This window comes from Winogradskyella sp., from assembly GCF_045105575.1.
Classification (GTDB): domain Bacteria; phylum Bacteroidota; class Bacteroidia; order Flavobacteriales; family Flavobacteriaceae; genus Winogradskyella.
Map to the genome: position 1 here is coordinate 1 of NZ_JBGCDQ010000011.1, position 57,671 is coordinate 57,671.

The following is a 57,671-nucleotide window of genomic DNA, read 5'->3' on the forward strand; positions in this document are numbered from 1 at the left end:
ATTGTAAATCATATAGTGCTCTCAATCGCTCTTCAACAGAAACTTCAGCTTTTTTTGCCATAATTATAAATACTTTATCGGATTTGTATTTGTCTTTGATAAAATGATTGCAAAATTAGTAATTTTTTTCGAGAGATAGTCCACTAAAAACGTTTTTGTGAACTGCTCACTTTCATAATGCCCAATATCTGCTAATACAATGTCATTTTCGGCATTAAAAAAGTCATGATATTTTAAGTCTGCTGTAACCAGAATGTCTGCGCCTGCGGCTTTAGCGGCAGAAATCGCGAAGCTTCCTGAACCACCTAAAACTGCAATGCGTTTTACAGGTTTGTTTAAGGGTTTAGAATGCCTTATACATTCGGTACGCATTTTTGTTTTAATATAATTAAGACAATCGTCGGTTTCCATAGCATTTTCAAGCTCGCCAACCATGCCTAAACCAATATGTTGATTGGTGTTTTCTAAGGTTGAAATTTCATAAGCCACCTCTTCATAAGGATGCGCTTCAAACAAGGTTTTAAGTACCTTAGATTCTAGATGTTTTTTGAATGTCACAGAAATAGCCACCTCTTTTTCAGTGTGTAAGCTGCCTTTTTTACCGAGGACAGGATTTGATGCTTCATTTCCTAAATAGGTACCTTCGCCTTCTACATTAAAACTGCACGACTCATAATTACCAAGACGTCCTGCACCAGTTTCGAATAAAGCGGTTCGTAATGCTTCGGCATTTGCTTTTGGCACGTAGGTTTGGAGTTTCTTTATGGTGCCAGATTGCGGAATTAATATCTTTTTATTTTTTAGTTCTAATTGATCACAAATAATAGCGTTGACACCTTGATAGGCATTATCTAAAGCCGTATGAATTGAGAAAATGGCGATGTTATGCTGTATAGCTTTAATCACCACACGTTCCACATAGGTTTTACCTGTTAACTTTTTTAAGCCTGAAAATATAATAGGATGAAAGCTGACGATGAGGTTGCAATTATTTTCAATAGCTTCATCAACCACAGCTTCAAGCGTATCTAAAGTAACGAGTATTCCAGAAACTTCTTTATTTTTATCACCAACTAACAAGCCAACATTATCAAAATCTTCAGCGTAAGCTAAAGGTGCTAAATCGTGTAGGTGATTAATGACGTCTTGTATAATCATAAGTGTATATTTGTTTCAAAAATAATATAAATTCATCTGTAATTCTTTATTTTTTAAATCGGTCAGTTGTAATTCGTCATTCATATATTTGTTTAAAATTTAATATTTAGTTGCTCATTTAATACTCTTGAACGTTATCCGCATCATATTGTTTCCTATTGTTCCCATTTATTATGTGATTACTTTATTGCGTAATTGGTTGTACGATGCTGGTTTTAAATCTTCAAAGTCCTACGATTTTCCTGTAATCTGCGTCGGAAATTTAAGTACTGGTGGTACTGGTAAAACGCCAATGATAGAGTATTTAATTCGACTTTTAAAAGATGAAAGATCTCTGGCTACACTAAGTAGAGGTTATAAAAGAAAAACGGAAGGTTTTATTTTAGCGGATAAAAATGCCAATGCAGATACTATTGGTGACGAACCATTTCAATTTTATAGAAAATTCGACGATGTTAAGGTTGCTGTAGATGCCGATCGGCAAAATGGAATTTCAGAATTAAGAAAGTTAGCGCAAAAACCAGAGGTTATTTTATTAGATGATGCCTATCAGCATAGAAAGGTTAAAGCTGGTTTTAATATTCTATTGACGGCTTATAACAATCTTTATTATAAGGATACGGTCTTGCCAACAGGAAATTTGCGCGAACCAAGGTCTGGTGCCAAACGTGCAGATCTTATCGTTGTTACAAAATGTAAAAAATCCATTTCTGAAGCTGAAAAGCAACAGGTGACTTCAAAATTAAAATTACGAAATAATCAACATGTATTTTTTAGCTATGTGGATTATGCAGATAAGGTGATGTCGGATTCGGATACATTAGAATTGGCAACACTTCCTAAATTTACTTTAGTTACAGGCATTGCCAATGCGAAACCACTGGTAGATTTTTTAGTGGAAAAGGGACTGCATTTTGATCATTTAGAATATGGTGATCATTATAGTTTTAGAGCTTCGGATATAGAAACCTTAGTTTCGAAGTCGTTAATCATTACAACGGAAAAGGATTATGTACGCTTATCTAATCACGATAGGTTAAAACGTAAGTTGTACTATTTGCCAATTCAAATACAGATAGATAGAGCAGCAGAATTTAATACTGCAGTGCAATCATTTGTTAGCTAAAGAAGCTAGACACAATTTTTTCGCCTGAAAGTGCTGCGTGTAATTTATCTTCAAAATCTTCTTGCTTAAATGGCTTGGAAATAATATCATCAAAACCTGCTTCACCAAACTCGTGCATTTTGTCTTCTAAGGTAACAGCGGTGAGTGCAAAAATAGTCAGTTCTTTATCGAACGTTCTAATGATTTTAGTGGCTTCTAATCCACTGATACCTGGCATGTGAATATCCATTAAAACCACATCATAAGTGACTTCTTTTACTTTTTCTACAGCAGCTTCACCATTATCTACCACATCACAATACAGATTCATTTTGTTAAGAATCTTTTTAGTAATCATTTGGTTGATTTTGTTGTCTTCTACAACTAGAATTTTAACATTAGTCAGGTCTAGATTTTCCATTTTACTTACTTTTTTAACTTCTTCTACTTTAGGTTTGTCGGCTTCTTTATCATATTCTAAAGGCAATTCAAAAAAGAAGGTAGAGCCTTTTCCAAGCTCACTCTTTAAGTAAATTTTACCTTTCAGAATTTGAATTAATCCTTTTACAATCGATAAACCAAGACCAGTACCTCCGTACTTTCTGTTGATTTGAACAGAACCTTGTGAGAAACTATCAAACATTTGGTCTTGTTTTTCTTTTGTAATTCCAATGCCATTATCTTTAATTTCAAAGCGAAGTTTGTACATATTGTCTTTTACGTCAATTTTGTACGCTTTCACCCAGATGTCTCCATCTTTTGTGAATTTAATAGCATTGCCAAGTAGGTTAATTAAGATCTGGGAAATCTTTAATTGGTCACCAATAAATGTTTCTGGTAAACCGTCTTCATAGTCAAAATGTAATTTGGTGTCTTGATCATTAGCAGAATTGCTAAGGGCAGACATAACGTTTTCTATTTTGTTTTTTAGGTTGAAATGTTCTGGATCTAATTCAACTTTATTAGCTTCAATTTTATTAATTTGAAGAATATCGTTGATAAAGGTGAGTAGGTAATCACCTGAAAATTTTAGAGATTTTAAATGTGGAATTTGATGGTCTTTCGGATCTTCATCTAACAACATATTTGTAAGTCCTGTTACAGCATATAAAGGAGTGCGTAATTCGTGTGTTACTGTCGATAAGAAATTGGCTTTTGTTTTAGAGGCAAGTTCTGCCTTTTCTTTTGCCACAATAAGTTCATCATTCTTTTTGTGAAGCATTGTATTGGTGTTCAGCCTAATATTGTTGTTTTTATATAACGACAAGGTTAATAAGGACAAAATGGTAATTAATGCAATACTTAAAATAGTTGTAATTCTGGTAAAAGCACTTTCTGCGCTTACTTCATCAATTTGCGCTTTTAATTGCGCATTTTCAGCATCTTTATAATTGCTAATGTATTTTCCTGATAATCCGGCTGGTAAATTTTCGCGTTTGACATTTAATATGGAATCGGATAACTGAATATGTTGTTTAATATAACTGTACGAACTTTGGTAATCCCCTCTCTTTTCATGAATATCACTAATGGTTAAAAATGCTTCATTTACATTTTCTAAAAGATTATGTGATTTGGCTATAGACAGCCCTTCTTCGGTTTGTGATAAGGCTAAATCTAAATTATCTAAGGCACTAAATACTTTTCCACTCTGAATTAAAGCACTACTTAAACGGCGTTTTTGGTCGTATTTTTTTGCTATGAGTATTGTTTTTTCAAGCTTAAGCCTGGCGTCTTCAAATCGATTTTGTGCAATGAGTACTTTGGCTTCATTTAGGGTGACTTCAGAAATGTATTCCTTTAAATCTTCTTGTTCAAACAGGTTTTTTGCTGAATTAAAGTATTCTAAAGCATTTTTGTATTCTTCTTTAGTGCTGTGAATAACACCCTTTATATTGTAGGTAATAGCAAGGTTGGCGTAATCATTGTTTTTACGTTGAATTTGAATAGCCTTACCAAGTGAAATATTGGCTTGGTTCTGTTGACCAACTAAAAACTGTACTTTGGCAATTTTAGTATGAATTTTACCTTGATTGGTTTTGTCTTCAATTTTATTAGCAATAATTAAGGCTTTGTCTAAATTATCTTTGGCATTGTAGTATTTGCCGCGATCATTATCTAATGAGGCTTGCTGCAAATGTTCTTTTAATCGCAATGCTAGCATATCTTTATCTTCAACGCTATTTTGCTGCGCGAAAATAAGACTACAAAAACATGCTAAAAAAACAAATATGTAATATTTGATCTGGGACATTCAGCTCACTTTAATTTGAGCAAATATAATTATTTATTCGACAAAAGTCACTATTTGTCCGATAAATTGCAAATTAAATCTAAAATTCTTGAACTGTAGCCTGTTTCATTATCGTACCATCCTACTATTTTTACCATGTTTCCGATAACGGAAGTCATTTGAGAATCAAAGATGCATGAGTGCGGATTACCAACAATATCGATAGATACAATTGGGTCTTCTGTATATTCGAGAATGCCTTTTAAATGATTTTTGGCTGCATGTTGAAAAATTTCGTTGACTTTTTCTATCGTCGTTGGCTTTTCAACATTAATGGTAATATCTGTTAAAGAACCATTAGCAACGGGAACTCTAATGCCACAGCCTCCAATAACATCAGCTAAGTCTGGGAAAATTTTTGTCAGCGCTTTTGCAGCTCCAGTGGTGGTTGGCACAATAGATTGCCCAGCAGCTCTTGCGCGTCTTAAGTCTCTATGAGGCTGATCGTGTAAACTTTGATCTGTAGTATAAGAATGAATGGTAGTAATATAAGCTTGTTTAATACCTAAGTGCTCTTTTATTAAAGCAATCATTGGTGCCGCATTATTTGTAGTACAAGAGGCATTAGAGATGATGGTTTCTGAACCATTTAAGGTGTTATCATTGACTCCTAAAACAATTGTTTTGATGTCGTCTTCTAATGCAGGCACTGATAAAACGACATGTTTTGCACCATTAGTGATGTGGTGTTGAAGTTGTGATGTGGTTTTGAATTTTCCTGTAGATTCTACAACAAAATCAGGTTGAACCTGCGACCAATCTATACTTTTGGGATGCGATTCTCTATATAAAGGAATCGATTTGTCATTTATAAAAATATGATTTTCATCGAAAGATATAGTTTCATTCAAAACACCATGAATACTATCATATTTAAGCAAATGGCTTAACGTTCTGGCATCTGCCAAATCATTAATGGCAACCACCTTAATTTCAGGATGCGCTAATGCTAATCTAAAAACACGTCGACCAATTCTGCCAAAGCCATTAATGGCCACTTTAATCATTAATTAATATGTTTTTGTGCCTTATATGAAGATCTTACTAAGGCGCTACTTTCTACGTGTCTAAATCCTAAATCTAAACCAATCGCTTTATATTCATCAAATTGATCTGGATTTATAAATTGCTTTACTGGTAAATGTTTTTTACTAGGTTGAAGGTATTGTCCGATCGTAACCACATCCACATCATTTGCTCTAAGATCATGCAACGTTTCAATAACTTCTTCTCGTTTTTCACCTAGACCGAGCATAATGCCAGATTTGGTTCTGCGTTGTCCTTGTGCTTTTAAGTATTTTAAAACACCCATACTTCTGTCGTATTGCGCTTGTATTCTCACTTCGCGAGTAAGTCGTCTGACCGTTTCAATATTATGTGAAACCACTTCTGGTGCCACATCAATAATACGATCGATATGTTTTTCTAAACCTTGAAAATCTGGAATCAATGTTTCTAGTGTGGTTTCAGGATTCATGCGTCGTACTGCTTTTACAGTTTCGGACCACATAATGCTTCCCATATCTTTAAGATCATCACGATCTACACTGGTTAAAACAGCATGTTTAATTTGCATTAATTTTATAGAACGTGCTACTTTTTCTGGCTCGTCCCAATCTACTGTTTCTGGTCGTCCTGTTTTTACACCGCAAAAGCCACAAGAACGCGTGCAGACGTTTCCTAAAATCATAAAAGTTGCTGTGCCTTCTCCCCAACATTCACCCATATTTGGGCAACTACCAGAGGTACAAATGGTATTTAGTTTGTACTTATCTACTAAGGTTCTTAATTCAGTATATTTTTTTCCAGTAGGTAATTTTACGCGTAACCATTTCGGCTTGCGCTCTGGTAATACATTTGAAGCAACAGTTGTTTCCATGCGTTTTTCGTTTTCAGAATACAAAGATACGAAGTAAAAATTTAAAATTACTCAAAGTAAAGCGAGATACCAGATGCTAAACCCGATTAAAAAAACAATGCCACACCATGATAAAACATGAAGTTTTAAACTCGGTCTCCAAGCTTTAGGAGTGTGCTTGCTCGTAATTAATCTGTAATTAATAATAGCATAAAACGGAGCTGTAATAAACGATAGTATTGTAGCGATTTTAATGAGGAAGCCCATTTCTGAAGCAAAAGCGAAAAAAATAATTAAGGTGCCAAAGGTGAGTATGAGAATCCATAGTAAATAGCCCTTGTTATACGTTTTATTTGTAAGTGTGTCTAAACTTTTAGACATGGCTCGTGGAGACGCATCTAACGTGGTTATTGTTGTGCTAAACATGGTTGTTAAGGCTGCAATACCTATGAGAACATAAGCCCAATTGCCAAGACTTTTAGTGTAAAGATCTATTAATTGGTTCGAAAATACAGACGCTTTATTACTAAACGTTTCGCCTGTGTTGTACATTACAAAATAGCCTAAGCACAAAAAAGCAATACCTAGAACTATCGCTCCTGCATAGCCAATATTAAAATCTAGTAAAGCGGCTTTGGGTGTAAATGTGTTTTCGTCTTTCTTTTTTTCTATTGCCCAAATAGAGTGCCAAACCGAAATATCTAATGGTGCAGGCATCCATCCCATAAAGGCAATTAAAAATGTAATTTCAGTAGCATTTTCTGGTAAAATTTGAGTAAAAGAAACAGGTTGGGTATAAGAGTCAAAAGCAAAGCAAACCGCTACAAGTGTGCTTATGGTTAATGTTATAATAATAATTTTAATCAGCTTATCTAAAGTGCTGTATTTCCCTAGAAAGAGAATCAGTAAACAAATACCAAGGATAATAACAGTCCAGATTTCTACGCTTGTAATCGTGTTAAAACCAAAATTTAAAACACTAATATCACCAAAAAGAGAATGTGCTAAGCCTGCTGTTACGATAGTGACGGCAGCTTGAATGGTAAACATAGTTCCTAAACTTAGAACAAAATAGGTCGCCAAAACGCCTTTGCCTAATTTATGGTAGCCTTCTATTAAACTTTCTCCTGTAGCAGAAGCATATCTTGGTCCAAATTGAAAAAAAGGATATTTAAAAAGGTTCACTAATAGTAAAGCCCAAAGTAAACCTAAGCCAAAATCAGCACCAGCTCTTGTAGATTGCACCAAGTGCGAGACACCAATTGCTGCTCCTGCAAATAATAAACCTGGTCCGAGTTTTTTAAAGGATAAAAGCATTATGTTTTAGTAATAATAGCAGCCAATAATTTTTTTGCTCTCAGTAGTTTTACTTTCACATTATTTATAGGCTCTTTTAATTCTAATGAGATTTCTTTATAGCTTAATTCCTGAAAATACCTCAAATTAATCACTTCTTGGTAATGCGGTTTTAACTTTTTAATATCTCTAAGAAGTTTTGCTAAATTTTGCTCGGTAATAATTTTATCTTCAGGTGTAGGCGAATCATCTATAATCTGAAAGTAGTGCTCGTCGTTGTCTTTGGAAGTATTTCGTATTGAATTTTTTTGTTTTCGGATTAAATCAATATGGATATTCTTAGAAATGGTAATCAACCACGTTTTAAATTTATAGTCTTCTTTATAAGTGTTGATCTTATCAAAAGCCTTAGAAAACGTCTGAATGGTAATGTCCTCAGCATCGTTCTCATTTAGAGTGCGTTTTAATTGAAATGCGTAGACATCGTTCCAATACGCATCAAGAAGAAAGTTGAAGGCTATTTGATTATTTTCTTTGGCTTTACTTATCGCGTCTTTTATTTCCAATGTTTTGGTTTAGAGATCAGATTAGCAATAAAGATACTTAATTGTGTAGTAATTAAAAATAATTCTAAAATTGGAGCGAGAATAATAAGATCTGTTTCGTTTAATTTTTTGGCTGTAAATGCCAAACATAACCATTGAATTACAAAACGTAACCCAATTAATGCAGATAGCAATTGCCAATTAAAACTGAATACAAAAAGTAAAATTCCTAAAATCCAGAATAATAGTTGCGAGCTGTAAAATAGACCTAATAATAATTTATGTTTCCATTTGTATAGCGATGCGGTGCTGATATGTCTTCTTTTCTGAAGCATCCAAGCTTTTAATGATGTTTTAGGTTCTGAAATCGTAAAACTATCTGTTGTAAAACTCAATGCCGTATTTGAAGAATTCGCGACTTCATTTATAAATAAATCATCGTCTCCAGATTTAATAGACATGTGGTTGTTAAACCCACGATTATTAAAAAATAAATCTTTTCTGTAAGCCATATTCCGACCAACTCCCATGTAAGGTAATCCCATATTTGCATAAGAAAAATATTGCAATGCAGTCATCACAGTTTCAAAACGAATCAGTTTGTTTAAAAATGAAAATCTCTTTTTAGAATAAGCACCATAACCTAAGACAATTGATTTTTCATTAGAAAAATAACTACTCATTTTTGCCAACCATTGGTTAGAATTTGGCACACAATCAGCATCTGTAAAAACTAAAAAGTTATGTTTAGATGCTTTGATACCTAGAGTTAAGGCATATTTTTTATTGCCCCAAAAAGCTTCACTTTCTTTAACATCGACGATTTTAATGTTTTCGTTCTTTGCTGCAAAAGTTTCCATAACCTCTAATGTAGCATCAAACGAGCTGTCGTTTACTAAAACAATTTCGAAATTTGAATACGCTTGTTCTAAGAATAGCGGAATATTTTTCTTTAGATTTTCGGCTTCATTTTTAGCACAAATAATTAGAGAAATAGGAATGTGTTTTTTAGATTTTGATGCGGCACGCTTTACACCAAAAGCGAATAAAAAACTTAAGTAGTATATAATTTGAATACCAACAACGGCAATAAATGCATAAAATAGTACTAAGAGTGGCGTCATGAAGACTTAAGAATGTTGAGGTTCGCTACAGTCTTTGTATTCTTCAGGTGATTTACCGCAAAAACCACAAGACTCACCTTCTTTATTGAGCATAGGGTTTTGACTTGCACATGTACCTGCAAATTTACCATCTTTTTTAGCCCAAATTTTTATGGTAATGCCTGCTACTGCTAGTGCTAATAATCCTAATGTTAATAATACTAATTTCATCTCTTGAATTTATTATTTTTTAATGTTACAGCACAACACCATTGATAATCAAATTTTTACATATTTTGAATTTCAATCTCTAATATGTCATTTAAAACTGTAACTTTAATGCAAAGATAAGCTTTTACATTTATTTTCTGCCCAATTCTAATGTGACTTAACTCCTTATTGGTGTGTCGTATAACTATTAATTATATTATTAACTAACTATTTTAATTATGAAAAAACTATTAGCAGAATTTATTGGTACTTTTTGGTTAGTACTAGGTGGTTGTGGAAGTGCAGTATTAGCTGCAGGTGTCGCAGATGTTGGGATTGGACTTGTAGGAGTCTCTCTAGCATTTGGTCTTACTGTTTTAACTGGTGCTTATGCCTTGGGCCATATTTCAGGTGGTCATTTTAATCCAGCAGTTTCGATTGGATTGTTTTTTGGAGGCAGATTTGAAGGTAAGGAGTTGTTAGGTTATATTGTTGCCCAAGTATTGGGTGGAGCAGCTGGTGCAGGTATTTTGTATTTAATTGTAAGCAGTTCGGCTGATTTTACTGGCTTTGCTGGTGCAGATGGAACAGTTGGAGCAGGTGCGTTTGCAAGTAATTTTTACGATGCAAATGTTTATGGTGTGAACTTTGGAATGGTAGGTGCACTCGTTACCGAAATTGTAATGACATTTATGTTCTTAATTGTGATTTTGGGTGCAACACATAAGAATGCAGCGCCAGGTTTTGGTGGTATGGCAATTGGTTTGGCTTTAACGCTAATTCACCTTATTAGTATTCCAGTTACAAACACTTCTGTTAATCCTGCTAGAAGTACTGCAACGGCAATATTTGCAGGTGCAGATGCGATGGGTCAATTATGGTTGTTTTGGGTAGCTCCAATAGTTGGTGCTATTTTAGCAGGTATTGTTTATAAATTTATGGCTCCAAATAGAGATTAAATTTTTAAAAATTAAGAATGAAAAAAGCCTGAACAATTATTTATTGTTCAGGCTTTTTATGTTTCTCTTTTGATTTTATTTATCTTTTAAAGAAATTTCAGCAACTTCAGTATCATTTTCGTTGGTCGTATCTCCTTTTGTACCAATCTTAATACTTAGTGCGAGTGCATCTTCCATGTAAGGAATTTGTTTTAGCTTACGATCAGATTCATCTAAAATACCCAAGTTAACCATACGATCTTGCAACTCAGCCCAAATTTGGTATTGTTGCTCTTCTGGCAATTGTGGTAATGTAATCACATCAATCATAGACGTTTTTTCAACAGAGTTAATATAAGCTACTGTTTTTAAATCTTTTGCACGTTCGTTACCATTAATTACATATTTTCTAGAATCAGGATTGTTAAGTTTTAACAATTCTCTAGATAAGGCATCGAGTTTAGCGTTGTTACTTTCAATATCGCTACGGAGATCAAAAATTTCTTCTACAACAACATTATTCTCACTATTTAACTCTAAGTTCTTTTGATAAAGCATAAATGTGGTAGCTGCTAGTAAAACGGCTGCAGCACTTGCAGCAATACTGTACCAAGGAGTCGTTTTTTTATGTTGTACCATCTCAATCACTTTAGCATTAGCATCACTAGGCGTTTTTAGTGATTCTAAAATATCTTCGAGCATATGGTCAGGTGTAGTAACAGCTCCTGCTTTCGCTATAATTTCTAAATTATCTTGAAGTTGATCAAAAGCCTCAGCCGCTTCCGGATAATTTGAAATAAAATGTTCCACTTCATTAGATTCCTCTAAAGAAGTCTCTCCAACCAAATACTTATTCAGTAGGTTAGAGCTTAAAAAGTCTTGTAGTTTTTTTTCCATGATCAAATAATTTATGGATTGTAAACTTTTTTAAGTTCGCGTAATCCTATTTTTAATCTAGATTTAATAGTACCAAGCGGAATTTCTAATTCGTCACTGGCTTCTTGTTGTGTCATGCCCTGAAAAAACAAAGCATCTAACACAATTTGATATTTTTCTTCTAGTCTCCCAACATGTTCTTTAATGTCCATGACATCTTGATTAAAGTTCGTTGTTGGCAGAATATATACGTTAGAAGTTTCAATTTGGACTTCTTTATGAAAACGATTATTAAAACTTCTGAGTTTATCAATGGCTGTATTTCTAGCAATACGAAATAACCAGGTGAAGAGTTTCGCCTTAGAAGCATCGTATTTAGAAGCGTTTTTCCAAACTTTTATAAAGGTTTCTTGTAATGCATCTTGTGCAATTTCTTCGTTAACCGTAATTTTTAAAATGACACCGTAAAGACTGTTTGAGTAGTTTTCGTAAAGTAGATTTAGAGCACGTTTGTCTCCTTTTTTAAGAAACGCAATAATTTTTTGCTCTGTAGGTGTTATACTCAAAATGTTAAAATATTGATTTTAAGGGTTTTAAAACATCCAAAATTCATTTGGAAACGTAAATATAATTAAATACACCTTACAGAGGTGCTCACCATATATTTTTAGAATAATTTTTCCCTCAAGTAATTGATTAATAGCTTTTTCAAACAAAATTATTCTAACAGGCAAAAGTCGCAATTTATATTGTGACTTTTGTTTTATATAATATTGACTTCCGTTTCAATACTTATATTAAAGAGGCGTTTTACTGTGGTTTGAATTAATTGTGCTAGTTCTAAAATTTGTTTGCCAGTAGCATCACCATAATTCACTAAAACCAAAGCTTGTTTATGGTGTACTCCATAATCTTTAAAGCGTTTGCCTTTAAAACCAGCTTTTTCAATAAGCCAACCAGCAGGTACTTTTACCAATGCTTCTGAAATTTTATAAGAAGGTACATCTGGAAAATTTTGTTCTAATTTGTGAAAACCTTCAATAGAAATTACAGGGTTTTTAAAAAAACTACCACTATTACCAATCTCTTTTGGATCTGGTAATTTACTTTGTCTTATGGCTATTACAGCGTTAGAAACATCTTTGATTGTTGGGGTCTCAATACCACGATCTGCCAATTCATTTTTAATAACACCATAGTCGGTGTGTAATGTATGGTTGACTTTCGTTAGCTCTAGATAAACACTAGTAATAATATACTGATCTCTTAAATCTTGCTTAAATACAGATTCTCTATAGCCAAAATTACAATCTGTTTTAGAGAATAGTCTTAAAGATTGGTTTTTAATATGAATCGCCTCACAACGCACAAAGGTATCTTTGAGTTCAACACCATAAGCACCAATATTTTGAATAGGAGCCGTGCCAATATTTCCTGGAATTAGTGATAAATTTTCAATACCACCATAATTGTGTTGTAAGCACCACAGTACAAAATCGTGCCAGTTCTCACCAGCCATGGCTTTTACAATAACAGTGTGTTCTGTTTCACTAACAATATCAATACCTTTTAGATTAATATGAAGTACTAACGCTTCAATATCTTTTGTCAAAAGCATATTACTTCCTCCTCCTAAAATAAATAGAGGACGAGATGGACGTGTTTTTAAAACGTTTTGGAGCGTTTCAACAGACGTGATATTGCAAAACGATGCTGCTTTGGCATCAATTCCAAAAGTATTAAATGATTTTAATGAAACATTAGTCGCTGTGGTCATTAATCTTTATAAACTTTAAGTGCTTCTGCTAAAATTTTGACTGAGGTTTTTAAACTTTCTTCGTTTAATACATATGCAATACGAATTTGATTCAAACCAACACCAGGTGTAGAGTAGAAGCCGGCTGCTGGAGCTACCATAACGGTATTGTTATTGTAATCAAAAGATTCTAAAAGCCATTTTGCAAAATTATCTGTGTTTTTTACAGGTAATTCGGCAATACAATAAAAGGCACCATTCGGTTTTGCAACTTTCACACCCTCAATTTTTTCTAATTCTGTTATGAGTGTGTTTCTGCGTTTTACGTATTCGTCTTTAACATCATCAAAATAACGCTGTGGAGTATCTAAAGCAGCCTCACTCGCAATTTGCGCTAAGGTTGGTGGACTTAATCGCGCTTGTGCAAATTTTAATGCGGTTGTAATAACAGCTTTGTTTTTTGAAACTAAATAGCCGATTCGTGCTCCACACATGCTGTAACGTTTAGAAACTGAATCAATAATAATGGCATGGTCTTCTAATCCAGCTTCCTGTAAAATAGAATAATGCTCAACTCCGTCATACACAAATTCTCTGTAAACTTCGTCGGCAATTAAAAAGAGATCGTGCTTTTTTACAATAGCAGCGAGCTTTTTTATTTCTTCTTTAGAATATAAATAACCTGTAGGATTCCCTGGATTACAAATTAAAATGGCTTTGGTTTTTGGTGTAATAAGTTTTTCAAACGCTTCAATTGGTGGTAGTGCGAAGTTATCTTCAATTTTAGAAATTACAGGAATAACATTCACACCAGAAGCCGTTGAAAATCCATTATAGTTGGCATAAAAAGGTTCTGGAATGATAATCTCATCTCCTTCGTCCATAATACTCCCAAAAGCAAATAAAAGCGCTTCACTTCCTCCTGTAGTTACAATGATATCGTTGTGTGTAACATCAATAGAATGCTTTTTATAGTATCCAGCGATTTTTGTTCTGTAACTTTCAGAGCCTTCAGATCTGCTGTAAGCTAAGGTTTCGAGATTGCTGTTTTTTATCGCATCAAGTGCTACTTGAGGTGTTTTTATATCTGGCTGACCTATGTTAAGGTAGAAAATATGTTTCCCTTGTTTTTGTGCTTCTTCAGCAAAAGGCACCAATTTTCTAATTGGTGATTCTGGCATGTGGATGCCTTTATTTGATATTGTTGGCATTAGATCTGTTTTTAAAGTGCTAAGTTCTGAAATTTCTTAAAGCTAATGTGAAAAAAAAGCATAAAAAAAATGAGCTTTCTGTTAAGAAAACTCATTCATTTTATGAGATGCAAGATTTGTTATTGCTCAATCATGCTTTTTTCTTTCTTTTCTAAAACACTTGTTTTACTAGAATCGACAACTAAACCTTTAATTTTTAAGGCTACTGTTGGTGTGTCAGCATTAGAAAATACAGTAATTGTTTTTCTTATTGGGTTGACGCGTTTTGTATCGTATTTTACTTCAATTTCACCTGTTTCACCTGGCATAATTGGGCCTTTTGGTTTTTTAGGAACTGTACAACCACAAGTTGACTTTACGTTAGAAATTACTAATGGAGCATTTCCTGTGTTGGTAAATTCAAAAACACGCACTCCGTCAGCACCTTTCTCAATAGTACCATAATCGATTACATCCGTTTTAAACTCGATTTTTGCTACTTTTTCCTGAGCAAAAGCACCAAGACTCATTAGTCCTACAAATAAAACTGCTATTAAATTTTTCATCATTTTAATTTTAAAATTGATTATTCAAACTTAGTTACTTTTTCCTTTCAAACAAAATTTATTAGATGTAATACACTCCATTTAACAGAATTTATGGCTTTTCAACCTATATTCTTACATTAATATGATTTCAAAAAAGGAAATATAAGTACTTTTGTCAGTCTTATTACAAAAACGATACCAAACATGGAGATTCCTTCTAAATATAACGCATTGTCAGTAGAAAGTAAGTGGTACGACTACTGGATGCAGCATAATTACTTTCATTCTACACCAGATGAAAGAGAACCTTATACGATTGTTATTCCTCCACCAAACGTGACAGGAATTTTGCACATGGGACACATGTTAAACAATACCATTCAAGATGTGCTGATTCGTCGTGCGAGATTATTGGGTAAAAATGCGTGTTGGGTACCTGGTACAGATCATGCATCGATTGCTACAGAAGCCAAGGTTGTTGCCAAATTGAAAGCACAAGGCATTGATAAAAATGATTTAACACGAGACGAATTCTTAAAACATGCTTGGGAATGGACTGAAGAATATGGTGGTGTTATTTTAGAACAATTAAAAAAATTAGGTTGTTCTTGTGATTGGGATCGTACTAAGTTTACGATGGATGACGACATGTCTGAAGCTGTAATTAAGGTCTTCGTAGATTTACATAATAAAGGACTTATCTATAGAGGTTTCCGCATGGTGAATTGGGATCCAGAGGCGCAAACCACATTATCCGATGAAGAAGTGATTCATGTTGAAAAACAAGGGCTTCTTTATTATTTAGAATACAAAGTTGAAGGCAGCGATGAGAAATTAACGATTGCGACGACAAGACCAGAAACTATTTTTGGTGATACGGCCATTTGTATCAATCCGAATGACGAACGTTTTTCTCATTTAAAAGGAAAGAAAGCGATTGTGCCAATTTGCGGACGCGTCATTCCTATTATCGAAGATGAATACGTGGATATTGAATTCGGAACAGGATGTCTTAAAGTAACACCTGCTCACGATGAAAATGACAAAGTCTTAGGCGATAAGCATAATTTAGAAGTAGTTGATATTTTTAATGCTGATGCCAGTTTGAATAGCTTCGGAATGCATTACGAAGGTCAAGATCGTTTTGTGGTTAGAAAAGCTGTGACTAAAGAATTAGAAGCCGCTGGCATTTTAGTGAAAACTGAAAGTCATATTAATAAGGTAGGCACTTCTGAAAGAACTAAAGCCGTAATTGAACCAAGATTAAGCGACCAATGGTTTCTCAAAATGGAAGATTTAGCAAAACCTGCTATTGATGCGGTTCTAAAAACAGGAGAGGTAAAGCTCTTTCCGAAGAAATTTGAAAATACCTATCGTCATTGGATGGAGAATATTCGCGATTGGAATATCTCACGTCAGTTACTTTGGGGACAACAGATTCCGGCATACTTCTATGGCGATGGTAAAGAAGATTTTGTAGTTGCAGAATCCATTGAAAAAGCAGTTGAGCTCGCAAGAGTAAAGACTTCCAACTCCGAGCTTCAAGCGTCAAACCTAAAACAAGATACGGACGCACTAGATACTTGGTTCTCATCATGGTTGTGGCCAATGAGCGTGTTCGATGGTATCCGAAATCCCGAAAACGAGGAAATAAAATACTATTACCCAACAAACGATTTAGTGACTGGTCCAGATATTTTATTCTTTTGGGTAGCACGTATGATTGTTGCTGGCTACGAATACAAAGATGAACGACCGTTTGAAAATGTATATTTAACAGGTCTGGTTAGAGATAAGCAACGACGAAAAATGTCGAAGTCTTTAGGTAATTCGCCAGATGCCTTAAAGTTAATCGAAGATTATGGAGCTGATGGAGTTAGAGTAGGTCTTTTATTAAGTTCAGCGGCAGGAAACGATTTAATGTTTGATGAAGACCTTTGCCAGCAAGGCAAACAATTCGCCAATAAAATATGGAATGCCTTTAGATTAGTGCAAGGTTGGGAAGAAGCTAAAACAATTCCTCAACCAGAATCTAGTGAAATAGCGTTGGAGTGGTTCGAATCTAAATTTCAGAAAACCCTTTTAGAAATTGAAGATCATTTTAGCAAATACAGATTAAGTGATGCTTTAATGTCCACTTACAAATTGATTTGGGATGATTTTGCATCGTGGTTGTTAGAAATTATAAAACCAGCTTACCAACAACCTATTGATGCGAAGACTTTAGCAAGTGTCAATGCCATATTTGAAGATATTCTGAAGATATTACATCCATTTATGCCATTCTTAACTGAAGAAATTTGGCATTATATAAAGGAGCGTTCGCCAAAAGAAGCATTAATCATTTCAAAATGGCCAGAAGCAAAATCAATCAATGACACTTTGATTTCAGAGTTTGAATTTGCATCAGAAGTCATCACAGGCATCAGAAACATCAGAAAACAAAAGAACATTGCCTTTAAAGATGCGATTGGCTTCTCAGTAGTTAATAACGAAAAGGTGAATCCTACTTTTGATGCGGTTATTTCAAAATTAGGAAATCTTGAAACTTTCAATTATGTCACAGACACTGTTGAAGGTGCTTTAACGTATCGTGTAAAATCGAATGAGTACTTTATTCCTATGGAAGGCAGCATTGATGTAGAAGCAGAAATTGAAAAGCTTAAGGAAGAATTGAAATATACGGAAGGCTTTTTGAAATCGGTTCAAAAGAAATTATCGAATGAACGATTTGTGGCTGGTGCACCAGAACAGGTAGTTGCTGCTGAAAAGAATAAAGAAGCGGATGCTTTGGCTAAAATTGAAACTATAAAAGCGAGTTTATCTAGTTTGAAGTAGATGTCACATAAAACCCAACGAAAAAGACCAGTTTATCTGGTCTTTTTTTTGTTTTATAAATTTTGTTTATGATTACGATTAAAAACATAAATAAAACAATACTAAAAAACCGTTGCATCTTTGCGCAACTTTAAAAACTTAATTTTATGACTAAAATAACAGTTGCAAAGGGTGACGGTATCGGCCCAGAAATTATGGATGCCACCTTAAGTATTTTATTAGCGGCAGGTGCAAAATTAGATATTGATGAAATTGATGTTGGTGAAAAAGTATATTTAGCAGGAAATACGGCAGGTATATCTAACGACGCTTGGGAGACGATAAGAAAGAATAAAATATTTTTGAAGGCTCCAATTACCACACCTCAAGGTGGTGGTTATAAAAGTTTAAATGTAACGACGCGAAAAACTTTAGGTCTTTTTGCAAATGTAAGACCATGTAAAAGTTTACATCCTTTTATTGCTACAAAGCACCCAAAAATGGATGTTGTTATTGTAAGAGAGAATGAAGAAGATTTATACGCAGGTATTGAGCATCAACAAACTGATGAGGTAGTACAATGTTTAAAGTTAATCAGCCGTCCTGGTTGTGAAAAAATTGTAACCTACGCTTTTGAATACGCTAAAAAATATGGACGTAAAAAAGTAACCTGTTTCACAAAAGATAATATTATGAAGCAAACAGACGGTTTGTTTCACAAGGTGTTTGATGAAATCGCATTAAAGTATCCTGAGATAGAAAACGAGCACTGGATTATTGATATAGGTGCTGCTAAATTAGCAGATACACCAGAAGCCTTTGATGTTATTGTAATGCCAAATTTATATGGTGATGTCCTCTCTGATATTGCTGCTCAAATTACAGGTTCGGTTGGTTTAGCAGGTTCTGCAAATATTGGTCACGATCATGCGATGTTTGAAGCCATTCACGGTTCAGCACCAAGAAGAGCAGGTCAAAACTTAGCAAATCCATCTGGTCTTTTACAAGGAGCTATTTTAATGTTGAAGCATATTGGACAACCTGATGTCGCTGAGAAAGTTCAGAATGCATGGCTTAAGACCATGGAAGATGGTATCCATACTTACGATATTTATAAAGAAGGTGTAAGTACACAAAAAGTAGGGACTAAAGAATTTGCTGAAGCGGTTGTTGCTAATTTAGGCGAAGAGCCACAAACGTTACCTAAGGTAAACTTTAAAAATGCTGGTATTATTGAAATACCAAAACATGTAAGAAAACCAAGAGCCGAAAAAGTGCTTGTAGGTGTTGATGTATTTGTAGATTGGGAAGGAACAGACCCTAATATTATTGGCGAAAAATTAGAGCACATGAATACAGATGTGCTTAACCTTACCATGATTACTAACAGAGGTGTAAAAGTTTGGCCAAAAGGTTATGAAGAGACGTTTTGTACGGATCACTGGAGATGCCGTTTTAGCACTGTAGAAGGAAAACAGCCTTCTAAAAGTGATATTATTGCAGTATTAAATAAAGCTGTAGACAACGGTATTGATACTATTAAAACCGAAAACTTATATACATTTGATGGCGTAAGAGGTTACTCTTTAGGTCAAGGTCAGTAAGTTTAATACAGTAAAAATAAATAGTGGTATTATTTTTAAGTTCAAATAACACTAGAAACTATAAAAGGCTGTTCTCTAACGAGAATGGTCTTCTTTTAGTAGTAGCAGCAATTTTATCAGTTAACTACAAATAAGTTTATCATTTAATGTCTAAAAGCGAAAGTAGTCTTTCTTCTTTTTTACCACTCATTAATTTTATTGCTATCCAACTTCACAAAAATAAATAGCAAAATCGTAAAGCCCCAAAGTCCTGAGCCTCCATAACTAAAAAAGGGGAGTGGAATACCAACCGTTGGAATCAAGCCCATCACCATACCAACATTAATAGTGAAATGTATAAATAGGATAGAAGCCACTCCATAACCATAAACCCTACTAAATTGTGATTTTTGTCCTTCGGCCAAATAAAGAATCCTAATAATAAGAAGAACAAATATCACGACGACAAAGCTGGTGCCTAAAAATCCCCATTCTTCACCAACGGTACTAAAAATATAATCGGTATGTTGTTCTGGTACAAATTTCCCTGTGGTTCTTGTGCCTTGTAAAAACCCTTTTCCTGTAACACCTCCAGAACTGATAGCTTGCTCAGATTGAATGAGATTGTAGGCTTCGGCTTTTTTCATGCGCTCTAATTTCGTAGGGTCTTTTTCAAGACGCAACCAAAGGCTAATTCTATTTTGTTGATGGATTTTTAAACCATGCTCATAAAACAATTTGACACCATAGGAAAATCCAACAGCAACAATAAGTACAACGATATATTGTAGTAGTGGTCCGCGTTTTTTCTTTCGAAGAAAATAAACACTTGTAATAACTAATGTGGTCACTACGGTAGTGATGAGGACTCCAAATTTAAGTCCTAAAACAGCTAGGATGATTAAGGATAGGGCAATAATTAAATAGACTTGTTGTAGTCCTTCGCGATAAAAAACAAAGAAAAAAGCCAAATACACTATGGTACTACCAGCATCATTTTGTAGTAGAATTAGCAAAGCTGGAATAAAAATAATGGCAGCCACTCTAATTTGATCTTTTATGGTTTCCATATTCGTTTCCAAATCACTAACGTATTTAGCTACTGCTAAGGCCGTTGCAAACTTGGCGAATTCACTTGGCTGAATCGTCATGCTGCCAATGCCATACCACGAGCGCGCACCATTAACATCTTTTCCGAAAATAAATAAGCCAACTAATGCCAGCATGCCAATTAAATAGATAATACTGGCAAAACGTTCATAAAATTTAGCTTCAATAGAAAGAATAAGTATGATTAATATAAATGAGAGTCCTACAAAAATAACATGCTTACCATAGAGTTGAGACGTATCAAAATAACTTGTGATCTCTCCAACATGAGACGCTGACAAAATATTAAGATAGCCAAATACTACTAAAAGTAAAAATAGGAGAATGGTAATCCAATCGAATTTAAAGCCTCTATGATTTTCTCTTAACATTAATCTTTGAGATTTTTGACTTTAAATTCTTCTCTAATGGCATAGTTATCTATCACTTGTAGTTTTGCTTCTCCATTAATTTTAAATGGCTCTCCAGAATATGGTTTTTTGTATTCGTCTTCTAAGCTGTGTGTTAAAATCCAGCGTTCTAAATCGGTTCGGGTAATTTCACCTTTAATGTGTTTTTCTATCATTAGGCTCGCCATTCGTCCTGCAAACCGACTTCCCCAATACCCATTCTCTACAAAAACAGCTATGGCAATCTTCGGATTGTCTTTTGGTGCAAAAGCGACAAAAATAGAGTGATCTGTTAATTGCGTTTTTACACTATCAATTTTTATAAAGTTTTCTGCAGTACCCGTTTTTCCGCAAATGTCAATACCTGGAACTTGTAAAGATTGTGCTGTTCCTCCCTTATTGTAAACATCAAACATTCCTTGTACAACAGGTTCAAAATGACGTTTATCTATGGTGGTGTATTTTGGTGTTGTATATTTTTTAGGAATAGGTTCACCTTCAATATTCTTTACAATGTGTGGAGTGTAATAATAGCCACGATTGCCAATAGCTGCAGCCATATTGGCCAACTGAATTGGAGTGGCTTCAACTTCTCCTTGCCCAATAGCGTTAGACACAATATAGGTTGAGCCCCATCGATTGTCTCCATAAGCTTTATCGTAATAATCACCATCTGGTATTCGTCCTGGTTGTCCCACAGATAAGTCATTATTTAAAAAATTACCCAAACCGAAACTTTTGGCATGATCCGCCCAAGTATTCATGCCTTTTCCAGCATCTTCATATTTATCGATGATACGACGGTATACATTTACAAAGTAAGCATTGCAAGATTGCGCAATTCCTAAATTCATATTTGCAGGACTCCTATGATGGTGGCATCCTGTTAATTTTCGGCTACCATAATAATAACCCATTCTGCATGTAAAGGTATCATCTGTATCAACCACACCTTCTTGTAAACCAATAAGTGCATTAATCACTTTAAATGGTGATCCTGGTGGATACTGTGCTTGCAAGCCTCTATCGAAAGTTGGTTTATTTATTTTATCGAGATATAAGCTTGAAAAATTATTATTACGTTCTCTACCGACTAATAAGTTAGGGTTATAACTTGGTCCAGTGACCATAGCTAAAATTTCTCCATTACTAGGATCGATAGCTACAATGCCACCACGTTTGTGTTTCATGAGTAACTCACCATAGGCTTGTAGTTCAGAATCTATAGTAATGGTAACATCTTTACCTGGCTGAGGTAAGGTGTCTAATTTTCCTTCTTTGTAAGGGCCTATATTTTTATTAAAACGATCTTTTTGAATAAATTTGATGCCTTTAACTCCACGTAAGGTTTCTTCGTAGGTTTTTTCAATACCTTGTTTACCAATAAGATCACCTAAGGTGTAGTAAGCATCATTTTCAATAATCTTACGATTCACTTCACCAAGATCACCAAGGACATTGGCACCAATGCTTGTTTGGTAAGACCGAAGCGATCGTTTCTGAATGTAAAAACCTTCAAACTTTCGCATTTTTTCTTGAAGCACTGCATAATCTTTTTTTGAAAGCTGTGGCACAAAGGGAGACGGTAGTCTTGGAGAATAGTTAGTGGCTCGTTTCAGTTTTTTATCGTAATCTTTTCTTGTTATTTTTAAAAGACTACAGAATTCTTCGATATCTAAGGAATCTAAATAGCCAACTTCTCTCGGAATTACCATCACATCATAAGACGGTTGGTTGGCGACTAAAAGTTTGCCGTTTCTATCATAAACATAACCGCGTTTTGGGTATTTAAATTCTTTTCTAATGGCCGTATCTTCAAAGATATTGTACGCAGAGCTGGTGTAAACTTGAAGGTAAAATAGACGCGCAATAAAAACAAGACCAACAAGAATAACAGTAGTTAGTAAAAGTAATTTTCTCATTTTTTGTTTCGGCTAAATAAAATTATAATCAATATACTCAGTAGTATAGTGAAAATACTAGAAAATAACGTCTTTTTTAAGATTAAAAGTATGTTAGAAATGTTAAAAATTTCTAGTGAAAACAATATAAGATGATGGATAACAGTACCAATTGAAATGTAAGCAATTAAACTGCCTATCTCGGTTGTGCTAAACTTTATACTATGGTGTTCATATAGCATACCGAAAGAACTTTTTAGAAGTATAGGCCTAGCATATGCTAAACTCACTGAAGCTGCTGCGTGTACTCCTCCAGAGTCTGAGAACAGATCGACTAACATGCCTAATAAAAAACTAATGAGTAAAAGCACTAAGCGTTCTTCTCGTATTGGAAATAGAAAAATAAATATAATGTAGATGTAAGGATTAATGTAGCCTAGAAAATCAATATGATTACATATAATCACCTGCAATAGAAGCAGTAAAACAAATCTTACGATATTTATACTAGAAATGCTATTCATTAGTGCTGTTTTCTAATGAATTAATTTCGGTACGGTCTAAATTTTCTAAAATATAAACAGTTCCAATATTAGTCATGTCGTTAAATAATTTCACCTGAATAGTGTACGTATTTCCACTAATATCTTCTTCAAAACTATCAATAACACCAATACCAATGCCTTCAGGGAATATGGACGATTGTCCACCAGTTTCAATAGTGTCACCTACTTTTACAGGTGCAAATTGAGAGACATCTTCGAGTTGTACATAAATTGGAGAGGTCCCATTCCACCTTAAGGAACCAATATGGTTGGTGGATTTTAATTTTGCGTTAATTCTACTTTTTATGTTTAAGATCGATTGCACTCGAGAGTAACCGTTAGATGTATTGTCAATAATACCAACAATACCATTAGAAGTCATTACACCAAAATCTTGCTTAATACTATCCGTGTTACCTTTGTTTAGTAGTAGGTAATTATTGGTTGCAGAATAACTGTTCTTATAAACATCTGCAAGCGTTACTTTATATTTTGTAACAAATGTGCTGTCAATAAATGAAGAATTTGCATTTGTTTCAATGTTGAACAGCTGTTCTCGTAAGTTTTTGTTTTCTTCGGATAATAATTCGTTTTCAGCTTTTAAATTGAAATACTGTTCTACAGAATTTACCGAACTATAAACACCACCTGTTAATCCATTGGCTGAATTTATAAATTTACTTCGGTGATACGAATGTGATTGAATGGCTAAAGTTAAGGCAACACTAAAAAGCAATAAAAACAACAGAAAGGTTTTGTTTTTGATAACAAAATTGAGAATTTGTTGCATTATCTAAACTTTATTTAATCAATATGCTTTTGAATTTAGATAAGTTTTTAAGAACAATCCCAGTACCTCTAACTACTGCTCTCAACGGATCTTCTGCAATATAAACAGGTAAATCTGTTTTTTGCGACAAACGTTTGTCGAGTCCTCTTAGCATAGAGCCACCACCTGCTAAATAAATACCAGTGTTGTAAATATCGGCTGCTAATTCTGGAGGTGTTTGCGATAAAGTTTCCATGACGGAATCTTCAATACGTAAAATAGATTTATCTAAAGCTTTAGCGATTTCACGGTATGAAATTTGAACTTGCTTCGGTTTACCTGTTAACAAATCACGTCCCTGAACGCTCATGTCTTCTGGTGGCAATTCTAAATCTTCCGTAGCTGCACCAATCTGAATTTTAATTTTCTCTGCAGTACGATCTCCAACATATAAGTTATGTTGTGTTCTCATGTAGTAGATAATGTCGTTTGTAAACACGTCACCAGCTACTTTTACAGATTTATCACAAACAATACCACCAAGAGCAATCACTGCAATTTCGGTAGTACCACCACCAATATCCACAATCATGTTTCCTTTTGGTTGCATAATATCAATACCAATACCAATAGCAGCAGCCATTGGCTCATGTATTAAATAAACTTCTTTTCCGTTAACACGCTCACAAGATTCTTTTACCGCTCGCATTTCTACTTCGGTTATACCAGAAGGAATACAAACAACCATGCGTAATGCAGGATTGAAAAACTTTTTCTTTAACGCAGGTATGTTTTTAATAAACATACTAATCATCTGCTCAGACGCATCAAAATCTGCAATAACTCCATCTTTTAGAGGACGAATGGTTTTGATGTTTTCGTGCGTTTTTCCTTGCATCATGTTGGCTTCTTTGCCAACTGCTATAATTTTTCCGCTAATGCGGTCTCGTGCTACTATCGATGGATTATCAACAACGACTTTGTCATTGTGTATGATCAGTGTATTTGCAGTTCCTAAATCTATGGCTATTTCTTCTGTAAGGAAATCAAAAAATCCCATGTGCTATTATTAATTATTTGGGTTATTCGTGTCTAGTTTAATAGACGATATGTAAAAGTAATTAATTATACGATATTTATGTGATAATAGACGTTTATTACATGATTATTTCTGTTTTTTAAGTGATTTTAAAGAAAAGCAAGAATTCAACTTTTAAATTTTAGACAGGTTTCAATCACTATCGGAATTATGAATCACTACGATACTGTTCAAAACCTGCGTATTTGAAAAGGTCTAAAATCTATATATTATATTTTTAGCCACCCATTTCCAACCTTATATAAATGACTTTAACGTTCAATTGTCAGGTCTGATTTTTAATTTTAAAAGCGAAGCGGTCTAAACTCTTTTTTCTAGTGTTTAAAATGACGAGTTCCTGTAAAAACCATCGCCACATTATTGGCGTTACAATAATTAATACTCAATTCATCTTTTATTGAACCACCAGGTTGAATTACCGCAGTAATACCAGCGTTATTTGCGATTTCTACACAATCTGGAAACGGAAAAAAGGCATCACTTGCCATCACAGCTCCGTTTAAATCGAATTTAAAAGATTGTGCTTTATGAATGGCTTGGTTTAAGGCATCAACACGACTTGTTTGCCCAGTTCCACTAGCACACAATTGCTTGTTTTTAGCTAATACAATGGTATTAGATTTGGTGTGTTTGCAAATTTTTGAAGCAAAGATTAAATCGTCCAATTCTTGTTTGCTAGCAGTTGTTTTTGTGACAGCCTTTAAACCTTCAAGTGTGTCTGTAATGTTGTTTCTGTCTTGGACTAAAACACCGTTTAAACAGGTTCTAACATTGGTTTGCGGCATGTCGATATCTTTCAAAATTAAAAGGATTCTGTTCTTTTTACCTTTCAAAATTTCTAAAGCTTCGACAGAAAATGAAGGTGCGATAACCACTTCGCAAAATAATTTATGAATTTCTTCAGCCGTAGCTACATCAATTTCAGAATTACTGATTAAAACACCACCAAAAGCAGAAACCGGATCACCAGCCAAGGCATCTACATAAGCTTGGTGTAACGTGTCGCGTTGTGCCAAACCACATGCGTTGTTGTGTTTTAGAACAGCAAATGTTGGTGCATCGTTTTTAAACTCTAACATTAAATTTACAGCAGCATCAACATCTAAGAGGTTATTGTAGCTTAATTCTTTACCATGCAGTTTTGTAAAGATGTCATCAAAATCACCAAAGAAAAATCCTTTTTGGTGTGGATTTTCTCCATAACGCAATACTTTTCCGTTAGTTTCTGAAATTTTTAAAGATGAAATCTCTTGGTTTTTGTTGAAGTAATTAAAAATTGCGGAATCATAATGCGAAGACACATTAAATGCTTTGGCAGCAAAGTGTCTTCTATCATCTTCAGACGTTTCTCCATTTTTTGCTTCTAACAAATCCAAAAAATCAGCATAATCATCAACGGATGAGACACAAGTAACGTCCGCATAATTTTTAGCAGCAGCTCTAATTAAAGAAATACCTCCAATATCAATTTTTTCGATAATATCTTGGTTGCTTGCACCAGAAGCAACGGTTTTTTCAAAAGGATATAAATCAACAATGACCACATCAATTTGAGGAATATCAAATTCCTTTAATTCTGCAACATCACCTTCATGATTCTGACGATTTAAAATCCCTCCAAAAACTTTAGGATGTAAGGTTTTAACGCGTCCGCCCAGTATTGATGGATAGGAGGTGACATCTTCTACTGGTACAACCTCAATTCCTAAATCTTTGATGAATTTTTCGGTGCCGCCTGTAGAATAGATGGTTACGTTGAGGTCATTTAGTTTTTTTACAATTGGTGCTAATCCATCTTTACTGAATACTGATATTAGTGCCGAGGATATGGTTTTGTTGCTCATAATGTTGTGTTGTGTTTTTCGATGGCGCAAAAATACGGATATTCAAAAAGAAAGGGTTGCGCTAAAACCAGTTTCTTTAAGTTTTTTGTAACAATAAATTGTTGAAAACGTCCTATCTTTAAAATCTTATAAAAGAATTTATTAATGCTGGTCTATTTACGTTTGTTAAAGGAGAGTTTTTCGTTCGCACTAAATGCGCTTCGTAATAATAAACTCAGAACCTTCTTGTCACTTTTGGGAGTGACGGTAGGTATTTTTTCGATTATTGCTGTGTTGGCTGCTGTAGATTCTCTCGATAAGACCATCACCTCTCAACTGAGTTCCTTAGACAGTAATACCATGTATTTGGCGAGCTTTTCTTTTGGGCCAACCGACGTGCCACGATGGAAACGCGAAACTTTTGACGAAATTTCATATAATGAATTTAAAACCTTGCAATCGTCTATTGCGGATGCTGAACACATAGGCTTGCAGAAATTTGTAAAGCGAGAAAATATCAGATATGAGTCTGAACAGGTAAATAGTATTAACACGGTCGTTGTGTCTCATGAGTTTAGTGATATTCAAGTCTTACAATTTGAAAAAGGGCGATTTTATAACGAATCGGAATCTAATTCTGGTAAAGCTGTTGTGGTTATTGGTTCCGAAATTGCGAAGGCACTTTTTGGCACGTTTGAACCTATTGGAAAAAAAGTGCGCTTGTATGGTCAGAAATTTACCGTGATTGGAGTGGTAAAAAAGGAAGGCTCTGGTTTATTTGGCGACAGTAATGATGAATCTATATTTTTACCTGCAAATTATGTTAGAAATCGTTTTGGAGATAACAATCCCAACATTAGAAATATCGTGATTATTAAACCAAAAGCAGATGCTGATATAGATGGTTTAAAAGCAGAAATCACGCAAGTATTAAGAAATAAACGTGGTATAAAGCCTGATGAAATTGATTCGTTTTTTATTACCATTATCGCAGGTTTACAAAACTTAATAGATGGTATTATTAGCAGCTTAAATGTTATTGGTTGGGTCATTAGTGGATTTTCACTTTTGGTTGGTGGTTTTGGTATTGCCAATATTATGTTTGTGAGTGTAAAAGAACGCACGAATCTCATCGGTATTCAGAAATCATTAGGTGCTAAAAATAAATTTATATTATTTCAATTTTTGTTTGAAGCTGTTATTTTAGCCGTGGTAGGTGGTTTAGTTGGCTTGTTTTTGGTTTGGATAGGTACCATCATAGGAAGTCGTCTCGCTGAAGATTTTGAATTTGTATTGTCGCCTCAAAACATGGGTCTTGGCTTCTTTATTTCATCAATTATAGGATTGATTTCAGGAGTGGTTCCTGCATTGAGGGCTTCCCGATTAGATCCTGTGGAAGCGATTAGGACTGGAATGTAGATTTCTGGTTTAAAAAAACCAGAAATAAATTCCAAATAATAACTATCAAATTCCAACTCAGAATCAACGATAGCTAGTCGCCAAAATTGAATCTTTGTGAGCCTTTGTGCCTTCTTTGTGGAACTTTGTGTCATAGCCGATGTACTATTTTCTAAATCCAACCCTTCCTATTGGGATTTACGTTAAAAACGTCGCAACTTCCTTACATACAAACTCCAAAAATCGTTCATCAGCTTCCGTAAAAGGATCGGGAGTGTTAGAATCGATATCTATTTGTCCAATATTTTCATTATTGACAAAGATAGGAATCACAATTTCAGCCTTCACAGAAATACTACAAGCAATATAATTATCTTGAGCTGCCACATCTGGTACTACAAAATTTTGATTGCTAATGGCTACTTGACCGCAAATGCCTTTTCCGAATGGAATAATCGTATGGTCTGTAGGTTCGCCAACGTAAGGTCCTAGTTTTAATTCGTCTTTGTCACCGTTTTTAAAATAAAAACCAACCCAATTGTAATAACTTATATTTGCTTCTAAGAGTTTGCAAATGTCTAAAAGCCGCTCGTCAATACTCAGGTTCTGCATTGCAACGATTGCTTTTATTTGAGGTTTTAACTGTTGTAAACTCATTACTGTATTTTTTTTGGTAAAAGTATCTAAAATGCACTGTTTTAAAATGCAGTTTTTATAAATTTAACATCGAATTATTATAGTTTCTATTTGAAGGCACTTTTAAAAAAATATAAATCAGTTATACGTTTTATCGTTACATTTTTAGCGGTATATGGTGTTTTAACCATTGGCTATAATGTGTATTTAAATGCGTCTGATGGTTCTAAATTTTATCCAGATTACCTCACACATTTGGTAGCCGACCAAACAAATGCCTTATTGAATGGTTTAGATTATAAGTCGGATGTTGTACCACACCCTAACGAGCCTTCAATGAAAATTGTAATTAACGGAAAATATGTAGCACGTGTTATTGAAGGTTGTAATGCTATAAGTGTCATTATTTTGTTTTTGTCATTTCTAGTGGCCTTTGCCGGAAAGTTTAAAACAACACTATTTTATGGTTTAGCAGGCAGCATTATCATTTATGCGTTTAATTTAATAAGAATTGTCGTCCTATCCATTGGATTGTATCATTACCCATGGAGACGCGAAATCTTGCACACCGTTATTTTCCCGATGTTGATTTATGGTACTGTATTTTTACTTTGGATGGTTTGGGTCAATCGGTTTTCTAAACAAATACAGACGAATGAATAAGGTGGTGACTTACTTTTTAGTCGGACTCCTCATCTTATTATTAATTTTAATAAGGGCTTTTGAAGGTGATCTGTTTTACGATCCGTATTTAACATTTTTTAAAAACGACTACCTGTATATAGACAGTCCCAGACGAGAAGTTGCCAAACTTGTGTTGTTTACCACACTGCGTTTTGCTCTAAATACAATATTTTCTTTAGGTATTTTATATCTTATATTTAAAGACAGAAGCATTATTAAGTTTTCAGTACTTATCTATGCTATAGCTTATGTGTTACTGCTCATTCCGTTTTTGTATTTTGTAATCAATCCAAATCAAGAAGATTATTATTTGTTCTTCAATATCAGACGCTTTTTAATTCAGCCTATTGGTTTAATTCTCCTATTCCCAGCGTTTTATTACTATAAGTTGAATCGTTAATAGTTTAATAATTTTATCATCACAATTTAATAATTTTGTAACTTCGCGCTGTGAAATTATCATATACACATAAAACCATTTCTTTTACACTATCGTTATTGGTACTGTTTTCTACATTATCTTTAACTATAGAGAAACATTTTTGTGGAGATGTTTTAATCGACGTAGCTATTTTTTCTGAAAGTGAAAAATGTGGAGCTATGGAATTGAACAAAACAGGATCATCAGATAATTTAACCAAAACATGTTGTAAAGACGAAATTGATGTGGTTGAAGGCATTTCGGACTTAACCATCAACTCTTTTGATGATCTTGAAATCCTACAAAAGCAAGTTTTAAGGGCTTACGGCTTTTCTTATGTTAGTCTTTTTGAAGATTTACCAAACAAAGTTATTCCACATCGAGGTTATTTACCTCCCACACTTATTAAAGACATCCACCTTTTGGATGAAACATTCCTAATTTAATTGATTCGAAATACCAGATTTTAAGCGTCAAACGTAATGATGCTCATTATTAATATTTCAAATTTAAATTAAAATGAAACATACTTATAACGTTTCAGGTATGACCTGCAACGGCTGTAAAACTTCGGTTGAAGAAGCACTTTCAAGCATAGAACGTGTAAACGAGGTCTCTGTAAATCTCGGAGCCCAAACAGCAACAATAACAATGTCATCGCACATTGAAATTCACGATTTTCAGAATAGATTATCTGATAAATTTCAAATTTCAGAATTAAAAGAAACACCTAATTTTGATACAGTTTCACTTGGTAATCAAACTCAAAAGAGTGATTTAAAACAACTATTTCCATTGTTTTTAATATTTGCCTATATCTTAATGGCATCACTATTATTAAATAGTAAGCCTTGGAATACTTCTGGCTTTATGCTCGATTTTATGGGACTTTTCTACGTGGTTTTCAGCTTTTTTAAATTGTTAGACCTTAAAGGTTTTCCAGAAAGTTTTAAAATGTATGATCCTTTGGCAAAAGCACTGCCAGTTTATGGTTGGGTATATCCATTTATAGAAGTGACGCTGGGTTTTATGTTTTTAATGCGCTTTCAAATCAATGTGGCTTTAATAGTGGCGCTTATCATTCTTGGCATTACTACGGTCGGTGTCACAAAAGCATTATTTAGCAAAACCACTATTCAATGTGCTTGTTTGGGTACCGCTTTAAAATTGCCAATGACAAAAGCCACGTTTATCGAAAATTCCATTATGATTGTAATGGCAGTGTTCATGTTAGTCAAAAACCTATCATTATGAGAGTCTTGTATATCCTACTATTCATGTGTCCAGCCTTGCTTTGGTCTCAAGAACAATTAAAAGGTATTGTTTCAGAAGCAAGTACAGGAAAAGAAAGGCCATTGCCTGGTGCTAATGTCTATTGGTTAGACTCATCGGTTGGTGCCATTACTAATGATGATGGTACGTTTGCCTTGCCCTATAAGTTTTCGTATAATAAATTAGTGATTAGTTATGTAGGTTTTAAAACCGATACCATAACGATTAACGAGAATAAATATATAAAGCACGTGTTGCAAGCCAGTGCTGATTTAGACGTCGTAGAAATTACATCGCGTAAACAAACCACAAGAAAATCTTATGTAACAGCCACAAACACTTTTACGGTAACAAGTGATGAACTTCTAAAAGCGGCTTGCTGTAACCTTTCTGAAAGTTTTGAAACCAATCCCTCAATTGATGTTAATTTTGCTGACGCTGTTTCGGGTACACGACAAATAAAAATGTTGGGTTTAAACTCGCCTTATATTTTAATTGCTACCGAAAATGTTCCAACCATTAGAGGTGCAGCTCAGGCTTACGGACTGAGTTTTATTCCTGGTACTTGGGTAGAGAGTATTCAGATTACCAAAGGTACAGGAAGTGTGGTTAATGGTTTTGAAAGTATTGCTGGCCAAATTAATGCGGAACTCGTGAAACCTACTACGGACGATTCATTTTTTGTGAATCTATATGGTGGATCTAACGAGCGTTTAGAATTAAACACACATTTCAACACAAAAGTATCTGAAAAGTGGAGTACAGGTTTGTATGTACATGGTAGCACCTTACAGGCGGAACACGATGTTAATGATGATGGCTTCTTAGATATGCCAAAGTACAATCAAATTAATGTAATGAACCGTTGGCAATATACCAATCTTGAAAAAGGCGTTGTCAGCTTTCTTAATGTAAAATATCTTAATGACGAAAAGCAGGCAGGACAAGTCAATTTTAATCCTGCTAATTTTAATCCCAGAAATCCAGGGCCACTGAGTGAAATCGGTGCATGGGGAAGCGAAATTAATACAGAACGTTTTGAGGCTTCTACAAAATTAGGTTATGTAAATCCGGCAATTCCATATCAAAGTCTTGGGTTTCAAACCGCCTTTAGTTACCATAATCAAGAGTCTTATTTTGGGTTGAATTTATATGATATTAAGCATAATAGTTTTTATTCTAACTTAGTTTATAATACGATTATTTCAGATTCGCGTCATAAAGTAAAAACAGGATTAAGTTTCACATACGATCATTATGACGAACTAGTGAATTCAGCAACGTTTGAGCGCACGGAGAATTCAGTAGGAGGCTTTTTTGAATATGCTTACGATAATTTAGATAAACTCACCATGACGGCAGGTTTGCGTGTAGATCAACACAATAGACTAGGCTTTTTTGTAACGCCACGTTTGCATTTGCGTTACACACCTTGGGAAAAGTCGGCGTTTAGAGCATCCATAGGTCGTGGTAAGCGAGCGGCTAATATTTTTGCTGAAAATCAGAATATGTTTGCCAGTTCGCGTCAAATTAATATTACAGATGCTGGAGGTAAAATATACGGTTTAGATCCAGAAATTGCTTGGAATTATGGAGTAAGCTATTTACAAGGTTTTAATTTATTTGATAGAAAAGGAGACATTACTTTTGATTTTTATAGAACCGATTTTCACAATCAAGTGGTGGTCGATTGGGAAAACCCGTTTGAGGTTAATTTTTATAATTTGGAAGGGGAGAGTTTTGCCAATAGTTTTCAGTTTGAATTGAATTATAACCTATTCGAAGGTTTGGAGTTACGTGCAGCCTATAAATATTACGACATTCAAACCGACTACAATTCTGGTCGATTAGAAAAGCCATTAATACCAAAGCATCGTGTATTTGCCAATGCTGGTTACGAAACGCAATTAAAGGATAATGGAAGTCGATGGAAGTTTGATGCTACCTTTAATTGGCTCAGTGCACAACGTTTTCCAAGTACAGATTTAAGTTTGCCAGAGTTTCAATTGGTTAATGAAACACCGACCGTAGCAACATTAAATTTACAAGTCACTAAAGTGTTTTCTTCAAAATTTGAAGTATATTTAGGTGGTGAAAATGTAACCAATGTACGTCAGCCAAATCCAATAATTAGTGCAGACAATCCATTTGGCTCAAATTTTGATAGTAACTTTGTATATGGCCCAATTTTTGGAAGTATGTATTATGCAGGATTGCGTTATAAGATAAAGTAAAAGAAGCCCATCCAACTTTCCTAGAGGGAAGGCTAAAAAAAGTAAATCATAGTGCCACACTGAGCGAAGTCAAAGTGTATTAATTTAAAAACAAAACAACATGAAACAAATAATTTTAATTTTCACATTATTAATAGGAACAGCAACATTCGCACAAAACAAAAACGCCAAAGCCAGTATGGAAGTCGATGGTGTTTGTGGCATGTGCAAAGAACGTATTGAAAAGGCAGCCATAAGAACCAAAGGCGTAAAATCTGCGGTATGGAATGTAGATACACACGAGCTGAAACTCATCTTTGATGAACGTAAAACCGATTTAAAAACAATCTCAGCTAAAATAGCATCTGTTGGTCACGATACAAAAGAAATTAAAGCTACAGAAGCACAATATCAATCTGTACATCCATGTTGCAAGTATCGCGATGAGGAGGTGGTTAAAGATCATGAAGGTGAAAAAGGCGGAGGAAAATAAAATAAAGAAATTATAAACTATAAGAAGCCCGAATTTAGATTTGGGCTTTTTTTATTTCCAAAAATATTATTTTTAAAAAATCTTTTAGTTGACTTGATGTGTTTACGTAAAATAACAATCAATTTTATCTTTTTATTTGTAATGATTGATTTTCAGCAACTAGGATAAGAATCGAGGAAGATGTTGAAATACAAACAAACCTTAGAAGCTAGTAAAAATGACAAAAAAAATAAAACGCTATTTTATAGTTGTATTAACAGTTATTGTAATAGTAGCATGTAACTCAAATAATGACAACACCAACACGAATCCAATAACTGAGTTTGAATTTTATGATAGCATGGTGTTTGATGGATTGGAAAGAACTTATTTTGTGCATTTACCAAGCAATTATAATGCTGCGATGTCCTATCCTTTAGTTTTTGCAATGCATGGAGGAGGCTTATTAGGCTACGAAGGTGTTGAAGCGCAATCTCAATTATCCGAACTTTCCGATACCGAAGACTTTATCGTTGTCTATCCTGAGGGTATAAAAACCCTTGGCTTTAGAACATGGAACGCAGGAGATTGTTGCCCAACAGCTACCACCTTAGGCACAGATGATATCGGCTTTATTAACGCGCTTCTACAAAAACTAGAGCAACAACTCTCTATAAATAGTAAACGCATTTATGCTACAGGTTTTTCAAATGGAGGACAACTAGCTTATAAACTAGCCAATCGTTTTCCAAATAAATTTGCTGCCGTTTCTGCTGTTGCTGGAGTTCTTCAAGATTTTCCTTATAACCCATCACGAAAAGTGCCTATTATACATTTTCATTCGTATCAAGATCAAACTGCACCTTACAATGGTGGCTTGTCTGATGCACCAAATATTAATTTTGAGTTTCCATCTGTAGAATCAACATTGCTATTAATTGCCAATAATTATAATTGTAATGTAATAAGAGAAACTGTCTTTAGCAATGCCAACACCTATGATTTTTTTAGATATTCAGATTGTAGCGATAATACAGAAATTCAACTCTATGTAAGTCAAGATGGTAGTCATACTTGGCCAGGAGGACAAGCTTTGCCTAATATGGACATAACAAATCACTTTAATGCAAGTGTTTTAATGTGGCAATTTTTTGAAAACTATGAGTTGCCTTAGACTAATGACAAGACGTTAATTAAACCTAAGAATCATAATTCCAAAGCCTTATCAATGTCTTTAATTAAAGAATTACAACTTTCAATGGCTTGTAATGTAATGCGTTGTTTCTCCCTAAACGTTGTTAGTAGTGCTCGGATTATATTTTTCAGTCTTATTTCGTTCTTAAATGGTGTTTTGTCTTCAAAAAGTTGATCGTAATCAGCCTCAATAATCATATAATTGCCTAAATAATCTTTTATTAAACTACGGTGTCTAGCGTACACGTCGTCAAGTTTTTCATAATTAGTGTAATGACCTTGAATATTTGTTTTGAGTTTAAAATCTTCAATAAGTTTAAGATCACCTGAGTTTATTAACGTTTTGAATGTTGTATTCTTGGGACTAAAGGTGGTATACTGCACCAGTTCAAAAGTGTCGTTCATGAGAGGCATACCATGTTTTTGACCTGTGTTTAAAGTTGGTATGAGTGCATTGCAAATTTTCAACTTTTTTTCGATGTCTTTTTTATTTATTTCGAGTTGAATTTTATCGTTTTCAACATCACTTTTTAAGTTGATAAGATATTCTTCCTTAAGACTATTGTCTCGTGCATTATCAGCACATTTATTCATGCTAAAGGCAATGGTTATACCAATAATAACAATGATTATTTCTTGTAACGTATATTTTAGAGTTGTAGTTTTCTTTGCCATGGAGTAGGTTGATTAGTTGTCTAAATTTAAGAAATATAATTCGATTTTTAATTTTAGTTGCTGTAAAAAACGACAAAGGTTCTGACTTTGACTGCGCTCCATCTACAGCATACCTTTTTGAGATCCTTAAAAACCAAAAGCCTTTGATTTTCATCAAAGGCTTTTAAAAATTTCATTAACTAAAGTTAATAATTTATTTATGGCAATTTGCCACTCAGTAATTGAACGTCGTCAAAATTACATCATGCCTGGCATTCCGCCTCCACCCATTGGTGGCATCGCAGGTGCCTCTTCTTTAATATCGACTAAAGCACACTCTGTTGTTAAGATCATACCAGCTACAGAAGCGGCATTTTCTAAGGCAATACGCGTTACTTTCTTAGGATCGATAATACCAGCTTTAAGCATATCTACGTAAGTTTCTGACTTAGCATCGTAACCAAAGTCTTTTTTACCTTCTAACACTTTATTAATCACTACAGAACCTTCACCACCAGCATTTTCTACGATAGTACGCAGAGGAGACTCAATCGCTTTATTAACGATTTGTACACCTGTAGTTTCATCTAAATTCTCAGTAGTAATTTTCTCTAAAACTTTTTTAGCTCTTACTAAAGCCACTCCACCACCAGCAACAATGCCTTCTTCTACAGCAGCACGTGTGGCATGTAAAGCATCATCAACTCTGTCTTTCTTCTCTTTCATTTCAACTTCAGAAGCAGCACCAACATAAAGAACTGCAACTCCGCCAGCTAACTTCGCTAAACGCTCTTGAAGCTTTTCTTTGTCATAATCAGATGTAGTTGTCTCTATTTGTGCTTTAATTTGGTTCACTCTAGCTTTAATGTCAGCAGCTTTTCCTTCACCATTCACTATAGTTGTGTTGTCTTTGTCAATCGTTACAGTTTCAGCAGTACCTAACATGGTTAAGTCAGCATTCTCAAGAGAGAAACCGCGTTCTTCAGAAATAACAACACCACCAGTTAAGATCGCGATATCTTCTAACATAGCTTTACGTCTGTCTCCAAAACCTGGTGCTTTTACAGCAGCGATTTTCAACCCACCACGTAATTTGTTAACTACTAAAGTGGCTAAAGCTTGTCCTTCAACATCTTCTGCAATGATTAATAACGGACGACCAGATTGTGCCACTGGCTCTAATATTGGAAGAATTTCCTGTAAGTTAGAAATCTTCTTATCGAATAATAAAATGTATGGATTCTCTAAATCAGCAATCATTTTATCAGCGTCAGTTACGAAGTAAGGTGATAAATAGCCTCTGTCAAACTGCATACCTTCAACCACGTCCACATAAGTTTCCATGCCTTTAGCTTCTTCAACAGTAATCACTCCTTCTTTACCAACTTTCCCGAAAGCTTTTGCGATTAATTCACCAATAGTATCGTCATTATTAGCAGAAATTGCAGCTACTTGTTTTATTTTGTCAGAGTTGTTACCAACTTTCTGCGCTTGCTTGTCTAAATCTTTTACGATGGCTTCAACAGCTTTGTCTATACCACGTTTTAAATCCATAGGATTTGCGCCAGCAGCAACATTTTTAAGACCTTCCTTTACTATAGCTTGTGCTAAAACGGTCGCAGTTGTTGTACCATCACCAGCTAAATCGTTAGTTTTAGAAGCGACTTCTTTTACCATTTGCGCTCCCATGTTTTCTAACTCGTCTGCTAGCTCAATTTCTTTTGCAACAGAAACACCATCTTTTGTCACTTGTGGTGCACCAAATGATTTTCCTATAATTACATTACGACCTTTTGGTCCTAAAGTTACTTTTACTGCGTTTGCTAAAGCATCAACACCACGTTTTAATCCGTCGCGTGCTTCAATATCAAATTTTATATGTTTTGCCATTTTTATTGTTTTAGCTTTTAGCTGCTAGCACTTGGCTTTTAGCTAAAAGGTTTTATTTATATGATAATTGTTTTAAGGTATGCTAAAGGCTAACAGCCAAAAGCTAATAGCGATTTAGATTATCGCCAAGATGTCACTCTCGCGCATCATTAAATAATCTTTACCTTCTAATTTAAGCTCAGTACCACCATACTTTCCGTAAAGTACTGTATCGCCAACTTTTACTGTGATAGGGTCGTCTTTAGTGCCTTTTCCTGCGGCAACTACTGTTCCTCTTTGCGGTTTTTCTTTCGCATTATCTGGAATAATAATACCTGAAGCTGTCTTAGTTTCAGCTTCCATAGGTTCTACAAGAACTCTATCTGCTAACGGTTTAATGTTTAAAGCCATTTGTTATATGTTTTTGGTTATTTAATTATTAATTACGCTCTAGCGTAGTTCGAAAATTATGCCAAGTCAGCACAACTGACAAAGTTTCAGACGTGTTTTCTAGCTATAAAAACAAAAGAAGCCAACTTTAAAAAGTTGGCTTCTTTTATATTTATGTGATCTTACGGTTGTTATTCCGGATCAGTACCATTTGTTGTTGCTGAATCGTCCGCAGTTGCAGGCGCAGTTACAGGCATATTAACTGGTTCATTAGTATCTAAAGCTTTAGATTCTGTACTGCCACCAGAACTTATCGTTAAATTAGATGCTAAAATCAAAATAATTAAAGCTGTTGCTAAAAACCAAGTCGCTTTATCTAAAAAGTCTCCTGTTTTTTTAACACCACCTAGTTGTTGTGTTCCACCACCACCAAAAGATGATGATAATCCTCCACCTTTAGGGTTTTGTACCATAACTACTACGACGAGTAAAAAGGCAATGATTACGATTAGTACTAAAAATATTGTAAATGCACTCATGTTATTAGGTATTATGATCTCTTAATTCTTTTGTCAATTTTATTTGGTGTGCAAAGAAACTACTTTTTTCTGGATATTTCAAACTTAAAATTTTGTAAGATTGAATTGCTTTATCATAGTTCTTTTGCTCTAGGTAAATTCTAGCTAAAGTTTCGGTCATTAAACTGTCTGAAACTGTATCGTCATTATTCACCAGTTTCGGTTTAGGCGCATTATCAGAAATGGGTTTTATTTTCGGATTCTCATTAATAAATTTATCAATTATAGCCAATTTGTCTTCAAGTGGAGTAGTGCGACTCGCTTCCGAAGGATGAAGTTCAGTTTCAGTTTCATCTCCAGTTTCGGTTTCAACTTCAGCTTCATCTTCGATTTCAACTTCAAGTTCAACGTCATCCCTTACTATGGGTTTAAAGCTGGTAATTTTAAGCCATTCTGTGAACGAATGATTTTCAGACTTATCAAACTCTAAAGGTTTGCCAATATTGAGTTGTTTTTCTACGGTAATATTCTCAACGTCTACAGCGATAATAGAATCTTCAATTTTTGGATCTTCTAATTTTATTTCAGGAAGTGGTTTAGCTTCAAATAATTGCGGATCTAAAACTCCTTCTGTAGCTTTAATTTGTTCTTTTAAAGCATCGTCAATAGTAACGCTTTTATTTACAGAAATATCATCTACGGCATTGACTTCAATAGCTTTTACATATTCTGAATTTTGTTTAATCTGATCTGATATTTCATTTTGATTAAACTCAGCTGAGGTTATATAATCAAATAATACGCTACGATCTGTGGTGTGAGCCGCTGTAATTTTTAACGCATTATTGTATTTGTAGCTTTCTTTTTGTTTTAGACCTTTTAGATACAACGCTTGTAAGGGCTGAAAATAAGGATAATCTTTAATGGCAGCCGCAAGAACGTCGGTTTGAGAGGCTGTAACGGCTTCTGGATGTTGTAATAAATAAGTGAGTTCTTGAAGTTGCATAATTTACCAATCTGCTAATGAAGCGTTAAGAATATCTTGGGTGAGACGATCAAAAATTTCTTCGAAAGCGGTATCTCTAATACTTCCTGTAAGTTGATCGTTTGCAGGATAATCGTAAAAGAAAGAAAAGCGTTGTTCAAAACTTTTTTCGTCGTTTTTAGTATTTATATAACGGACGTTTACTCCTATAGTTAATCGGTTTTGCGCTGCTGTATTTTGCGCTGTAGCTGTCATTGGTGCTATTCTGTATTCCACGATTTCACCTTCGTAAATGACTTCTCCACCAGTATTTACCAAATCTGCACTGGTTTGATTGACAATAAGATCTTGCAGTGCATTAGTGAATTGTATGTCTAAACCAGGTTCTATTAATTCCGCATTATTTTGAAAAAAATTTACCTGAAACGTGTCTGGTGTTTCTGTAATACCAGTAAATGAATACTTGACTTTGCAGCCTACGATTAAGACACAAATAAAAATAGCAGTAATATAATGTATAGGCTTCATATGTGTTTTCTATTAAAATCAATAAACACTAAAACTTAAAAATTCAGTGTTTCTTATTTTAACGTTCCTAAATTTATCTTAAAGATCAAACTGTTTAATCTTTCGGTAAAGTGTGCGCTCGCTAATCCCTAATTCCGCAGCAGCTAATTTGCGTTTTCCACTATGGCGTTCTAAAGATTTTTTAATCAATTCTAATTCCTTATCGTGTAAAGATAGGGTTTCCTCTTCTTCTATTTCTTCAGCAAAATGATATTTATCATCAGTATCTTGTTCGGTAGTATCATCAACTTCAGAATGTTCAGGAATGGCTAAAACTTCTAAATTTTCTATGGACGAATCAAAATCATCATCCTTGTCTTCACCATAAATTTTCTGAATTAAATGCTCATTATCTTTTTGAACTTCAGAACTACTTCCTGTTTCCATAAGTTTCATCGTCAACTTTTTGAGATCGTTAAGATCACTTTTCATATCGAATAATACTTTATATAAAATTTCGCGTTCGCTACTAAAATCACTTTCAGATTTAGAATTGTTAACAACGGCTGGTAAATTACTGCCTGTTTCTGGAAGGTAGTTTTTAATAGTAGCACTGTTAATGGTACGATGTTGTTCTAAAACAGAGACTTGTTCTGCAACGTTACGCAGTTGACGTATATTTCCATTCCAACGAAATTTCACCAATAAATGAATAGCATCATCTGTTAACTTTACCGTTGGCATTTTATATTTTAAGGCAAAGTCGCTCGCAAATTTCCTAAATAATAAATGAATGTCTTCTTTTCGCTCTCTAAGTGGTGGCAGATTGATTTCTATAGTGCTTAATCTGTAATATAAATCTTCTCTAAATTTTTCTTTCTTAATGGCTTCAAACATGTTAACGTTTGTGGCAGCTACGATTCTAACATCCGTTTTCTGAACCTTGCTAGAACCCACTTTAATAAATTCGCCATTTTCTAAAACACGCAGCAAGCGCACTTGTGTCGTTAAAGGTAATTCACCAACTTCATCTAAAAATATAGTGCCACCATCTGCGACTTCAAAATAACCAGATCGTGTAGATGTTGCTCCTGTAAAAGCTCCTTTTTCGTGTCCGAAGAGTTCACTATCAATAGTTCCCTCAGGTATAGCACCACAGTTAACGGCAATATATTTACCGTGTTTTCTGTGTGATAATTGGTGTATTATTTTAGGAATACTTTCTTTGCCAACACCACTTTCACCAGTAACCAATACTGAAATATCTGTTGGAGACACTTGTATCGCTTTTTCTATAGAGCGATTCAGTTTAGCGTCGTTACCAATAATACCGAAACGTTGTTTTATGGCTTGAATAGATTCCATGCTAATTTCCCATCAACAAGGGTCATTGTTTTTTAATTAATTAATATTTGTGTTGTCTAATGTGCTACTAATACCTTGTAATCGTTTAATTCACGTAATCGAATAATTCGTCGATTTGAAAAGATATTCCGGAATCAAAACCATAAGCAATGGTTCTGTTTGTAATCCTTCCCACGGTGTTGTATTCTAAATTAAAAGTGAAGCTTTGACCATTAAAGGTGCCAGCTCTCCAATTATTAGTAGAAAGAAATTGTGCTATTTGTGGCCCAATTTCATCAGAATAGTCATCCCTTAAAAAATTTAAAAGGTAATTATCTTCATAGACTACTTTTAGTGGGTTGAGTTGATTGTCATACACATAGGTGTTATTGCTTTGTATTTCTAAAACTGCAACACTTCCTGTAATATTTCCATTGTTATCATACGTTATGGTTTCTGTTTGAATTGGGACACCATCATCAAAAGATGCTTTTGAAATAATACGGTCAGAAGCATCTACAGTAAACACTGTTGTAATGGTAGAACCAACTTCTTCTCTGGTGATGGTATTAGCATCGTAAGTGAAGTTATAGTTGAAATTGTCATCTTCATCTTCAGTATACTCATAAGTGATGTTAGAGATGACTCCGTTGGTATACGTTATGATATACTCATTAGTTGTAACTCCAGCCTGATTTACAGAAATATCACTAATAATTTGCCCTGACGTATTACGTGTAATTACTTGATTTTCTTCTACAAAAGGACTTCCGCTTACAGATACTTTATTAATGCCTGAGTCAATTTTATTGTTTACAATAATCAAGTCCGATTTGGTAACGGTTTCAATAGGAGTACCAAAAAAAGAGAAGCTAATATTTGTGTCGAGTTGGTATAGTTCTAAGGTGAGATCGTCACTTTCGCTACCAGAGTTTCCTCCATTATTGTTGCCTCCTTGTGGATCTACTAAATCCGGATCAAGCGGTTCTATATTACAAGCGGTCACTAAAGTTAGGGCAAATAAGATTAATGCTAATTTTTTCATATAAATTTTGTTTTTCTTTTAATTAAGTTTTGAATAATCAATGGCCTCACCAATAAGAGTGGCACTTGTACAGTCTGTAATATGCACATTAACTAAATCACCGACTTTATAATGTGCTTTTGGGAAAACGGCAACCGTATTATCTGAGGTTCTTCCAGACCATTGTAAATCTGATTTTTTAGAGGCTTTTTCTATAAGGACTTCAACCGTTTTATTAAGATGTTTACGCGTGTTAATTTCGCTATACTTACGTTCTAACTGTATAATTTCTTTAAGACGACGTTTTTTTATGTTTTCAGGGACATCATCTTCCATTTTACGTCCAGCCAGTGTTCCTGGTCGTTCAGAATAGGTGAACATATAACCAAAGTTATATTTAACATATTCCATTAAACTCAATGTGTCTTGGTGATCTTCTTCAGTTTCTGTTGGGAAACCTGCTATTAAATCGACACTAATAGAACATTCTGGGATAAGGCGTTTAATGTTGTCTACAAGTTGAAAATATTCTTCTCTTGTGTGTAAGCGATTCATTTCTTTTAAAATACGATCGCTTCCGCTTTGCACTGGTAAATGAATATGTTTACAAATATTATCGTATTTCGCCATGGTTTCAATCACATCCATGGTAAAATCTTGAGGATTTGAGGTTGAAAATCGAATACGCATTTTAGGTTGGGCTTTCGCGCACAACTCTAAAAGGTTTGCAAAGTTAACAGCTGTTGCTTTTTGAAAGTCAGTAGCTTTATCAAAATCCTTCTTTAAGCCGCCTCCATACCATAAGTAGCTGTCTACATTTTGCCCTAAAAGTGTAATTTCTTTAAAACCTTTAGACCATAAATCATTTACTTCTTCAATAATACTTTGCGGATCTCTACTGCGCTCACGTCCTCTTGTAAAAGGTACAACACAGAAGGTGCACATATTATCACAGCCACGTGTAATAGAGACAAAAGCGGTTACACCATTACTATTAAGACGTACTGGCGAAATATCTCCGTAAGTTTCGTCTTTAGAAAGGATAACGTTTATAGCATCTCGTCCTTCGTCAACTTCGGCTAGTAGATTCGGTAAATCTTTATAAGCATCTGGGCCTACAACTAAATCTACAATTTTTTCTTCATCTAAAAATTTGGTTTTCAGTCGTTCTGCCATGCATCCTAAAACACCAACCTTCATTTTTGGGTTGGTACGCTTTACCGCATTGTAGTGCTGTAGACGTTTTCTAACTGTTTGTTCTGCTTTATCTCTTATAGAACAAGTGTTTACCAAAACAAGATCTGCTTCTTCAAGCGTTTGTGTGGTATTAAAGCCTTGTTCAGAAAGAATAGAAGCTACAATTTCACTATCACTAAAATTCATGGCGCAACCATAACTCTCAATAAATAGTTTACGTTTGTTTTCTTTTTTATGAGCTATAACTAAGGATTCCCCTTGTTTGTTTTCGTCTATAATTTTTTCCATAACATTTCCCGTAATCACGGAAATCTAGTCTTTGTAGTAATTTGATCAAAAAGCATACAAAGATAATATTATTTTAGAGATTGTGACAAAGTGGCAGTTATAATTTAGTTAAGTGTTGTTTTTAAGATATCAATACTAGTGCTCTTTATGATTGCTTTCTTTTGTTTAGCTCGAATTTAGATTGACTTTTTTCTTGACTTTCTAATAAAAATAGAGTTCTTTTGATAATCTAACTAAATTGATAAACGATGACGACCTCTCAAATACTAGATCGAATTGAAAACGCGAAAGCTTTAGATTTTGGAACGATTTTTAACCAATCTATTGAGCTATTCAAAAAAGTCTGGGTACAAGGTTTAGTCCTTTTATTACTAAACATTGTATTAGCCATACCAATTTTTATGATCGTTTATATTCCGATTGTAATACTAGGATTAGCAACTGCTTTTACTCTCGATTCAACTACTGATTTTAGTGGGTCTTATGGTGGAGCAGGTATGAGTGTGATCTTAGTTTTATTCTTAATTGTAGTGTATTTGTTTTTAATTATTGCCATGAGCACACTCGCTTTAGGTTTACGGGCTTCTTTTTATAGAATATGTCAATTTAAAGACCTAAACGAATTAGGGAAAGAAGATTATTTGTACTTCTTTAAAAAACCATATTTAGGTAAAACGATGAAGTTAGCTAGCGCAGTGATATTAATTTCTGTTGTGGCTTCAATGTTGTGCTTTTTTCCTTTAATTTATGCTATTGTACCATTATCATTTATGACTGTGGTTTATGCTTTTAATCCAGATTTATCCGTGTCTGATATAGTGAAAGTGTCTTTTAACTTGGGCAATAAAAAATGGCTAATTTCATTTGGTCTTATTATCATTTCAGCATTTTTAGCTGGTATATTTGGTTTTTTAATGTGTGGAATTGGTATTTATATCACAGCGTCTTTAAGTTATCTGCCTTCTTATTTTATTTACAAGGACGTGGTCGGCTTTGATGATAATAACGATCAATTAAAACGTATTGAGCAATTAACCATTGAATAACATAGTAGATATAGGCTTTTTGTAACCTTCACATCGATAAGAACCAATTAATTGAACGATAAGAAAACGACAATATAATTATCATAATCTGTGTGTTAGCACTCGTGTTTTGTTGCAATAACGTTGATAACGACAATACAAGTCTGAAATACTATTTTAATACCATTATAGAGCTAGAACGGTTTCAGGTTTCTTCTGTAAATGCTTTTACAATTACCAATGCCGTTGTAAATGAAGACTGTTTAAAAACAGGACCTAATAAGGATTTATATTTTTTTATAAATAGTATAAGGCTTGTATTCAATAGGCTTCTTTATGTGTTTTGTAGTGCAAAAACCACGATAAAATGTAGTGTATTTACGACCAAATTAGGATTGTAACTTAATTTTCACATACATTTGTAAACGCAAAAATTTAAGAATGTCAAAAAATCTCGTTATTGTTGAGTCACCTGCAAAGGCAAAAACTATTGAAAAATTTTTAGGAAAAGATTATAAGGTAGCCTCTAGTTTTGGACATATTTCCGATCTACCTTCAAAAGAATTGGGTGTCGATGTTGATGGTGATTTTATGCCAAAATATCAAGTTTCAAAAGACAAGAAAGATGTTGTTAAGAAACTAAAAGAATTAGCTAAAAAAGCAGATACTGTTTGGTTAGCAAGTGATGAGGATCGAGAGGGTGAAGCTATTGCATGGCATTTAGCTGAAACATTAAAATTAGATAAAGACAAGACGAAACGTATCGTTTTTCACGAGATTACAAAAACTGCGATACAAAAAGCGATAGAAAATCCAAGAAGCATCGATTATAATTTAGTAGATGCACAACAAGCGAGGCGTGTTTTAGATCGTATTGTAGGTTATGAGTTGTCTCCAGTATTATGGAGAAAAGTAAAAGGAGGCTTATCAGCAGGACGTGTACAATCCGTTTCCGTACGTTTAATTGTAGAACGTGAGCGTGAAGTGCAGGCTTTTGAAGCACAAGCCTCTTTTAGAATAGATGCAGAATTTACGACACAAAACGGAAGTTCGTTTAAAGCAAAATTGCCTAAGAATTTTAATTCAGAAAAAGAAGCCTTAAAATTTTTAAATGCAAATATTGACGCATCTTACGAAATATCAGATTTACAAAAGAAACCAGCAAAAAAATCACCTGCTGCACCATTTACCACATCAACACTGCAGCAAGAAGCGTCACGTAAATTAGGTTACTCAGTAAGTAGAACCATGAGCAACGCGCAACGTTTATACGAAGCTGGTTTTATTACGTATATGAGAACCGATAGTGTTAATCTATCTAACGAAGCTAAGAAAGGAGCTGAAAATGAAATCACATCTGCTTACGGAGCAGAATACAGTAATCCAAAAAACTATAAAGGGAAATCGAAAGGTGCACAAGAGGCACACGAAGCTATTAGACCAACCGATTTTTCAAATCATACCGTAAATGCAGAGCGCGATCAGGCACGATTGTACGATTTAATTTGGAAACGTTCTATCGCCTCTCAAATGAGTGACGCTAAATTAGAACGTACCAATCTTAAAGTTCAAATTAACAGTGCATCGAAAGTTTCAGAACAATTCACAGCTTCTGGCGAGATCATCACTTTTGAAGGATTTTTAAAAGTCTATTTAGAAGGTACAGATGATGAAGATACAGAGCAAGAAGGTATCTTACCAGATTTAAAAATTGGTGAAGCGCTTCAAAATAAATACATTACAGCAACGGAACGCTTTTCTAGACCACCATCACGCTTTACAGAAGCATCCTTAGTAAAACGTTTGGAAGAATTAGGTATTGGTCGTCCATCTACATATGCACCGACCATTTCAACCATTCAGAATAGAAATTACGTTGAGAAAGGAACAAATGAAGGTGATGAAAGAAAGTACAAACAGCTGGTTTTAAAAGATCAGAAAGTAAAAGAAAATGCACTTTCAGAACAAACAGGGTCTAATAAAGGAAAATTAGTACCTACTGATATTGGTATGATTGTTACAGATTTTCTTGTCAATCATTTTGAAAGTATTCTCGATTATAATTTTACAGCAAAAGTCGAAGCGAGTTTCGATGATATTGCAGAAGGAAAAGAAGATTGGAGAGAAATGATGAAAGATTTTTACAAAGGCTTTCATCCACAAGTTGAAGATGTGCAAGAAAATGCGGAACGCGAATCTGGCGAACGTATCTTAGGGACAGATCCAAAAACAGGAAGAACCGTTTTGGTGCGTTTGGGTAAATTTGGACCATTAGTGCAATTAGGGACACCAGATGATGAAGAAAAATCTCAGTTTGCCAGTTTATCACCAGATCAACAATTAAGTTCTATTACGTTTGAAGAAGCTATGGACTTATTTAAACTTCCAAAAGCTTTAGGACATTATAAAGAAGAAGAAGTTGAGGTGAATAACGGCCGTTTTGGGCCGTATATAAAGTTTGGTAAAAAATTCGTGTCCTTACCAAAAGGTGTCGATCCTTTGAGTGTAGAATTAGACGAAGCGCTAGTTTACATTAAAGAAAAGGAATTAGCCGATGCTCCTATATATATGTATCAGGATTTAGAGGTGACTAAAGGTAAAGGTCGTTTTGGACCATTTATAAAGTGGAACAACTTATTCATCAATGTTAATAAAAAGTACGATTGGGATAATCTCTCTGAGGAAGATATCGTGACTTTAATTGACGAGAAAATTCAGAAAGAAATTGATAAGGTCATCCACAATTGGGAAGATGAAGGTGTAAGAGTTGAGAAAGCAAGATGGGGAAGACACAATATTATAAAGGGAAAGCAAAAAGTAGAGTTGGCTAAAACAGTTGACGTGAGTAAAATGACTTTAGCCAAAGCAGAAGCATTACTCGAAAAGAATGCGCCTAAAAAGAAGGCAACAAAAAAGAAAACGACAAAGAAAGCCGCTCCGAAAAAAACAACAGCTAAAAAGAAAGTCGCTACTAAAAAGAAGTAATCCACTATGAATTTTAATTTTCTTACGCCTATATCAGATGCGGTTTTAGCTCATAACGAACTAACAGCGCTGCAAGCGCTAGGGAAAAAAATCAAAGTACATTCGCGTCAAAATGGTATTCCAGATTTGGAAGATGTACAAATGGCAATTATAGGAGTTAAAGAAAATAGAAACGATGTTAATTTCATTGGTAATACTATCAACTTCGATTCCATCCGAAAAACACTCTACACATTATTTCCTGGTAATTGGCATACAACACTTGCCGATCTTGGAGATATTGAGCCAGGTGAGACTGTAGAAGACACCTATTTTGCAATTCGTACGGCAATTTCAGTTTTAGTCGAAAAAAATATCATTCCAATTATCTTAGGAGGGAGTCAAGATTTAACTTATGCTAATTATCGTGCTTACGATTCTATATTACCAATGGTAAATATTGTGAGTGTGGATACTAACTTCGATTTAGGAGATGCTAATCTTCCTATAAAAAATAATAGCTACGTTGGTAAGGTGATTGTTGAAGAGCCTTATAATTTATTCAATTACTCTACTATTGGCTATCAAACCTATTTTAATTCCCAAGAAGAAATAGATCTTATAGAGAAGTTATATTTTGAAGCGTACCGTTTAGGTGAAATTTCAGGAGACATTAATAAAGTAGAACCTTTAATGCGCGATGCTCATATTGTCTCTGTAGATTTAAAATCGGTGAGAGCCGCAGAAGTAAGCGATAATCAGAAGTATTCTCCAAATGGTTTTTCAGGAAAGGAAATTTGTGCCATTAGTAGGTATGCAGGTATTAGTAATAAGGTATCGTCTTTTGGTATATACGAATATAATGGTTCCAAGAACGATAGTGCGACTTCAATGTTGGTAGCGCAAATGATTTGGTATTTTATAGAAGGAGTGAATTGTAGAGTGAAAGATGACGAATTTAATAACGAAAATCAGTATCAAAAGTATAACGTCTTAGTAGAAGATGACGAATTAATTTTCTATAAGAGTTTAAAAACGGGTCGATGGTGGATAGAAATTCCATTTTTACCAAACGTTAATAATAAATTAAAAAAGCACACGTTATTACCTTGCATGCATTCCGATTATGTGCATGCAACCCAAGGTGAAATACCAGAACGCTGGTATAAAGCCTACAGGAAGAATAGCTTTTAAATTGTGCACTTTATCTGATTTTAACAGTTTTTTAATCGATGAAATGCCTTTTTTAAGGGTGAAATGCAAAAAAAATACAAAAAAAGTTGTTTATTCGGAATTATATAAATATGTTTACGACCTCAAAAATAATAAGGACTAATTTAACCTATAGTTACTATGAATATTAAGAAGTTTATTTTATTAACCGCAGTACTAGTTTTGGTAGCCAGTTGTAATTCTGGAGATCGAGGACAGTTAGTAGGTGTAAAAGGTAAAGCGTGGCATCCCGAAAAGCCCTACGGAATGACATTAGTACCTGGTGGAGCTTTTATTATGGGTAAATCAGATGATGATTTAGCTGGCGTACAAGATGCTCCAACCAAGACAGCGACAGTTCGTGCATTTTATATGGACGAAACCGAAATCACAAATAGCGAATATCGTCAATTTGTGGAATGGGTAAGAGATTCAACATTAAGATTAAAATTAGCTGAGATGGCTGATTTAGAAGGTAAGACAGCTGGCAGTGGAGACATTGGTGAGTTTGCTTATTTAGATTCAGATCCAAATAATCTTAATGCTTACGAGAGTTACATGGTCAATACTTATGGTAATGAGCAACGTAAAATTAATCGTGATGTAGAATTGTATTACAATACGGATGATTATCCAGACGAATTGTATGCAGAGGTTATGGATGGTATGTATTTGCCTTTAGAAGAATCTTATAATGGACAACGTACTTGGGATGTGAAGCAATTCAAATTTCAGTATACATACATGGAAATTGCTAAGGCGGCTAAAAACAGAGGCTTAAAGCGTTCTGAAGTTATTGTACAGCAAGAAGTGGAAATTTATCCAGATACTACCGCTTGGATTAGAGATTTCGCTTATTCATATAATGAGCCAATGCACAACGATTATTTCTGGCACGATGCTTATGGAGCATATCCTGTAGTAGGTGTGTCTTGGAAACAAGCACAAGCGTTCTGTCAGTGGAGAACTTTATATCATAATGCTGATAGAAAGAAAAGAGGAAGACATGCCGTAAACTCATACAGATTGCCATCTGAGGCAGAATGGGAATACGCAGCACGTGGAGGTTTGCAAGGAGCAACGTATCCTTGGGGAGGGCCTTACACTAAGAATGATAGAGGTTGTTTCATGGCTAACTTTAAACCTTTAAGAGGTGATTATGCAGCAGATCAAGCTTTATATACGGTTGAAGCTGATGCTTACGATCCTAATGATTTTAACTTGTACAACATGGCAGGTAATGTATCAGAATGGGTAAACGGTTCTTATGATCCTGCATCTTATGAGTATGCATCTTCAATCAATCCTAATGTAAACGATCCTAACAATGCACGTAAAGTGGTTAGAGGAGGCTCTTGGAAAGATGTTGCTTACTTCTTACAAGTAAGTTCTAGAGATTACGAATATGCAGATTCTGCACGAAGCTATATCGGTTTTAGAACAGTTCAAGATTATATGGGAACTGAGGTCACTAAAAACGCAGCAACAAACTAAAAAAATTAAAACTTAACTTAAACTAAATATTAATCCAGATCGAGCAAAACTTAACCAGAAGCTCCATCAAAAACAAAAAATTAAAATCATGGCAAAAAAGAAATTATCAACGATGAATATGGTCTATGGACTAGGAGCAGCAATTGTAATTATTGGAGCATTATTCAAAATTCAACACTGGCCTTATGGATCGCTTATTCTTACTATAGGTATGATTGTTGAAGCTATTGTATTTACAATATCAGCTTTCGAAAAACAAGGAGACGATTTAGATTGGTCTTTAGTATATCCAGAATTAGCTGGTGGTCAATCAGTAGGTGGTAAAAAGAAAATTGAAGCACCTAAAGATGCTGAAGGTTTATTATCTAAAAAATTAGACAATTTATTAAAAGATGCTAAAATTGATGGTGCGCTTATGGCGAGCTTAGGCGATAGCATTAAAAACTTTGAAGGTGCAGCAAAAGGTATTTCTCCAACTATAGATGGTATGCAAGCGCAGAAAAAATACAGTGAAGAAATGTCATTAGCAGCAGCGCAAATGGAATCTTTAAATAGCCTTTACAAAGTACAGATGGAAAGTGCAAACCGTCAAGCAGCTATTAACGAAGAAGCTGTTGAAAATGCAACTAAGTTAAAAGAACAAATGCAATCCTTAGCGTCTAACTTATCATCTTTAAATGGTGTATATGGTGGTATGTTATCTGCAATGAACAAAAACTAATTGGTTTTTATAATCATATAATTAATAATTAAAAACTAGTTAGAAATGGCAGGAGGAAAACAGTCCGCAAGGCAAAAAATGATTAACCTAATGTATTTGGTATTTATTGCGATGATCGCAATGACCATGTCAAAAGAAGTATTATCTGCATTCGGTTTAATGAACACAAAATTTGTTGACGCAAATGAATTGGCAACAACTGCTAACTCGGGAATTTTACAACAATTAAATTCACAAGCAGAAGAAAAGCCAGAATCGTTTGCAGCAGCAAATCAGAAAGCAAAGCAAATTAGTATTATATCCGATGAGTTTTATAAGTTTTTAGAAACTGTAAAAGAAAAAGATATTGTACTAGCTGGTAAGTATGAGAGAGAAGAAAACGGCGAGCTTCCTTATGAAGCAATGGATAAAGGCGATAAGCTGAATGAACTTTGGTTTACAGGAGACCGTTATACTAAAAGAGGTGACGAGATTGTTGCCGCAATTGAGAAGTATAAAAATGATATCAAGGCTGTAATTCCAAGTGAAGGAAAGTGGCAACCAGTTATCGATGGTTTTGAAAAGCGTTTTTCTTTGGAGCCTATAGTTGACGGTGAAGGAGTTAAAAAGAAATGGTTAGATTATCATTTTCAAGGTTTCCCAGCAATTGCGTCTTATACCAAGTTAACAGCAATGCAAAATGATGTTAAGGCTACAGAAACCAATATCTATAATGGATTTCTTGGTAACCTTGTTAGCTCAGCAACATCATTAAAAAACTATCAAGCTATTGTTTTAGCTGATAAGTCTGCGTTTTTTGCAGGTGAAAAATTCCAAGGACGTGTCGTATTAGGAAAATATGCTAACGTAACACCTACAAAATTGGTTGTGCAAGGTCAAGAGATTGATTTAACGAAAAATATTGATTCAACAGGTGCGGCAAAATTAGATTTTACTGTAGGTAATGTTGGTGAACAAAGTATTGAAGGTCAGTTTACATTCTTAGAAGATGGTAAGCCATTAGATATTCCAATTATAGGAAACTATGTGGTAGTGCCAAGACCAAACTCTGCAACAATATCTGCAGACAAGATGAACGTTGTTTATCGTGGTGTTGCTAATCCAATGACGATTTCTTTTGCTGGAGTACCAGATAATAAAGTGTCTGCTAGTGGTTCAGGTTTATCTAAAGCTTCAGGTACTGGTAAATATGTTATGAACCCAGGTACTGGTAGAGAAGTCACTATTAATGTGTCTGCTACTTTAGATGACGGTTCTAGAGCAAGCGATCAGCAAACGTTTAGAATTAAAGATATTCCAAAACCGACCGGAACAATTTCTGGTAAGGATGGTATTGTAAAATTACCAAAGCGTAATTTAGAGATTGGTACTATTGGTGCAGAATTAAATGATTTCGTGTTCGATTTACCAATCAACGTTACATCGTTTAAAATAAAAGTTCCTGGTCAGCCAACAGTTGCTGTTGCAGGTACTAAAATGAATAGCCAAGCGAAATCTGCCATTGGTAGAGCACGTAAAGGTGATGTAGTCACAATTTTTGATATTCAGGCGAAGATAACTGGTAATGCTAAATACAGATTAAAAGGTGTATCACCTGTAGCTGTAGAAGTAACCAACTAAGCCATAATCAACAAAAGTTACTGTAAAAGAAAATCCCAAATTGTAATAAAATAATAAGATGAAATTAAAAAGCTTTTTATGTATCGGAATAGGTCTGTTAGCCGCAAATGCAATGTTTGCTCAAGCTAATGTCCTAAACGCAAAAATACCAGAAGAAATTGGTATGAAAACTGAAGCGCAGTTACTCCTAGATAACGATAAGCCTTTAGAATATGGATATGTTGGTGATAGAGATATCTTATTTTCTAAAATGACTTGGGAAAAGATTGTTTTAGACGAGCGTGCTAACTTTCCTTTGTATTTTCCTATTGAAGAAAATTTAGGTGATGACCGACAGTCATTGTATAAAGTTTTGATGAATAATATCAACGATGGTACCATACCTAAAGTCTATGCGGATTCGTATTTTACTGAAGAACGTACTATGGAAGATTTAGCCCCTTCATTAAAAAAGGAGGAGATTACTGATGAAGGAATTGAATGGATGAATGCAGAAGGTGTTTCAGATACATCTAAAGTACCAGAAGAATTTGTGATTCGTCGTGAAATTGGTGCAGCAGATATCAATTCTTACCTAGTAAAAGGATTGTGGTATTTTGATAAGCGTCAAGGTGAATTAAAGTATCGTATCTTAGGTATTGCACCAGCAGCACCAGATGTGAACTTTATAGATTCTGATGATGAATCTAATAAAGAACCAATTGGTTTGTTTTGGGTATTTTATCCTGAATTAAGAGATATTCTTCATGAAGCAAAGGCTTTTAACAACAAGAATAGTGCAGTGCCATTATCATTCGATCATTTATTAAATAGCAGACGTTTTAGTAGTGTTATTTATAAAGAAGAAAATGTTTATGGTGATAGAGAGGTAAAAGAATATGTTGCCGAAAATGCATTAATGCAATTGCTTGAGTCAGAACGTATCAAAGATAAAATCAGAAACTTTGAACAAGATATGTGGAGCTACTAGTTAGCCTCTAACATAAAATATATAAACGCTCACTTTTTAAGTGGGCGTTTTTTTTGTATGAAACACTCTATGTGCATGTTTGTTGTCAATAAATAGTTACTACTTTTGTTTTAATGAAAAACGTAGATTATATCATTGTAGGTTGTGGGTTAGCAAGTATTGCTTTTTGTGAGCAATTAAGAGCCAACCATAAATCATTTGTAGTCTTTGATGATGCCTCTCAAAAATCATCTATTGTTGCAGCGGGACTTTATAATCCTGTCATATTAAAACGATTTTCAGAAGTTTGGAAAGCAAAAGAGCAACTGACATTAGCATTACCAGTCTATGCTAAAATTGAAAAAGAATTAGATATTAAGGTAGACTATAAACTCAGAATCCTAAGACGTTTCACCTCAATAGAAGAACAAAACAAATGGTTTACAGCTTCCGATAAACCCAATCTCGAACCGTTTATTTCTACAAAGCTTATTAAAAACACCAATTTACATATTGATGCAGCTTTCCAATTTGGTGAAGTCCTGCACGCAGGTCGTGTAGATACCGAAATGCTAATAACCAATTATAAACAGTTTTTAAAGCAGCAGGATTGGTTAGAGGAATCTACTTTTGAGCATCATAAGATGCAATTCAATAATGACGCTGTAGGTTATAACAACTATCATGGGAAGCAGGTGATATTCGCAGAAGGTTTTGGTGTAAAACACAATCCATTTTTTAATGATATTCCGCTCAATGGTTCTAAAGGAGAAATACTTACGATTGAAGCACCAGATTTAAAAATTGATTACGCTATAAAATCTTCGGTGTTTGTGATTCCACTTGGTAACGGTTTGTATAACGTTGGGTCCACCTACAACAATGACGATAAATCAAACACACCTACTGATAAGGCAAAGGAAGAGTTACTCACAAAGGTGAAAACCTTCATAAAATGCGATTTTAAAGTAGTAAAGCATGTGGCTGGTGTTAGACCGACAACAAAAGACCGACGACCTTTAGTCGGAAGACACGAGGAACACCAAAATCTTTATGTTTTAAATGGTTTAGGTACAAGAGGAGTAATGATTGCACCTTATGTGGCCAATGCATTATTTCAATTCATAGAAAACAACAAAGCTTTGAATTCTGAGATTGATATTGTTAGGTTTCGTTAGTTTGGAGTTCAGAGTTCACTCTTGGAAAATACATATTCAAATTGATAGCGCTTAGTAGATTATTACTTATGGAAATTGATAATTAATGAGCTACTGTTTGGTTGAGCGCAGTCGAAACCTACAAAAAACACATCAATAGTTCTCGACTGCGCTCGAACAGACAACAATTAATAATTCAATTATTATATAATCAATTAATTACTATTAAATATTAGTAGGTATTTAACTACTGACCTCTGCAACTTGATCTTCAACATTAAAAATTCCTTTTGAACCATTAACTTACAAAGACAAAATTACTTTTTCAAAGCAGTCTTATCAAAACTGATAAAAAGGTTAATCCAAATATTTCGTGAGAGACGCATTATGATTGGTACAAATCCAATAATTGTAATTATAATAGCAATAAATGCGGTAATGAGTGACGATTCAAAAATAACATTACTAATAATAAAAGCAGCAACAGCAAAGGCAATACCTACACCATAACTCACATACATTGAGCCGTAAAAGAAAGAGGGTTCCATTTGGTATTTGGTTTGGCAATGCGAGCAACGTTCGTGCATTTTAAAAATATCCGATAATTTATAAGGATTTTTCTCAACATACATAGATTCTTGATGGCATTTTGGACATGCACCAAACAAAATACTATAAAGTTTCATTCCTTTTCTAATCATAACTAAAAACCTTTACTTTTACATTTTTTAAAACACTACAAAGATAAATTTTTATAAGTCCACGTATTGTAACAATTGTAACGTTTATTACAATTAGAATATTCAAATAAGCTATGCTAAATATCCATAATCTATCCATATCATTTCAAGGAGAATATCTTTTTGAAGAAATTACATTTAAGCTGGGTCTTGGAGATCGCATTGGTTTAATTGGTAAAAATGGAGCCGGTAAATCAACCATGCTCAAAATTTTATCTAAAGAGCAAGAAGCGGATACTGGACAAATTGCAGCTGATAAAGATTTAAGAATAGGGTTTTTAAAACAAGACATTGATTTCGATTTTGGTAAAACAGTTTTAGAAGAATCTTACGAAGCGTTCAAGGAAATAAAAGAGTGCGAGAGCAAGTTAGAACAGATTAATATTCAACTAGCTGAGCGTACCGATTACGAAAGTGAATCGTACAACCAGTTGATGATAGATCTTAACGAGGTGCAACATCAATACGAAATTCTTGGTGGTTACAATTACCAAGGCGAAACCGAAAAGATCTTGCAAGGTCTTGGTTTTAAACGTGAAGATTTCGATAAGCTCACAGATACTTTTTCTGGTGGCTGGCGCATGCGAATAGAATTAGCAAAGTTATTACTTCAAAATAACGATTTATTATTATTAGATGAGCCAACCAATCACTTAGATATTGAGTCCATTATTTGGCTAGAAGGGTTTTTGAAGACTATTAGCGGAGCCGTGGTTATTGTCTCTCACGATAAAATGTTTTTAGACAATGTTACCAATCGGACTATAGAAATCTCATTAGGTCGCATTTACGATTACAATAAGCCATACACCCAGTTTTTAGCGCTGCGTAAAGAAATGAAGATTCAGCAATTGGCAGCTCAAAAGAATCAAGAAAAGCAGATTCAACAAACTGAGAAGTTGATTGAAAAGTTCAGAGCGAAAGCCTCTAAAGCAACCATGGCGCAATCACTAATTAAAAAATTAGATAAGATTGATCGCATCGAAGTTGATGAAGATGATAATAGCGTTATGTCGTTAAACTTTCCGGTATCTGTAACACCAGGTAAAGTGGTAGTAGAAATGGATAACGTGTCTAAATCTTATGGTGATTTACAAGTCTTACATAACGTTAATTTATCAGTACCTAGAGATATAAAAACAGCCTTTGTAGGGCAGAATGGTCAAGGAAAATCAACATTAGCCAAGATTATTGTTGGTGAAATTGAGCACCAAGGGAAACTCACTTTGGGTCATAATGTGCAGATTGGTTATTTTGCGCAAAACCAAGCCGAATATTTAGACGGAAGCAAAACCGTTTTAGATACCATGATTGATGCGGCTAATGAGACTAACCGAAGTAAAGTAAGAGATATTTTAGGTTCATTTTTATTTAGAGGTAGTGAAGCTGAAAAATATGTGCGCGTACTTTCTGGTGGTGAACGTAACCGTTTAGCTTTAGCTAAATTGTTGTTACAACCTTTAAATGTCCTTATTATGGATGAGCCAACTAATCACTTAGATATTAAGTCGAAAAATGTTTTAAAAGAAGCTCTAAAACGTTTTGAAGGCACTTTAATTTTAGTGTCTCACGATAGAGATTTTTTACAAGGTTTAACAGACACCGTTTACGAATTTAAAGACCAGAATATTAGAGAGTATTTAGGTGATATCGATTTTTACTTGGACCAGCGTAATCTAGAAAACTTAAGAGAAGCCGAAAAACGAACGGTTGTTGCAAACAAACCAAAGGAAAGTAATAAACAGAGTTACGACGACCAAAAGAAAGTAAAATCTTTGAATAACAAATTGAGTAATGTTGAATCTAAAATT

General features: G+C 34.4%; 51 protein-coding genes (1 of these 51 running past the window's edge). 21 read left to right on the plus strand and 30 right to left on the minus strand.

Annotation, left to right across the window (positions count from 1 at the left end; genetic code table 11):
* Positions 1 to 63: 63 nt before the first annotated feature.
* Positions 64 to 1,158, minus strand: a complete 1,095-nt coding sequence (locus tag AB8B52_RS03265) for a Nif3-like dinuclear metal center hexameric protein (RefSeq protein ID WP_406025206.1) — start codon at positions 1,156 to 1,158, stop codon at positions 64 to 66.
* Between the two features lie 127 nt (positions 1,159 to 1,285).
* On the opposite strand from AB8B52_RS03265, the gene lpxK reads away from it, so the two are divergent.
* A complete protein-coding gene (gene lpxK, locus AB8B52_RS03270) occupies positions 1,286 to 2,284 on the plus strand; it encodes a tetraacyldisaccharide 4'-kinase (protein ID WP_406025208.1) in 999 nt (332 codons plus the stop codon).
* On the opposite strand, the gene AB8B52_RS03275 is transcribed toward lpxK, so the two are convergent.
* The 7 genes from AB8B52_RS03275 to AB8B52_RS03305 all read right to left on the minus strand — a co-directional run bounded on the left by AB8B52_RS03275 (position 2,277) and on the right by AB8B52_RS03305 (position 9,589).
* Positions 2,277 to 4,427, minus strand: coding sequence for an ATP-binding protein (locus AB8B52_RS03275; RefSeq protein ID WP_406025210.1), 2,151 nt, complete (start codon positions 4,425 to 4,427; stop codon positions 2,277 to 2,279). The genes lpxK and AB8B52_RS03275 overlap by 8 nt on opposite strands.
* Positions 4,428 to 4,567: 140 nt before the next feature.
* On the minus strand, positions 4,568 to 5,563 hold the full coding sequence (gene gap / locus AB8B52_RS03280; RefSeq protein WP_406025212.1) for a type I glyceraldehyde-3-phosphate dehydrogenase: 996 nt from the start codon (positions 5,561 to 5,563) through the stop codon (positions 4,568 to 4,570).
* The gene (gene lipA, locus AB8B52_RS03285; RefSeq protein WP_406025214.1) at positions 5,563 to 6,435 is read right to left on the minus strand and encodes a lipoyl synthase; all 873 of its coding nucleotides are present in this window, start codon (positions 6,433 to 6,435) and stop codon (positions 5,563 to 5,565) included. Before lipA ends, gap begins: the two co-directional genes overlap by 1 nt.
* A 51-nt stretch (positions 6,436 to 6,486) precedes the next feature.
* Positions 6,487 to 7,731, minus strand: a complete 1,245-nt coding sequence (locus AB8B52_RS03290; RefSeq protein WP_406025215.1) for an NRAMP family divalent metal transporter — start codon at positions 7,729 to 7,731, stop codon at positions 6,487 to 6,489.
* Positions 7,731 to 8,276, minus strand: coding sequence for an RNA polymerase sigma factor (locus AB8B52_RS03295; protein WP_406025217.1), 546 nt, complete (start codon positions 8,274 to 8,276; stop codon positions 7,731 to 7,733). Before AB8B52_RS03295 ends, AB8B52_RS03290 begins: the two co-directional genes overlap by 1 nt.
* The gene (locus AB8B52_RS03300; protein WP_406025219.1) at positions 8,267 to 9,379 is read right to left on the minus strand and encodes a glycosyltransferase; all 1,113 of its coding nucleotides are present in this window, start codon (positions 9,377 to 9,379) and stop codon (positions 8,267 to 8,269) included. The genes AB8B52_RS03295 and AB8B52_RS03300 overlap by 10 nt, the downstream gene beginning before the upstream one ends.
* Positions 9,380 to 9,385: 6 nt before the next feature.
* Positions 9,386 to 9,589: a membrane or secreted protein gene (locus AB8B52_RS03305; RefSeq protein ID WP_406025221.1), complete on the minus strand. Its 204-nt coding sequence runs from the start codon at positions 9,587 to 9,589 to the stop codon at positions 9,386 to 9,388.
* A 218-nt stretch (positions 9,590 to 9,807) separates the two neighbouring features.
* Between AB8B52_RS03305 and aqpZ the strand changes: the two genes are divergently transcribed.
* Positions 9,808 to 10,527 carry an aquaporin Z gene (gene aqpZ, locus AB8B52_RS03310; protein ID WP_406025223.1) on the plus strand — a complete coding sequence of 240 codons (720 nt, stop codon included), beginning with the start codon at positions 9,808 to 9,810 and terminating at the stop codon, positions 10,525 to 10,527.
* A gap of 75 nt (positions 10,528 to 10,602) precedes the next feature.
* On the opposite strand, the gene AB8B52_RS03315 is transcribed toward aqpZ, so the two are convergent.
* From AB8B52_RS03315 to AB8B52_RS03335, 5 genes are all read right to left on the minus strand, one after another.
* The gene (locus AB8B52_RS03315; RefSeq protein ID WP_406025225.1) at positions 10,603 to 11,403 is read right to left on the minus strand and encodes an RNA polymerase subunit sigma-70; all 801 of its coding nucleotides are present in this window, start codon (positions 11,401 to 11,403) and stop codon (positions 10,603 to 10,605) included.
* An 11-nt stretch (positions 11,404 to 11,414) separates the two neighbouring features.
* Positions 11,415 to 11,948: an RNA polymerase sigma factor gene (locus AB8B52_RS03320; RefSeq protein WP_406025227.1), complete on the minus strand. Its 534-nt coding sequence runs from the start codon at positions 11,946 to 11,948 to the stop codon at positions 11,415 to 11,417.
* Positions 11,949 to 12,145: 197 nt separating this feature from the next.
* Positions 12,146 to 13,159, minus strand: coding sequence for a UDP-N-acetylmuramate dehydrogenase (gene murB / locus AB8B52_RS03325; protein ID WP_406025229.1), 1,014 nt, complete (start codon positions 13,157 to 13,159; stop codon positions 12,146 to 12,148).
* Positions 13,159 to 14,349: a pyridoxal phosphate-dependent aminotransferase gene (locus AB8B52_RS03330; RefSeq protein WP_406025231.1), complete on the minus strand. Its 1,191-nt coding sequence runs from the start codon at positions 14,347 to 14,349 to the stop codon at positions 13,159 to 13,161. Before AB8B52_RS03330 ends, murB begins: the two co-directional genes overlap by 1 nt.
* A 119-nt stretch (positions 14,350 to 14,468) precedes the next feature.
* Complete coding sequence (locus tag AB8B52_RS03335) at positions 14,469 to 14,894, minus strand: DUF1573 domain-containing protein (protein WP_406025233.1); 426 nt, start codon at positions 14,892 to 14,894, stop codon at positions 14,469 to 14,471.
* A 186-nt stretch (positions 14,895 to 15,080) separates the two neighbouring features.
* Here AB8B52_RS03335 and AB8B52_RS03340 point away from each other — a divergent pair, with 186 nt between their 5' ends.
* Positions 15,081 to 17,714 (plus strand): valine--tRNA ligase, encoded by a 2,634-nt coding sequence (locus tag AB8B52_RS03340; RefSeq protein ID WP_406025235.1) that lies wholly within the window; start codon positions 15,081 to 15,083, stop codon positions 17,712 to 17,714.
* A 146-nt stretch (positions 17,715 to 17,860) separates the two neighbouring features.
* Positions 17,861 to 19,297, plus strand: coding sequence for an NADP-dependent isocitrate dehydrogenase (locus AB8B52_RS03345; RefSeq protein ID WP_406025237.1), 1,437 nt, complete (start codon positions 17,861 to 17,863; stop codon positions 19,295 to 19,297).
* Positions 19,298 to 19,476: 179 nt separating this feature from the next.
* Here the strand turns inward: AB8B52_RS03345 and rodA are convergent, their stop codons facing one another.
* The 6 genes from rodA to purH form a co-directional block, all read right to left on the minus strand.
* Positions 19,477 to 20,757: a rod shape-determining protein RodA gene (rodA, locus tag AB8B52_RS03350; RefSeq protein ID WP_406025239.1), complete on the minus strand. Its 1,281-nt coding sequence runs from the start codon at positions 20,755 to 20,757 to the stop codon at positions 19,477 to 19,479.
* Positions 20,757 to 22,697 (minus strand): peptidoglycan D,D-transpeptidase FtsI family protein, encoded by a 1,941-nt coding sequence (locus AB8B52_RS03355; RefSeq protein ID WP_406025241.1) that lies wholly within the window; start codon positions 22,695 to 22,697, stop codon positions 20,757 to 20,759. The genes rodA and AB8B52_RS03355 overlap by 1 nt, the downstream gene beginning before the upstream one ends.
* On the minus strand, positions 22,694 to 23,200 hold the full coding sequence (mreD, locus tag AB8B52_RS03360) for a rod shape-determining protein MreD (RefSeq protein ID WP_406025243.1): 507 nt from the start codon (positions 23,198 to 23,200) through the stop codon (positions 22,694 to 22,696). The genes AB8B52_RS03355 and mreD overlap by 4 nt, the downstream gene beginning before the upstream one ends.
* Positions 23,193 to 24,011, minus strand: coding sequence for a rod shape-determining protein MreC (mreC, locus tag AB8B52_RS03365; protein WP_406025245.1), 819 nt, complete (start codon positions 24,009 to 24,011; stop codon positions 23,193 to 23,195). The genes mreD and mreC overlap by 8 nt, the downstream gene beginning before the upstream one ends.
* A 10-nt stretch (positions 24,012 to 24,021) precedes the next feature.
* Positions 24,022 to 25,050, minus strand: a complete 1,029-nt coding sequence (locus AB8B52_RS03370) for a rod shape-determining protein (RefSeq protein ID WP_406025247.1) — start codon at positions 25,048 to 25,050, stop codon at positions 24,022 to 24,024.
* Between the two features lie 353 nt (positions 25,051 to 25,403).
* A complete protein-coding gene (gene purH / locus AB8B52_RS03375; protein WP_406025249.1) occupies positions 25,404 to 26,933 on the minus strand; it encodes a bifunctional phosphoribosylaminoimidazolecarboxamide formyltransferase/IMP cyclohydrolase in 1,530 nt (509 codons plus the stop codon).
* Positions 26,934 to 27,077: 144 nt separating this feature from the next.
* Here purH and AB8B52_RS03380 point away from each other — a divergent pair, with 144 nt between their 5' ends.
* Positions 27,078 to 28,331, plus strand: a complete 1,254-nt coding sequence (locus tag AB8B52_RS03380) for an ABC transporter permease (RefSeq protein ID WP_406025251.1) — start codon at positions 27,078 to 27,080, stop codon at positions 28,329 to 28,331.
* Positions 28,332 to 28,508: 177 nt separating this feature from the next.
* On the opposite strand, the gene AB8B52_RS03385 is transcribed toward AB8B52_RS03380, so the two are convergent.
* Positions 28,509 to 28,967: a GAF domain-containing protein gene (locus AB8B52_RS03385; protein ID WP_406025253.1), complete on the minus strand. Its 459-nt coding sequence runs from the start codon at positions 28,965 to 28,967 to the stop codon at positions 28,509 to 28,511.
* 90 nt (positions 28,968 to 29,057) lie between these two features.
* Between AB8B52_RS03385 and xrtF the strand changes: the two genes are divergently transcribed.
* The 7 genes from xrtF to AB8B52_RS03420 all read left to right on the plus strand — a co-directional run bounded on the left by xrtF (position 29,058) and on the right by AB8B52_RS03420 (position 35,182).
* The gene (gene xrtF / locus AB8B52_RS03390; protein ID WP_406025255.1) at positions 29,058 to 29,609 is read left to right on the plus strand and encodes an exosortase family protein XrtF; all 552 of its coding nucleotides are present in this window, start codon (positions 29,058 to 29,060) and stop codon (positions 29,607 to 29,609) included.
* Entirely contained in the window at positions 29,602 to 30,030 is a 429-nt protein-coding gene (locus AB8B52_RS03395) for an exosortase F system-associated membrane protein (RefSeq protein WP_406025257.1), read from the plus strand. The genes xrtF and AB8B52_RS03395 overlap by 8 nt, the downstream gene beginning before the upstream one ends.
* 50 nt (positions 30,031 to 30,080) lie before the next feature.
* Positions 30,081 to 30,497 carry an HYC_CC_PP family protein gene (locus AB8B52_RS03400; RefSeq protein ID WP_406025259.1) on the plus strand — a complete coding sequence of 139 codons (417 nt, stop codon included), beginning with the start codon at positions 30,081 to 30,083 and terminating at the stop codon, positions 30,495 to 30,497.
* A 73-nt stretch (positions 30,498 to 30,570) separates the two neighbouring features.
* Complete coding sequence (locus AB8B52_RS03405; RefSeq protein ID WP_406025261.1) at positions 30,571 to 31,305, plus strand: heavy-metal-associated domain-containing protein; 735 nt, start codon at positions 30,571 to 30,573, stop codon at positions 31,303 to 31,305.
* Positions 31,302 to 33,557, plus strand: coding sequence for a TonB-dependent receptor (locus AB8B52_RS03410; protein WP_406025262.1), 2,256 nt, complete (start codon positions 31,302 to 31,304; stop codon positions 33,555 to 33,557). Before AB8B52_RS03405 ends, AB8B52_RS03410 begins: the two co-directional genes overlap by 4 nt.
* 100 nt (positions 33,558 to 33,657) lie before the next feature.
* Positions 33,658 to 34,029 carry a heavy-metal-associated domain-containing protein gene (locus AB8B52_RS03415; protein WP_406025264.1) on the plus strand — a complete coding sequence of 124 codons (372 nt, stop codon included), beginning with the start codon at positions 33,658 to 33,660 and terminating at the stop codon, positions 34,027 to 34,029.
* A 217-nt stretch (positions 34,030 to 34,246) separates the two neighbouring features.
* Complete coding sequence (locus tag AB8B52_RS03420; RefSeq protein ID WP_406025266.1) at positions 34,247 to 35,182, plus strand: alpha/beta hydrolase family esterase; 936 nt, start codon at positions 34,247 to 34,249, stop codon at positions 35,180 to 35,182.
* A gap of 32 nt (positions 35,183 to 35,214) precedes the next feature.
* On the opposite strand, the gene AB8B52_RS03425 is transcribed toward AB8B52_RS03420, so the two are convergent.
* The 9 genes from AB8B52_RS03425 to miaB form a co-directional block, all read right to left on the minus strand.
* Positions 35,215 to 35,877 (minus strand): DUF6090 family protein, encoded by a 663-nt coding sequence (locus AB8B52_RS03425; protein WP_406025268.1) that lies wholly within the window; start codon positions 35,875 to 35,877, stop codon positions 35,215 to 35,217.
* 237 nt (positions 35,878 to 36,114) lie between these two features.
* Entirely contained in the window at positions 36,115 to 37,746 is a 1,632-nt protein-coding gene (gene groL, locus AB8B52_RS03430; protein ID WP_406025270.1) for a chaperonin GroEL, read from the minus strand.
* A gap of 114 nt (positions 37,747 to 37,860) precedes the next feature.
* Positions 37,861 to 38,136 (minus strand): co-chaperone GroES, encoded by a 276-nt coding sequence (groES, locus tag AB8B52_RS03435; RefSeq protein ID WP_406025272.1) that lies wholly within the window; start codon positions 38,134 to 38,136, stop codon positions 37,861 to 37,863.
* Positions 38,137 to 38,306: 170 nt separating this feature from the next.
* Complete coding sequence (secG, locus tag AB8B52_RS03440; protein ID WP_406025274.1) at positions 38,307 to 38,654, minus strand: preprotein translocase subunit SecG; 348 nt, start codon at positions 38,652 to 38,654, stop codon at positions 38,307 to 38,309.
* A 4-nt stretch (positions 38,655 to 38,658) separates the two neighbouring features.
* Entirely contained in the window at positions 38,659 to 39,639 is a 981-nt protein-coding gene (locus AB8B52_RS03445) for a hypothetical protein (protein WP_406025276.1), read from the minus strand.
* Positions 39,640 to 39,642: 3 nt separating this feature from the next.
* Positions 39,643 to 40,146, minus strand: a complete 504-nt coding sequence (locus tag AB8B52_RS03450; protein WP_406025278.1) for an LptE family protein — start codon at positions 40,144 to 40,146, stop codon at positions 39,643 to 39,645.
* A gap of 78 nt (positions 40,147 to 40,224) precedes the next feature.
* Positions 40,225 to 41,490, minus strand: a complete 1,266-nt coding sequence (locus AB8B52_RS03455; protein WP_406025279.1) for a sigma 54-interacting transcriptional regulator — start codon at positions 41,488 to 41,490, stop codon at positions 40,225 to 40,227.
* An 85-nt stretch (positions 41,491 to 41,575) separates the two neighbouring features.
* Positions 41,576 to 42,514 (minus strand): hypothetical protein, encoded by a 939-nt coding sequence (locus tag AB8B52_RS03460; RefSeq protein WP_406025281.1) that lies wholly within the window; start codon positions 42,512 to 42,514, stop codon positions 41,576 to 41,578.
* A gap of 18 nt (positions 42,515 to 42,532) precedes the next feature.
* The gene (gene miaB / locus AB8B52_RS03465) at positions 42,533 to 43,978 is read right to left on the minus strand and encodes a tRNA (N6-isopentenyl adenosine(37)-C2)-methylthiotransferase MiaB (RefSeq protein WP_406025283.1); all 1,446 of its coding nucleotides are present in this window, start codon (positions 43,976 to 43,978) and stop codon (positions 42,533 to 42,535) included.
* Between the two features lie 248 nt (positions 43,979 to 44,226).
* On the opposite strand from miaB, the gene AB8B52_RS03470 reads away from it, so the two are divergent.
* From AB8B52_RS03470 to AB8B52_RS03505, 8 genes are all read left to right on the plus strand, one after another.
* Positions 44,227 to 45,024, plus strand: a complete 798-nt coding sequence (locus AB8B52_RS03470) for a hypothetical protein (protein ID WP_406025285.1) — start codon at positions 44,227 to 44,229, stop codon at positions 45,022 to 45,024.
* A 420-nt stretch (positions 45,025 to 45,444) separates the two neighbouring features.
* Complete coding sequence (topA, locus tag AB8B52_RS03475) at positions 45,445 to 47,988, plus strand: type I DNA topoisomerase (protein WP_406025287.1); 2,544 nt, start codon at positions 45,445 to 45,447, stop codon at positions 47,986 to 47,988.
* Between the two features lie 6 nt (positions 47,989 to 47,994).
* The gene (locus AB8B52_RS03480) at positions 47,995 to 49,161 is read left to right on the plus strand and encodes a formimidoylglutamase (protein WP_406025289.1); all 1,167 of its coding nucleotides are present in this window, start codon (positions 47,995 to 47,997) and stop codon (positions 49,159 to 49,161) included.
* Between the two features lie 159 nt (positions 49,162 to 49,320).
* Positions 49,321 to 50,673: a gliding motility lipoprotein GldK gene (gene gldK, locus AB8B52_RS03485; RefSeq protein WP_406025291.1), complete on the plus strand. Its 1,353-nt coding sequence runs from the start codon at positions 49,321 to 49,323 to the stop codon at positions 50,671 to 50,673.
* 88 nt (positions 50,674 to 50,761) lie between these two features.
* Entirely contained in the window at positions 50,762 to 51,394 is a 633-nt protein-coding gene (gene gldL, locus AB8B52_RS03490; protein WP_406025293.1) for a gliding motility protein GldL, read from the plus strand.
* A gap of 45 nt (positions 51,395 to 51,439) precedes the next feature.
* Entirely contained in the window at positions 51,440 to 53,014 is a 1,575-nt protein-coding gene (gldM, locus tag AB8B52_RS03495; protein ID WP_406025295.1) for a gliding motility protein GldM, read from the plus strand.
* A gap of 58 nt (positions 53,015 to 53,072) precedes the next feature.
* Complete coding sequence (gene gldN, locus AB8B52_RS03500; protein WP_406025297.1) at positions 53,073 to 53,984, plus strand: gliding motility protein GldN; 912 nt, start codon at positions 53,073 to 53,075, stop codon at positions 53,982 to 53,984.
* A 113-nt stretch (positions 53,985 to 54,097) separates the two neighbouring features.
* The gene (locus AB8B52_RS03505; protein WP_406025299.1) at positions 54,098 to 55,141 is read left to right on the plus strand and encodes an NAD(P)/FAD-dependent oxidoreductase; all 1,044 of its coding nucleotides are present in this window, start codon (positions 54,098 to 54,100) and stop codon (positions 55,139 to 55,141) included.
* A gap of 296 nt (positions 55,142 to 55,437) precedes the next feature.
* On the opposite strand, the gene AB8B52_RS03510 is transcribed toward AB8B52_RS03505, so the two are convergent.
* Entirely contained in the window at positions 55,438 to 55,821 is a 384-nt protein-coding gene (locus AB8B52_RS03510; protein WP_406025301.1) for a DUF983 domain-containing protein, read from the minus strand.
* A gap of 113 nt (positions 55,822 to 55,934) precedes the next feature.
* On the opposite strand from AB8B52_RS03510, the gene AB8B52_RS03515 reads away from it, so the two are divergent.
* Positions 55,935 to 57,671, plus strand: the 5' portion of a protein-coding gene (locus tag AB8B52_RS03515; protein WP_406025303.1) for an ABC-F family ATP-binding cassette domain-containing protein. It continues 174 nt past the right edge of the window; 1,737 of the gene's 1,911 nt are visible here — the first part of the coding sequence; the start codon lies at positions 55,935 to 55,937; its stop codon lies beyond the right edge, outside the window.

Coding starts and splice junctions, on each gene's coding strand:
- AB8B52_RS03265 (WP_406025206.1), bottom strand. CDS start 1,158: ATGATTATACAAGACGTCATTAATCACCTACACGATTTAGCACCTTTA.
- AB8B52_RS03275 (WP_406025210.1), bottom strand. CDS start 4,427: ATGCTAGCATTGCGATTAAAAGAACATTTGCAGCAAGCCTCATTAGAT.
- gap (WP_406025212.1), bottom strand. CDS start 5,563: ATGATTAAAGTGGCCATTAATGGCTTTGGCAGAATTGGTCGACGTGTT.
- lipA (WP_406025214.1), bottom strand. CDS start 6,435: ATGGAAACAACTGTTGCTTCAAATGTATTACCAGAGCGCAAGCCGAAA.
- AB8B52_RS03290 (WP_406025215.1), bottom strand. CDS start 7,731: ATGCTTTTATCCTTTAAAAAACTCGGACCAGGTTTATTATTTGCAGGA.
- AB8B52_RS03300 (WP_406025219.1), bottom strand. CDS start 9,379: ATGACGCCACTCTTAGTACTATTTTATGCATTTATTGCCGTTGTTGGT.
- AB8B52_RS03305 (WP_406025221.1), bottom strand. CDS start 9,589: ATGAAATTAGTATTATTAACATTAGGATTATTAGCACTAGCAGTAGCA.
- aqpZ (WP_406025223.1), top strand. CDS start 9,808: ATGAAAAAACTATTAGCAGAATTTATTGGTACTTTTTGGTTAGTACTA.
- AB8B52_RS03315 (WP_406025225.1), bottom strand. CDS start 11,403: ATGGAAAAAAAACTACAAGACTTTTTAAGCTCTAACCTACTGAATAAG.
- murB (WP_406025229.1), bottom strand. CDS start 13,159: ATGACCACAGCGACTAATGTTTCATTAAAATCATTTAATACTTTTGGA.
- AB8B52_RS03330 (WP_406025231.1), bottom strand. CDS start 14,349: ATGCCAACAATATCAAATAAAGGCATCCACATGCCAGAATCACCAATT.
- AB8B52_RS03335 (WP_406025233.1), bottom strand. CDS start 14,894: ATGAAAAATTTAATAGCAGTTTTATTTGTAGGACTAATGAGTCTTGGT.
- AB8B52_RS03340 (WP_406025235.1), top strand. CDS start 15,081: ATGGAGATTCCTTCTAAATATAACGCATTGTCAGTAGAAAGTAAGTGG.
- AB8B52_RS03345 (WP_406025237.1), top strand. CDS start 17,861: ATGACTAAAATAACAGTTGCAAAGGGTGACGGTATCGGCCCAGAAATT.
- rodA (WP_406025239.1), bottom strand. CDS start 20,757: ATGTTAAGAGAAAATCATAGAGGCTTTAAATTCGATTGGATTACCATT.
- AB8B52_RS03355 (WP_406025241.1), bottom strand. CDS start 22,697: ATGAGAAAATTACTTTTACTAACTACTGTTATTCTTGTTGGTCTTGTT.
- mreD (WP_406025243.1), bottom strand. CDS start 23,200: ATGAATAGCATTTCTAGTATAAATATCGTAAGATTTGTTTTACTGCTT.
- mreC (WP_406025245.1), bottom strand. CDS start 24,011: ATGCAACAAATTCTCAATTTTGTTATCAAAAACAAAACCTTTCTGTTG.
- AB8B52_RS03370 (WP_406025247.1), bottom strand. CDS start 25,050: ATGGGATTTTTTGATTTCCTTACAGAAGAAATAGCCATAGATTTAGGA.
- purH (WP_406025249.1), bottom strand. CDS start 26,933: ATGAGCAACAAAACCATATCCTCGGCACTAATATCAGTATTCAGTAAA.
- AB8B52_RS03380 (WP_406025251.1), top strand. CDS start 27,078: ATGCTGGTCTATTTACGTTTGTTAAAGGAGAGTTTTTCGTTCGCACTA.
- AB8B52_RS03385 (WP_406025253.1), bottom strand. CDS start 28,967: ATGAGTTTACAACAGTTAAAACCTCAAATAAAAGCAATCGTTGCAATG.
- AB8B52_RS03395 (WP_406025257.1), top strand. CDS start 29,602: ATGAATAAGGTGGTGACTTACTTTTTAGTCGGACTCCTCATCTTATTA.
- AB8B52_RS03405 (WP_406025261.1), top strand. CDS start 30,571: ATGAAACATACTTATAACGTTTCAGGTATGACCTGCAACGGCTGTAAA.
- AB8B52_RS03410 (WP_406025262.1), top strand. CDS start 31,302: ATGAGAGTCTTGTATATCCTACTATTCATGTGTCCAGCCTTGCTTTGG.
- AB8B52_RS03415 (WP_406025264.1), top strand. CDS start 33,658: ATGAAACAAATAATTTTAATTTTCACATTATTAATAGGAACAGCAACA.
- AB8B52_RS03420 (WP_406025266.1), top strand. CDS start 34,247: ATGACAAAAAAAATAAAACGCTATTTTATAGTTGTATTAACAGTTATT.
- AB8B52_RS03425 (WP_406025268.1), bottom strand. CDS start 35,877: ATGGCAAAGAAAACTACAACTCTAAAATATACGTTACAAGAAATAATC.
- groL (WP_406025270.1), bottom strand. CDS start 37,746: ATGGCAAAACATATAAAATTTGATATTGAAGCACGCGACGGATTAAAA.
- groES (WP_406025272.1), bottom strand. CDS start 38,136: ATGGCTTTAAACATTAAACCGTTAGCAGATAGAGTTCTTGTAGAACCT.
- secG (WP_406025274.1), bottom strand. CDS start 38,654: ATGAGTGCATTTACAATATTTTTAGTACTAATCGTAATCATTGCCTTT.
- AB8B52_RS03445 (WP_406025276.1), bottom strand. CDS start 39,639: ATGCAACTTCAAGAACTCACTTATTTATTACAACATCCAGAAGCCGTT.
- AB8B52_RS03450 (WP_406025278.1), bottom strand. CDS start 40,146: ATGAAGCCTATACATTATATTACTGCTATTTTTATTTGTGTCTTAATC.
- AB8B52_RS03455 (WP_406025279.1), bottom strand. CDS start 41,490: ATGGAATCTATTCAAGCCATAAAACAACGTTTCGGTATTATTGGTAAC.
- AB8B52_RS03460 (WP_406025281.1), bottom strand. CDS start 42,514: ATGAAAAAATTAGCATTAATCTTATTTGCCCTAACTTTAGTGACCGCT.
- miaB (WP_406025283.1), bottom strand. CDS start 43,978: ATGGAAAAAATTATAGACGAAAACAAACAAGGGGAATCCTTAGTTATA.
- AB8B52_RS03470 (WP_406025285.1), top strand. CDS start 44,227: ATGACGACCTCTCAAATACTAGATCGAATTGAAAACGCGAAAGCTTTA.
- topA (WP_406025287.1), top strand. CDS start 45,445: ATGTCAAAAAATCTCGTTATTGTTGAGTCACCTGCAAAGGCAAAAACT.
- AB8B52_RS03480 (WP_406025289.1), top strand. CDS start 47,995: ATGAATTTTAATTTTCTTACGCCTATATCAGATGCGGTTTTAGCTCAT.
- gldK (WP_406025291.1), top strand. CDS start 49,321: ATGAATATTAAGAAGTTTATTTTATTAACCGCAGTACTAGTTTTGGTA.
- gldL (WP_406025293.1), top strand. CDS start 50,762: ATGGCAAAAAAGAAATTATCAACGATGAATATGGTCTATGGACTAGGA.
- gldM (WP_406025295.1), top strand. CDS start 51,440: ATGGCAGGAGGAAAACAGTCCGCAAGGCAAAAAATGATTAACCTAATG.
- gldN (WP_406025297.1), top strand. CDS start 53,073: ATGAAATTAAAAAGCTTTTTATGTATCGGAATAGGTCTGTTAGCCGCA.
- AB8B52_RS03505 (WP_406025299.1), top strand. CDS start 54,098: ATGAAAAACGTAGATTATATCATTGTAGGTTGTGGGTTAGCAAGTATT.
- AB8B52_RS03510 (WP_406025301.1), bottom strand. CDS start 55,821: ATGATTAGAAAAGGAATGAAACTTTATAGTATTTTGTTTGGTGCATGT.